Genomic DNA, 57,671 nt, shown 5'->3' on the forward strand with positions numbered 1-57,671 from the left:
CCGCGGGCAGCAGATCGGCCAGCGCATCCCGGAAGGCCCGCTGCCGGTGCCGGCCGCCCGCGCCGGGAAACAGCAGAGGCCGGGCCCGGGGCGAACCCGCCACCGGGCTCACGGCCGGTCAACTCCCGGGCCCGCCGCGACCATCGGGCGGCATCGAACCCCAGGACGGCGTCGGACGGGTAGTGCGCGAGGCTGACGGCCCGCGCACCGGTGAAGTGCTGGCGTTCGTCGACCTCCAGCACCTGCTGCCGGCCGTCCGGATGGGTCAGCAGCACGTCCAGCCGGCGGTGCTCGCGAGGCGGGGCCAGGTCAGGCAGGGCGAGTCCGGTCAGCGCACGGTAGATCACCGCCACGGCGGGCCACCGCCCGGCACACTCCACCCGCCCCGGCCGCACCAGCCACGCCGGGCACGCCTCGGCCCGCACCTGCACCCCGAGCGCGCTCGGCAGCAGCGCCGTGAGGCCGTTCTGCAGGTCCTTCACGTACGTCCCCCTCCGTGCGGGTCAGACCGTCGGACCGCAGTCTCACACCTCAGGCCCGGACCCTCGAGCCGTCGGCGAGGGTGACGCCTTCGGGGAGAGGCGCGGTGCGGAGTTCCCGGATGAGGGCGCGGACGGCGGCGGTGCGGGCGAGTTCGGGGGTGGTGACGTAGCCGACCTGGCGGGTCGGCGGCTCGGGGCCCAGGTCGGTGATCGCGAGGGCGGTAGGCGGGTTGAGCAGGGTGAGGCGCGGCATGATGGCCATGCCGAGTCCCTGGGCGGCCATCGAGAGGACCACCGTGTCGTCCTCGACGTTGACGGTCGCGGCCGGGATCCACTCCTGCCGCCGCCACCAACCGGCGGTGTAGGAACCGCAGTTCTCGTCCCAGTCGACCAGCGGCAGGCGCATCGGATCGGGATGGCCCTGCTGGTGGGCGAGCGCGTAGCCCTCCTCGTACAGCGGGACGGCGAGCAGACCGGGCAGCGCGGTGCCGCCCGCGTCCAGGGTGGCGAGCGCCAGGTCGGCGCGCCCGTCCGCGACCTCGCCCGCGGTGCCGCGCCCGAGCTCGCGGACGATCCGCACCTGCGGCTCCACGCCCGGGTGACGCACCGCCAGCCCGGCGAGCACGGCGGGCAGCAGGTGCACGGCGACGCTCCGGAAGGCGGCGATCCGCAGCGGCCCGGCCACCGGCTCGCCCGCGCCGCGCTGCGCCTCGTACGGCAGCGCGGCCAGCAATCGCAGGATCCGCCGGGCGTGCCCGACCACACGGGCACCCGCCTCGGTCGGGCTCGCACCGCGCCGACCGCGGTCGAACAGCACGGCGCCGAGCTTGCGTTCGCAGCCGCGGACCGCGTGCGAGACGGCGGACTGGGTCATGCCGAGCCGCTCGGCGGCGGCGGTGAAGCTACCGGTGTCGGCGACCGCGGCCAGCACCCGCAGCTCCTGCGGAAGGAGATCTGCCATCCGCGCAGCGTAGCGGCAGCCATGAACGGCATTCATGGCAGGCGGCGTTCCATCGACGCCGGCCCCTGCCAGGGCATCGCGCCGCTCCCTACGGTCGAACCCGTCACCCACCGCACGTCCGACCCTGGAGCAGCGCCATGACCCGCACCGCCACCCGCACCGCTCTCGCCGTCCACCAGACCGCCCGCCCGCAGGGGCTGCCCACTGCCGAGCAGTTCGCGTTCGTCGCCGACGAGCTGCCCGCCCTCACCGAGGGCACCGCGCTGGTGGAGAACGCCTACCTGTCGGTCGACCCCTACATGCTCGGCTCGATGGCCGGCGGCGACGGCGGGTACGCGCTGAACGCCCCGCTGGAGGGCCGCGCGGTCGGCCGGGTGGTGGAGTCCCGCAGCCCGGCCCTGCCGGTCGGCACCGCGGTGATCCACCGTCAGGGCTGGCGCACCCACGCGGTGGTGACGCCCGGGGACGTGCGGGTGCTGCCCGAGCTGCCCGGCGTCCCGCTCAGCGCGCACCTCGGCATCCTGGGCGGCACCGGCCTGTCCGCCTACGTCGGCCTGACCCGGATCGCCGGCCTCAAGCCCGGCGAGGACCTCTTCGTCTCCGCGGCGGCGGGCGGCGTCGGCACCGCGGCCGGCCAACTCGCCCGCCTGCTCGGCGCCCGCCGGGTGATCGGCTCGGCCGGGACGCCCGCCAAGACCGCCTTCCTCACCGACCGGCTCGGCTTCGACGTGGCCTTCGACTACCACGACGGGCCGGTCCGCGAGCTGCTGCACGGCGCCGCACCCGACGGCATCGACGTCTACCTCGACAACGTCGGCGGCGAGCACCTGGCCGCCGCGATCGACGCGATGCGCGACTTCGGCCGCATCGCCTGGTGCGGCGCCATCGCCCAGTACGCCGCCGCGACCCCGCCGGCCGCCCCGCACAACCTGTTCGACCTGGTCGGCAAGTCCATCCGCCTCGAAGGCTTCCTGGTCCGCCACCACCTCGACGCCCAGCCGGAGCTCTACTCCCTGCTCGCCCCGCACCTGCGCTCCGGCGCGATCCACTCCCCCGAGACGCTCCACCACGGCTTCGACCACATCGTCGACGCCTTCCTCGGCGTCCTCACCGGCGCGAACACCGGCAAGATGCTGGTCGAGATCTGACCGGGTCAGTCGAGCCACACCGCGACGGACACCGTCGCCGTGGCCGGCCGGCCCCCACCCGCGTGCTGCAGGTCCGTGACGTGCACGGCGGCCACCCGCTTCTCCGAGGTGCGCACGCACAGCCACAGGTTCGGGCCCGGGCGCTCAGAGTTCCGATGAGAGCGATCAGCGCGACCTTCACCCCCGCGGACATCCGACCTGACGGCTGCCTGCCGGACGCGGACGGATCCGCCGGCGGCCCATCGCCGTGCGCCGGGCCGTGCTGGGGCGGGACGGTCACGAGTCCTCACTGCATTCGGGCGAGCCGTGCCGGACCGCCGGCGGCGGCCCGCGGGGTGGTGACCCGGGGTCAGGCCAGGTCGAGGATGTCGGTGAGGCCGGCGGCGGCGAAGGCGGCGAGCAGGGGCTCGCGGCCTTCGGTGAAGTGGGCCCAGCTGTCGAAGTGGACGGGGACGACGCGGCGGGCGCCGAGGATCCGGGCGGCCTCGGCGGCGGCGGCGCTGTCGAGGGTGAGCAGGGCGTTGTCGAAGATGCCGACCCGGGCGCCGCCGGCGAACAGGACGGCGGTGTCGACGGGACCGACGCGGTCGGCGATCCGCCGGACGACGTCCAGCGAGGCGTTGTCGCCGCTGACGTAGACCACCGGCAGGTCCTCGCCGGTCAGCACGAAGCCGACCACCTCGCCGCTGATCGGCTCGCAGCCCTCGGGGCCGTGCTGGGCGGGGACGGCGGTGACGGTCACGACGCCGCCGTCGGGACGGGCCAACTCGGCGCTCTCCCACGGGGCGAGGCCCTGCGCGGTGCCGCCGAGGCGGATCGCGCCGCTCGGAGTGGTCAGGGTGAGCGGGACGTCGGCCAGCAGCTTGCGCCCGCCGTGGTCGAGGTTGTCGGGGTGCTCGTCGTGGGAGAGCAGCACCGCGTCGAGGTGGCCGAGTTCGGCGGGTTCGACCGTCCCGGGCAGGGTCTTGGTCAGGTACCGGCCGTCGCCGCGCGGGTAGTCGCCGGGAGCGTCGAAGGTCGGGTCGGTGAGGAACCGCAGGCCGCCGTACTCGATCAGGGCGGTGGGGCCGCCGAAGACCTGGATGTCGAGGGAATCGGTCATCGCACACCTCACGGAGAGTCAGTTGAGTCACGGGAAACCGTGTCGTTTCCCGTGAGAGAAATCTAGCGGCACCTCACGGCTCGTCGCAAGGTTTTCCGTGAGAAGAGGTCCGGCACCGCCGCTTGGACACAAGGTGTCCTACAGTCGACCCCGCGTTCACGGCACCCGCCGAACCGACGAGGAGGCCCCCGGACCATGGCGGACACCTTTGCCGCACGGAAGGCCGAACTGGTCGACCTCGCCCGGCGACGCATGCGCGCCGCGATACCCGACAACGACTGGACGGTGCGTCAGAAGATCGCGCTGACCTGCCGGATCCTGTTCGACGCCGGCCACGACTCCGGCCTGGCCGGCCAGATCACCGCCCGCGCCGAACGGCCGGGCACCTACTACACGCAGCGGCTCGGCCTCGGCTTCGACGAGGTCACCGAGGACAACCTGCTGCTGGTCGACGAGGACCTGAACGTCCTGGCGGGCGACGGCATGGCCAACCCCGCCAACCGCTTCCACTCCTGGGTGTACCGGGCCAGGCCGGACGTCACCTGCATCATCCACACCCACCCGCTGCACGTCTCGGCACTGTCGATGCTGGAGACACCGCTGGTGGTCTCGCACATGGACCTGTGCCCGCTGTACGACGACTGCGCGTTCCTGGAGAAGTGGCCGGGCATCCCGGTCGGCAACGAGGAGGGCGAGCTGATCGCCGGCGCGCTCGGCGACAAGCGGGCGCTGCTGCTCGCCCACCACGGCCAACTCGTCGCCACCGCGAGCGTCGAGGAGTCCTGCACCCTGGCGATCCTGTTCGAACGGGCGGCCCGGCTCCAGTTGCTGGCCGCCGCGGCCGGGCGGATCCAGGAGATCCCGGAGCTGCTCGCCAAGGAGGCCCACGACTGGACCTCCACCCCCGAGCGCGGGCAGGCGAACTTCGCCTACTACGCCCGCCGCGCCCTGCGCGCCGGTCACGGCGACGCCCTCACCGAGGCCCCGAGCACCGAGGACCGAACCCGGTGACCCGCCTGACGCACCACCACGAACCCGCTGCGGCGGGGGCTCACGGGAGCGACGGGACCCGGCCCTCCGCCGCCACGGGTTCGTCGCGGATCACCAGCAGCACCTCGGCCGCCCGCCCGTCCAGGCTGCGCAGCCGGTGCGGCACCAAGGAGTTGACGTACACGCTGTCGCCGGGGCCGAGCTGCACCGTCCGGTCGGGGAACGCCGGCTCGGCGCGACCCGCGTGCACGAACAGGAACTCCTCGCCCGGGTGGGACTTGTAGGCCGCAGGGGCGTCACCGACCGGCGGGTACATCACGGACGGCACCATCTGCTTGCCGGGCAGGCCTCGCCCCGGCGGTCCCGATCATTCTCCCACCGGCCCGCACCGCGACCCGCCCACTCACGGGCAACTGGACGCTTTACCATGAGAGGCATGAGCCAGCGTCCCGCCGCCGTCGCCGCCCCCGCGCCCCCGCCCGCCCCCGGCGCCGAGCGGTACGTCGCCCTGGACTTCGTCAACTCCGCGCTGACCCTCCCGGGCGGGACGCTCGACCTGCTCGCCACACCCGCCGAGACCTCCGCCTGGCTGGTCGAACACGGTCTCGCCCCGGCCGGCGCGCAGGTGTACGACGTCTGCAACGGCCGGCTGCACGGCCTGCGCGCCGCCCTGCGGGAACTCCTGGACGCCCACACCGCCGGCCGGCCCGCGCCCGCCGACGCGCTGGCGGCCGTCAACGCCGCCCTGACCGCCACCCCGTCCGCGCCACTGCTGCGGTGGGACGCCGACCTCGGGCTGCACCGCTCGGTCACCCACCCCGCGGACCGGCTGGCCGACCACGCGATGGCGCTGCTCGCGGCCGACGCCGCCGACCTGCTGACCGGCGCCGACGCGGAGAAGCTCGCCGCCTGCGGCGGCAGCCCCTGCACCCGCTTCCTGGTCCGCGGCCACGCCTCCCGCCACTGGTGCTCCACCCGCTGCGGCGACCGGGTCCGGGCGGCCCGGGCCTACGCCAGGAAGCGCGCCGAGAAGGAGAACTGACGGTCCGTCAGCCCCCGGAACGCCGGAACCCCGGCGGGCACGCAGGCCGGCCGGGGTTCCACCAGGGTTCCGAACGGATCAGACCGCCGGGCGCGGGAAGGTCGGGTACTCGACGCCCGAGACGTGCTGGACGACCCGGATCACCTGGCACGAGTAGCCGAACTCGTTGTCGTACCACAGGTAGAGGATCGCGTTGTCGCCCTCGACCTTGGTGGCGCCCGCGTCGACGATCGAGGCGTGGCGGGAGCCGATGAAGTCGCTGGAGACCGCGTCGGGCGAGTCGATGAAGTCGATCTGCCGCTTCAGCGGGGAGGTCAGCGAGACGTCCCGCAGGTGGTCGAGGACGTCCTCGCGGGTGGTCTCGCGGGCCAGCTGCAGGTTGAGGATGGCGATCGAGACGTCCGGCACCGGGACGCGGATCGAGCTGCCGGTGATCTTCGCCTGCAGGTCCGGCAGCGCCTTGGCGACCGCGGAGGCGGCACCGGTCTCGGTGATCACCATGTTCAGCGGCGCGGAGCGGCCGCGGCGGTCGGCCTTGTGGTAGTTGTCCAGCAGGTTCTGGTCGTTGGTGAACGAGTGGACGGTCTCCACGTGGCCGCGCAGCACGCCGTACTCGTCGGCCATCGCCTTCAGCGGCGGCACGATCGCGTTGGTGGTGCAGGAGGCGCAGGAGATGATCTGCTCGTCCGGCTTGACGGTGTCGTGGTTGACGCCGTGCACGATGTTCGGGACGTCGCCCTTGCCCGGCGCGGTCAGCACGACCTTGGCGATGCCCGGCCGCAGGTGCTTGGACAGGCCCTCGCGGTCGCGCCAGCGGCCGGTGTTGTCGACCAGGATCGCGTCCTTGATCCCGTAGGCGGTGTAGTCCACCTCGCTGGGGTCGTTGGAGTAGATCACCTTGATCGCGTTGCCGTTGGCGACGATGGTGCTGTTCGCCTCGTCCACGGTGATCGAGCCCTGGAACTGCCCGTGGATGGAGTCGCGGCGCAGCAGCGAGGCGCGCTTGACCAGGTCCTCGCCGCCGCTGTTGCGGACCACGATGGCGCGCAGCCGCAGGCCGTTGCCCGAGCCGGCCTTCTCCACCAGGAGGCGGGCCAGCAGGCGGCCGATCCGGCCGAAGCCGTACAGCACCACGTCGCGCGGGGCCTGGCGCTCCAGCTTGTGCTCGCCGGTCGCCCCGACCACCGCCTCGGCGGTGAACTGCTCGACGGTGAGGCCGCGGTCGTCCGCACGGTAGGTGGCGGCCAGCATGCCGAGGTCGATCTGCGAGGGACCGAGGTCGAGCGTGGTGAGGGCCTGGAGGAACGGCATGGTCTCGGTGACCGAGAGCTCCTCGCCGGCGATCTGGCGGGCGAAGCGGTGCGTCTTCAGGATGCTGACCACCGACTTGTTCACCAGGGAACGGCTGTGCAGCAGGACGTTCACGTCCCGCTCGCGGTGCAGCCGCCCGATGATCGGGATCATCGACTCCGCGATCTCCTCGCGGTTCATCCAGTCCGTGAACACGTCGTCATTGACAGTCACAAGTTCAACTTTCGAGGGTAGGCCGAGCTAAGGCGCTCCCATGCTAGCTTTGGCCGCCCGCGATCAACCGGGCGGTCCCCCCGCTGACCAGCGGTGGTACGCCCCCGCGGGCCCCGTTCGGCGTGACGCCCGCCACACCGCGAAGACGGCTGCCCGCCTCCGCCGCACTCCGCGGCCCGATCTGACGGCCCGTCGGACGCCCTCGACGGTGCACACAGCGTGACCAACATCACCCCGCCCGGCCGGCCGCCGGAGGGATTCGCGACCGGATCACCAAGCTTCGTTCAAATCGCCGCCTCCGGACCCGGGTTGGCGCTACCGTGCGAGCCACCAGGTCCCAACGGGGAGGCACCATGGCGATCGAACTGCCCGGCGAGGTCGTGTCGTTCCTGTCCATCATCGGCATCAACTGGCCGAGCGTGAACGAGGATTCCGTGCGCGAGTTCGCTTCGCACGTCAAGGAGTTCGCGGAGAACGTCGAGTCGGCGCACCAGCAGTCGACGGACACCATCCAGCGGCTCGGCGAGGCGTACCAGGGCGCGTCCTACGAGGCGCTGCTGGCCAAGTGGGCGAACATCTCGGACAGCCACCTGAACCAGCTGGTGCAGGCCTGCCACGTGGTGGCGCAGGCGCTGGAGATCGCCTCCGACGTGATCATCGCGATGAAGATGGAGACGATCGGCGAACTCATCGCGCTGGCCGCGGCGTTCGTCGCCGACCAGGCCGCGGCGGTGGCCACCTTCGGCATCGCCGAGGCTGCCGTGGCGCTGATCGAGGAGGCCGCCAAGCGGCTGATCAACTACCTCGAGCAGCAGCTGGAGCAGTACATCATCGGCCAGGTGATCGAGGCGGCGATCGGCCCGCTGATCGACACCGTCGCCAACGCCGTCTCCGGCCTGGTCTTCCAGGCCGCCGAGTCCGCGCTCGGGGTGAGCGGCGGCTCGGGCGGCGGCAGCGGCTTCATGATCGACCCGGACCTGCTGGACGACCACGCCCGGATGATGCACGAGCACGCCGAGACGGTGGCCGGCCACGCCGAGGTGTTCCAGTCGAAGCTGGCCTCGGTCAGCTTCGAGTAGACCCGGCGCCCATCGCGCGATGACGGACCGTCGGCCGCCGCCGCAGGAGAGTGCGCCCGCACCCCACCCGCGGCAGGCGGTCCGCCCGCGACGACGACGAGTCGCCAGCCGCCGACGGCCCGCCCGCCCGGCACACCCCGGCCGGGGCAGCCACCACCATGGCCACCGCGAGCTGAGCCAACGGCGCCCCCGGGTGGGCGACCTCACCGATGCGCTGCACGAGCTGGGTCCGGGCCCACAGGGTGCCGTCGGCCGCCCCGAGGGCCTCGTCGCCCGCCCGAACTGGTGGTCACCCACGCCGCGCACGGCGGCCTGACCGGCCACCCGGACCACCGCCTCACCGGTCGCAAATCGCACCCCACACCCACGCGCCCCCGCCCGGGACCCGCCACCCTCGCGCAGCGCACCCTCCCCGCCCCGCACCCGCGCGCCCACGCCGCCCCCCACCCTCACCCTCACTCTCGACCCGCCACCCTCGCGCAGCGCACCCTCCCCCGCCCCACACCCACGCGCCCACGCCGCCCCCCCCCACCCTCACCCTCACTCTCGACCCGCCACCCTCGCGCAGCGCACCCCTCCCCGCCCCACACCCACGCGCCCACGCCGCCCCCCACCCTCACCCTCGCTCTTGACGTGCCACCCTCGCGCAGCACCCCTCCCCGCCCCACACCCACGCGCCCGCGCCGCCCCCCACCCTCACCCTCGCTCTTGACGTGCCACGCTCGCGCAGCGAAGGTGAGCGACACCATCTGACATGTTGCGTGTGAAATTGCACAGCTCCCCCTCGCCACCGCCAGGGCGGGCCGCGGCTGCACGCGAGGGAGGGCGCATGGACCTGGAGCTGCGACACCTGCGGGTGCTCTGCGCGATCGCCGACACCGGCAGCGTGGGCCGGGCCGCGGCCACCATCGGCGCGTCCCAGCCCGCCACCAGCACCCAACTGCGGCGCATCGAGCGCCACCTGGGCGCGTCCGTGTTCGATCGCACGGCCTCCGGCGTGGTGCCCACGACCTTCGGCGCCGAGGTCCTGGCCGCCGCCCGCGAGGTCCTCGCCCGGGTCGATCGGCTCGCCCAGGGCCCGGCCTGCGCGGGCGACGACCACCCCCACCGTGATCTCCGGGTCGCCGCGACCAGCCCCGCCCTGCTGCCCGGCCTGCTCACCAGGGCCCGCCAGCTCCGCCCCGACCTCCGCTTCACCCTCTCCCCCCACCTCCCGCCCGCCCCATCCCCCGGCGCGCCGCAGCCCGCCCAGCCCGATCTCGTCCTCGCCCTCGACCACCCCGGCGCCCAGCTCCGCCCCTCGCCCGACTTCGGGCTTCGCGGCATCGCCACCGAGCCGGCCTTCGTCGCACTCCCGGCCGTCCACCCGCTGCGCCACCACGCCGAGTTGACCCTGCCCGACCTGGCCGCCGAGGCCTGGCTGCTCCCCACCTTGGACGGGCCCACCTGGCCCGCGCTGTTCCGGGCGGCCTGCACGGCGGCCTCCTTCGCGCCCGCCCAGGTCAACGAAGTCCGCTGCGGACGGCGCGAGTTGCTGGACCTGGTGGCGGCCGGCCTGGGCGTCGCGCTGGTCCCGGCGAGCACCGCACCCGCGTACGGAGCGGTGTTGAAGCCACTGCTCGGCAGCCCGCTGTGGTTGCGCCACGCGCTGCTCTGGCGGCGCACCGCGGTCAGCCCGGCCCTCGCCGACACCCTGGTCGCCGCCGCCACCGCCGCCCACCGCGACCTCGCCGCCGAGGCTCCCCACCTGCACAGTTGGGCCGCGCGCAGCTTCCGTCCACCGCGCCCCTGAGGTCCGGGCCGGCACCCCGTCCGTTCACCTCACCAACCCCTCCCCAATCGTGTTATGCCACCCCAGTGCAATGTCATATGACCTGTGACATTGTTCTGACGCCCCGCCCGATGCCAGGATGCACTCGCGTCACCCCCCAGCTGATGCCCAGTGAACTCCCCCACAGGAGAAGCAGTGCGCCTGCGCATACCCCTTCCCACCCTGACGGCCGGCCTGCTGGCCGGCTGTGCCACGGTCGCCGCCCTGCTGCCGGCCGTCCCGGCCTCCGCCGCCCCGGCGCCGGCCGCCGGCAAGGCCCGGGTCGGCGCCGCCGTCGCGGACACCGCCCCCAAGCCGCTCGGCCCGATCGTCGCGGCCGCGCCCGACACGCTCACCCCGGTCGCCGCCCCGCTGCCGCCTGCCCTGCTCAACCAGGTGGTGGCGGGCCAGCCCGCCGGCACCGCCGTGCAGACCACGCCCCGGCCGTACCAGGCCCTCCCCGCCCAGCCGGTCGCCAAGTCGGCCAAGGGCGCCACCGGTTCGGCGAGCGGCGCCGCGGGGACACTCGCCGCGGCCGCCCAGACCTGCACCGCCGCCGACTTCGGCAGCCGCTCCGGTGCCGACCTGGTGGCCTTCGTCGAGGGCTCCACCACCACCTGCGTGAAGACGCTGTTCAACGTGACCGGCAGCGACGCCGGCGCGATCTTCAAGCAGGCCAACATGCTGACCGTCGCGGGCGCCTTCAAGGACCTGGCGGCCGGCTACGACGGCACCAACTCCGCCGGCATCCTGCAGCTGGTGCAGTTCCTGCGGGCCGGCTACTACGTCCAGTCCTACAACGCGGGCGCGGTCGGCCCGTACGACTCCTCGCTGACCGCCGCCACCAAGGCGGGCCTGGACCGGTTCTTCGCGGGCAGCCACTGGACCGACGTCAACGACGCCAACGGCGTCGTGCTGTACGACGTGGTGATCCTCACCGACAGCGCCAACGTCCAGGCCGGCTACCTGAACGTCTACAAGCAGCTGCTGAACGGGTACAACAACGGCTACAACGCGTCCCCGCGGATGGTGGACTCGGTGAACGCGCTGCTGTTCGCGCCGCTGTGGCGCGCGAACTGGAACAGCGACTTCATCAACGCGGTCGGCGCCGACACCAGCCTGGTCGGCGCGCTGGCCGGGTTCGTGCAGAACCACAAGGACCTGCTCGGCACCGCCAACGCCTTCCTGGACGTCAACGCGGGCAACGACCTGGCCCGGATGGCCGGCGACAGCACCGCGATCGAGAGCGTGGCCAAGCCGCTGGTGAAGCAGGTCCTGGACACCACCGCGATCCTCGGCACCACCGGCCCGCTCTACGTGCACGTGGCGTACAACGCCAACTCCTACGACCGGGCGCAGTGTTCGTACTACGGCATCTGCGACCTGCCGACCAAGCTGGCGGACACCGTGCTGCCGAACGTGCTGGTCTGCGACAACCGCACGCTGCGCGCCCAGGCCCTGACGGTCGCTCAGCTGCAGCCGGTCTGCGCGAGCCTGCGCGGCGAGGACGGCTTCTTCCACAACCTGGTGAAGGACACCGGTCCGGTCCCGAACCAGTACGGCAAGACCGTCATCATGCCGGTCTTCGCCTCCGCCGCCGACTACCAGACGTACTCCTGGGCGATCTACGGCAACTCGACGGACAACGGCGGCCAGACCGTCATGGACGTCACCGACCCGAACAACCAGCCGGTCTGCGTGATGTACCAGAAGTCCTGGAACGACGACTTCCCGGGCAACGTGTGGAACCTCAACCACGAGTACACGCACTACCTGGACAACATCTACGACATGAAGGGCAACTTCGGCGCCGAGACGTCCGTCCCGGACATCTGGTGGATCGAGGGCGTCGCCGAGTACCAGTCGTACACCTACCGCGGCGTCACCGACACCCAGGCGATGACCGAGGCCGGCAAGCACACCTACAAGCTCAGCACGATCTTCCAGAACACCTACTCCAACTCGGACTCCAACCGGGTCTACCCGTGGGGATACATGGCGGTCCGGTACATGGTCGAGAAGCACCCGGCGGACGTCTACGCCATGCTCGGCCACTTCCGCACCGGTGACTACCAGGGCGGCTACGCGGTCTACAACGGCCTCGGCACCTCGTACGACGCCGACTTCGACGCCTGGCTGAGCGCCTGCGCCTCGGGTGCCTGCTACGCCACCGGCCCGACCGCGCTCTTCACCCAGTCCGTCAGCGGCCCGACCGTCACCCTCACCGACCGCTCGGTGGTCACCAACAGCCCGGCGCCGATCACCTCCTGGCACTGGACCTTCGGCGACGGCACCTCCGCGGACGTGCAGAACCCGACCCACACCTACGCGAACGCGGGCACCTACACCGTCGCCCTGACCGTGACCGACGCCAACGGCCGCTCCACCGCCACCCCGGCCTCGGTGACCGTCGCCGTCGGCGCCGGCACCACGCTGCCGACCTGCACCGACCAGCGCACCGACGCGATGGGCCAGAACTGCTCCCGCACCGGCCGCGCCCGCACCGCCGGCAACCTCGACTACCTGTACGTCTACCTGCCGGCCGGCACCACCACCCTGAAGATCACCGCCAGCGGCGGCACCGGCACCGCGTACCTCTACTACAACGACAGCACCTGGGCCTCCCCCAGCGCCTTCACCGCCTCCTCCACCACCCCCGGCACCACCACCCAGACCATCACGGTCACCAACCCCACGGCCGGCTACCGCTACCTCAGCCTCTACGCCGCGACCGACTTCAGCGGCGTGACCATCACCACCCAGTTCTGACCCGCTGACCCCCACCCACCGGGCAGCCACGGCCTCCAGCCGTGGCTGCCCGGTCGGCGTTCACCACGGGCGTCAGCCCAGTCGCGCCGCCGCGGCCGCCCGGACCTCGGCCTGCTCCGCCGGGTCGTCCCGCAACTCGGACAGCCGGCGGCGCAGTTCGGTCCCGTCCGGGGCCCGTTCCACCGCCAGCAGCCGGGCGGCCGGCTCGCAGTCCCACAGCGACTCGTACAGCAGCGCGTCCACCGCGCCCGGCCGGATCGCCACCAACGCCCGCAGGTACGAGGGCCGTTCGTACGAGTGCGGGGTGTGCAGCCAGTACCGGCCGAGCACCGCCTCCGCCTCACCCGCCGCCGCACCGAACCGCCCCAGCCCGTCCGCCAGCAGATCGGGCCCGCACCACCGGCGTTCGCCCCAGCAGCGCTCCAACTCCCGCAGCAGTCGGGGCAGGTCCTCCCGCTCCCCGTGCCGGGCCAGCACCCCGAGGCCGAGCCACGCCAGCCACGGCCGGTCGTCCGCGGCCCACTCGCGCGCGGCGGCCAGCGCGGGCGCCCCCACCCGCTCCACCGCCCGGCCGAGCAGCGGCAGCGGCCGCTGCCCGTCCGCCGATGCCAAGTCCGGTACCAGGGGGATCAGTTCGCTCACCCCGGGACGGCCGGCGAGGGTCACCACGGCGGCGCCCCGCTCGGCCCGCGAGGCATCGGCGTCCCTCAGGACGGCGATCAGTTCGGCGTCGGTCGGGCCGATCCGGTGACGGTGGCGGCGCAGGGCGGTCCGGCTCTCCGGCGCGAGCGCCTGCCGCCAGCGCAGCCACGGCCGGCTGTTCGGCCACTCCGGCCGCCCGCCGTCCAGACGGCGGACCGCGTCCTCGGCCAGGTCGTCCCACCACTCGGGCGGCCAGCAGTCGGCGAGCGAGCACAGGACGTCCTGCCACCACGGACCGTGCCGGACGTGGTCACGCAGGGCCTCGCGGGCCTCGACCGACCCGCGCAGGGCGAGCAACTCCAGTACACGGAACCCTCGTTCGCACTCCTCCTGGTCGCCCGCCAGCTGTTCCAGCAGCGGCTCCAGCGGTACCGCCGAGCGGTCGAGCAGCCCGGCCAGGTAGCCGTGCCGGTCATCGACCTGCCAGTCCCACCTGGTGTCCCGCCGGACACAGGCCAGCGCCACCGCAGCGGCCGCCGCAGGCTCGCGCTCCGCCCACACCGCCCCCAACCCGCGCCCGCGCTGGATCAGCCCTGGCAGGGTGTCCACCGGCGCGTACCGAAAGTCGTCGTCCTCGTCCGTCACGGCCGGACATCCTGCCCGGCCCCGGACCCTCCCGCGAGCCGTTTTCGCACCCGCCGCGGCATCGACCGGGCACCCGGACCCGGCCGCCCTCGCCGACTCCGCTCGCACCCACGGGTGCAAGTGGCGTGACCACCCCGGGTTTCGGTCGTTATCCCCGGACGTGAGTGCCGACCCAAGGGCCCTGACGGGCGTAAGAGACGAAACGATTCAGCAAGCCCCGATTTACGCCCGACTGGTGACCATCTGGCACCAGGCGGGGCGTACCGTGCCCGGCCGGCAGGACCAGGAGTGGTCCCGACTGGTCGCGCTGCCCCGGTTCTCCTTCCAGCCGCCGTCCGAACCGACTCGACCCGAACCGGTCCGAGCCGAACCGGTCCGAGCCGACCCCGTCCGATCCGACGCCATCCGAGCCGAGCCCGCCCGACCCGAACGACCGCCAGGCGAACGGCCCCCGGGCGATCGACCGCCCGGCAAGCCGGCGGCCGGTGCGCGGCCGAGCATCGTGCGACCGCGGGAGGAGTCCCGGTGAACTGGTCGAACACCCCGCACGACCGGCTCGACCGGGCCGGTGACGCGGACTGCGTGCTGCTGCTGGACGTCGTCGTGGAGCCCTGTCCGGGCCTGCAGGTCTCCGTCCCGGCACGGCTGCGCTACCACCGCGCCGACCCGTACGCCGTGCACCTGGACTGCCACGCCGACCTGGACGACCCGATCACCTGGCTGTTCGCCCGCGACCTGCTGTCCGCCGGGCTGGACGGCTGGGCCGGGATCGGCGACGTCACCATCCGGCGCTCGCTGGCCGACCCGGAACTGGTCGCCATCGCGCTCTCCACCCCGGGCCACACCGCGGTGCTGCGCACGCCCGTCGAACCGGTCCGCGACTTCCTGCGGCTGACGGAGCGGCTCGTCCCGCCCGGCTTCGAGCACCACTACCTCGACACCGACACCCTGCTTCGCCGCCTCCTCGACCACCGCCCCGAGCACCGCCCCGACCGACCGCTCCCCGGGCCGGAGGGACTGCCGAGCTGACAATCACCTTTCACCACCCGGCTTTGACTCTGCTTTACCCTCCCTCACTCCTTCGCCACCGAACAGCATCGGTTTCCCTCCTCCCGCGTTGAACAGCCGGGGTTTCCGGAAAGCGGGCTTTCACCGCCTTCGCCGCCGGTTATTCTGGGACCGCCACGTCGAAAGGTCCGCACGAGGAGATCTGAATATGGCACACGCCCGTGGACCGAATCCCGCGCTGCGCCGCTGCATGGCGGAGGCGGGATGGAACGGGCCGGCCCTCGCCGCGGCCCTGCAGAAGGTGGCCCGGGAGAGCGGTCTGAGCGTGGGCTACGACCGGACGACCGTGGCGCACTGGCTGTCGGGCACTCAGCCGCGGCCGCCCGGGCCCCAGTTGCTGGAGGAGGCGTTCGCCCGCCGGCTGGGGCGACCGGTCAGCCTGGTCGAACTCGGCCTGCGTCCGCCCGTGCGGGCCCTTTCCGCGGAGGAGTCGGAGCCGACCGATCCGGTGGCCGGGCTGCGGCAGTGGCACTCCTGGCCCGAGTCCGCCCCTCCGGACGACGACACGTCCGCGTCCCCTCTCTTCCAGGTGCGCCTGCTGCCGTCCCCGCGGCTGCCCGCACCCGAGCCGCAACTCCCGTGCCGCACCGGCCCGTTCCATCGTCCACCGGTCACGGCACCCGCGCCTGCGGCCCGGCCGACCGCGGACCGACCGACCATGGACCGGCCGAGCATGGACCGGGCGGGCGCGGAGCGGGTCGGCGCGCGGCAGGTGGAGGCGGTCCGGGAGATGACCGCCTTCGCGGCCCGGCACTACGACGCGTACGGCGGGGCGATCGCCCGCGGGCTGCTGCTGGGCTACCTGCGCGACCAGGTGCTGCCCTGGCTGCGGTCACCCGCCGCGGACCTCCGGCACCGCGAACTGCTCAGCGCGGCCTCCCAGTTGGTGCGCCTGGTGGGCCGCACCTACACCGACGACAACCGGCACGGGGAGGCGCAGCGGCACTACCGTCTGGCGTACCGGATGGCGGCGGAGGCACAGGACGGGCAGGCCGAGTCGATGGCGCTGCGGGACCAGAGCACGCAGGCCGGGGCGCTGGGGCACCAGGCGTACGCGTCGCGGCTGGCGGACGCGGCGGCCGAGCACCTGCCGGGCGCCGCGGCGCCGGGGGTACGGGCGTTCGTGCTGGCGCAGCAGGCGGTGGCGGCGGCCCGGTTGCGGCAGGCCGGGGAGGCGATGCGCCGGTTGGACGGGGCGCAGCAGTGGGCGGGCCGGGCGGCGAGCGAGGGCGGCCCGCACCGGTACCCGGAGCCGGCCCTGCTGTACCAGACCGCGCAGGTCCACCAGGCGCTGCGGGCCACCGAGTCGGCGCTGTCGTACCTGCGGGCCTCGCTGCGGGCCCGGCCGCAGGGCGAGCACCGCACCATCGGGGTGTCGCTGCTGCAGCTGGCCCACCTGGAGCTGGACGCGGGCAACATCCACCAGGCGAGGCGGGCCCACGCGACCTTCCGGGAGCGCCACGAGGCCCTGCGCTCGCCCGCCACCTCCCTGCAACTGGCCCGGCTGGAGGGCCGGTTCGCGCGGCTGGGCGGGTAGCCCGGAGCCCGGCCGCGCGCGGGGGTGAGCGGGGCCGTCCGCGGGTGTGGCCGGGCGGGCCGGCTGGTGATCACTTCCGCTATGAACGACCCCTCCTACTACGCCCTGGTGGTTCCCGCCGACCCGTCCGCCGGGACGGATCCCGTGCCGCCGCCGCCCACCGCGGCCCGGCCACCCACCGCAGAAGCCGGCCCGGTCGGAGGCCGGATGCGCGGCCTCCCGCCCAGCAGTATGGGCGGGTCACCGCCGGTGTCCCGGCAGGGCGTTGCCGACTCCGGTTGAAGTCGTGCCGGTGTTGAAACCCGCGCGCGGCGGCCGGCCGGCGGGCGCGGCCGAGGAGCGCGCGGCCGGTGCCGCCGGGGTGCGGGTGGCGGGTGTGCCCGGGCCGCGGCCGCCGGGGGCGGTCAGGGTGGTGGAGCGCACCCGGTACCGGCTGAGGTGCTGCCGTTCCGGCTCGCGCAGCGGGCGGCTGCGCCTGGTCTCGGCGTCGGTCGCCACCGTGACCGTCCGGGCCTGGAAGACCACGTGTCCGCGGCGGCGGGCCTCGCAGTTGGTGCTGATCGAGGACCGGCCGAGGCGCTCCACCCAGATCTGCACGGGCAGCGGGGTGGGGCAGTGGTACAGCGGCGCCCGGTAGTCGATCTCATGACGGGCGATCATGAAGCCGTCCTCGAACAGGTCCTGGCCCCCGGTGTCGTCGTACAGCAGGCAGTAGACCGCCTCCTGCACGTACTGCAGCACCTTCAGGTTGTTGACGTGCCCGAAGGCGTCCATGTCGCCCCAGCGGGTCCGGCACAGGTAGGTGTACACCGGTCAGCCGTCCGTCCGGTGATCGCCGCGGAAGCCGAGGGTGCGCCGCAGGTAGCCGTAGGCGTAGGGCGAGCGGCGCAGGGCCGCGTCGTCGCCCTGCTCGTAGACCTCGGAGGCGGTGTCCAGGACGGCCCGGCCGAGAATCTTCTCGGTGCGCCGGCAGAGGCGTTCGAGTTCGGTCAGCCGCTCGGCCGCGGGCAGCCCGGCGAGGGCCGCGCACTCCATCTCCACAAGATCGACCCCGCCACGGTACTCAGGCATCGGTTCCTCATTTCCAGTCAGTTTCGTCAACGTGGAGGGATAGAACCGGCGGCCCCATTGACGCCCGATGTCCTCCCGGTGATCAAACTCGATCGATATGGCACCGGAAATGGTGAGATTCCTCGATGTTTGTTGAAGGTGGCGGGTCCGGGGGCGACTTTCAACGCGCCATGGCCGGCGCTACCGCCGAACGACGTCGGAACCGGTGTGCCGGGCTACTCCAAGGTGAGGGCGAGCAGGGCCTCCGGGAGGGCCGCGAGCACCAGGCCGTCGGGGGTGACGGCGAGCGCGGTGGCGGGGTTGCCGAGGCGGAGGTCGAGTGCGGTGGCGGCGGCGCCCCAGCGGCGCAGGCGCAGCAGGCCGTCCGACCAGGCGGCGGCGAGCAGCAGGCCGGCGGGGGTGGCGGAGACGGCGAGGGCGGTGACGGAGTACGGGCGGGCGTCGATCGGCTCGGGCAGCGGGGCGCGCGCCGGCATCCAGGAGTGCACGCGGCCTTCCGCGCCGCCGCTGACCACCAGGGTGCCGCCGTCGACCTCGGCCAGGGCGATCGCCGTGACCGGCCCGTCGTGCAGCGGCTGTTCGGGTTCGTGGGCGGTGTCCTCGGCGAGCAGGCGGCAGCCGGTGCGGCCGTCGGCCGTGCCGTGGGCGAGCGCGTCGTCGAGGGTGGCGAGCGCGGTGACCGGCGGGAGGGCGACGGCGGCGGAGGAGGGCGCGCCGATCGGTCCGCCGAGCGGCAGCACGGAGACCGGTCCGGCCGGTGAGAGGTGCAGTGCGCCGCCGTCGCCCGCGCAGGCCAGCGCGACGGCCGAACGGTCCGTCAGCGGCAGTGGCACGGCCCTTTCCTGACCGGTCGCCGGGTCGAGCAGGCCGAGCCGTCCGTCGGCGGCGAGCAGCAGCTGTCCGGTGAGCGGGCCGCGGCCGAGCGCGATCAGCGCGGGTCCGGCGGCGGGGCGGCTCCAGTGGGTGCGCCAGTACGGTCCGGCGACGGCGGCGCAGTGCGCGGCGGCCGCGGGTTCGCGGCCGACCAGCCAGGCGTGCAGCGCGCCGGCCCGTTCGGCGGGGTGGGCGAGGGCGGTGCGGTCGGGGGCGGCGAGCTGCCAGGCCGCGGCGAGCGCGGTGACCGGGGCGCCGGCCGCGTGGGCGCGCTCGAAGGCCGCGGTGACGGCGGCCGGTTCGGCGTGCAGCAGGACGTCGGGGTCGTCCAGCAGCGGGGAGGCCGGGTCGGCGGCGGCCGCGTGCTGGACGAGCAGCGCGAGCCGCTCCGGGTCGGCCGCGGCGAGATCGGGTCGGCCGCCGGGGCCGGAGGGTATGCCGCCCGCGATCTCCCACATCAGCCCCGGGTGGTCGACCGGCGGCGTGTCGGCGGCGACCTGCCGGGCGAGTACCTCCGGGCGCAGCCGCCGGCGACCCACCACGGCGGGCGGCGGCAGCAGCTCGGCGGCGGCGTGTACGGCGGCCGGGCCGCCCGCCCCGGGCAGCGTGGCCCACAGCTCGGTGCTGACGGGCGCCTCGGCGGCGTGCAGCGCCTGCAGGGCGGCGCGTTCGGCGGGCGGCACGGCGGCCCACCAGGTGGCGGCCAGGGCGCCGGCCCGTTCGCCGACGGGGGTCCCGGCGGGCAGCCGGGGCAGCGGGACGGTCGGGGGGATGCGGGCGGCGAGCAGCGCCAGGCCGGGGCTGGGGTGGACGGCGGCCGGGTCGACCTGACGGCCCGCCAGCTGGGCGCACCAGGCGGCGAACTGGCCGGGGTCGGTCCACTGCGGCTCGTCCAGGTCGAGCACCGCGCCGGCCGGGGCGGCCGTGGTGAGCGCGCGGGCGGCGGGTTCGTGGGCGGTGTCGACCAGCAGGAGCAGCCAGGGCAGGGCGAGCAGCGGGGCGAGCAGCTCGCGGGCGATCCGCGCGGCCGTGCCGGGCAGTTGGGCGTTGCCGGCCCGGTCGAGGTCGGTGACCACCACCACCCGGGGCTGGCCGTCCTGCAGGGCGGTGAGCAGGTCGGCCGGTTCGCGGGCGAAGACGCCGAGCAGGTCGGCGAGCCGGGCGGTGGCCGAACGGACCGTCAGGCCCTCGGCGTCCAGCAGGGCGTGCACCCGGCGGCCGGGCCGCGGGTGGTCCGGCGGGCAGGCGGCGGCGAGCCAGGTCAGCAGGTGGGTACGGCCGCTGCCGGAGGAGCCCGTCACCCGGCACAGCCGGGGCGCGCGTTCGTCGTCCAGCCAGGACAGCAGGGCCCGGGCGGCGGGGCGGCGGCCGGCGCCGAGCGGCGGCAGCGGGGCGGGGGTGACGGCCGCGGAGGCCGTCGCGGCGGAGGCCCTCGGCGGCCGGCCGTGGCCGGGGTTGGGCCGGTAGGGGGCGTCCGGTCCGGGCGGCCAGCCGCCCTGGACGGCGTGGCCGGGCACCCGGCCCGCCGGGTCGTAGCCCTGGTCGACCACGTACCGCCAGCCCGCGGCTGACGGGGCGTCGGCGTCCGGGAGGTCCCCGGCAGTCCGCAGACCGGTGAGTGCGCCGGTGTCCACGTGCACTGTTCCTCTTCGTCGTCCCCGTTCGCCGGTCCCCGTGGCGCTGCGGGGGCGCGCCGTCGACGCCGCCCCTCGCTCCGGCGGCGGCCAGCCTACTTGAGCGGGCGTCGGGTGGGTGCGCCCGTTCACCGCCTTCGGTTCATGTACGCGCCATCTCCGGCGTCTATGCGCGTAAACCATGGCACTGCCACACTCCCAGGGCTCCTTCGCACCGTGCTCAGCTGCTCCGCCCAGGCCGGCTCCCCCGTCCGGGAGCCGGTGCCGTGCACCACGTCACCGCAGGGAGAATCCCCGATGCCCAGCACCCTCGCGCGCCGTGCCGCCCTCCTGCTCACCGCCACGGCCACCGCCGCCGCGACCGCGCTGACCGCCGTCCCGGCCCACGCCGCGGGCGCCTACGCGCTGCTGGTCTTCCCGGACCAGAGCCACACCGCCGTCTACGACTTCATCAACACCGCCACCCGCAGCGTCGACGTCACCATGTACGAGCTGCGGGACACCACCGCGGTCACCGCGCTGGTGAACCGTCAGAAGGCCGGCGTCAAGGTCCGGGTGATCCTGGACGGCGCGCACACCTCGGTGAACTCCTCCGCCTTCAACGCCCTCCGCTCGGGCGGCGCGGGCGTGGTGTACTCCTCCTCGTCGTTCGTCTACACCCACCAGAAGACGATCACCGTGGACGGCGCCAAGTCCCTGGTGATGACCGGCAACCTCGACTCCACCTACTACGCCAACGACCGCGACTTCGGCGTCTTCGACGCGGACGCCGCCGACGTGGCCGCGATCGAGCAGGTCTTCAACGCCGACTACGCCAAGACCTCGATCACCCCGCCGGACGGCGACAACCTGGTCTGGTCCCCCACCGACTCGCAGACCCGCCTGCTCGCCCTGATCAACGGCGCCCAGCACTCGCTCGACGTCGAGCAGTTGGAGTTCGGCGACACCGCGCTGGTCAACGCGGTCGTCGCCGCGGCGAGGCGCGGCGTCGCCGTCCGCGTGGTCGGCATGAACCCCTCCAGCTACGGCAGCTCCTTCTCCGCCGTGGTCGGCGCGGGCGGCAAGGTCGTCACCTACAACGGCACCACCGGCCTCTACGTCCACGCCAAGACCATCGTCGCCGACTACGGCACCGCCACCGCCAAGGTCTTCGCCGGCTCGGAGAACTTCTCCGACAACTCCCTCAACCACAACCGCGAACTCGGCCTGATCGTCACCGACCCCGGCGTCCTCACCGGCATCGAGACCACCTTCACCGCCGACTTCAACGGCGGCACCAAGTACCCGGGCTGACCCACCCTCCGACCGGCGGACCGGACGGCGGCCGGGCAGGCGTTCGTCCTGTGACCCGCGCTCACAGCACTGACGGTCCGTCACAGGCCGAGCCCGACGCCCCCGTCGCCGCCCGGGATGTCGTTGCCCGCGTCGCCGTCGTCGTCCATGAAGCCCAGGAGGAGCAGGAAGACCGACCACGGCGCGACCAGGATGATCAGGAAGTAGGCCCAGACCTGGCCGTACTTCACCACCAGCACCATCAGGAAGGCGGAGAGGCCCGCCGCCACCAGCGCGCCCAGCACGCACACGATCCTCCGCAGCACGGTTCCCCCTCGGCCCGGCCCCGCCCCCTTCGGGTCGATACCCGCCGGGCGTGCGGTCAACTCGCTTTGTCACGAAGGGACTTGCGGGTGGTGCCGAGCTTGCGCAGCACTGCGGCGACGTGGTGTTCGGCGGTCCGCTCGGAGAGGTAGAGCGCGGCGGCGATCTCCTTGTTGCTGGCGCCCTCGGCGAGCAGTCCGGCCACCTGGCGTTCGCGCGGCGAGAGGGTGTCGGCGGGGTCGCGGGGCGCGCGGGGGACGGCGGCGGACTCGTGGGTGCGCAGGTGGCGGCGGCAGCGGGAGGCGTCGCTGACCGCGCCGAGCCGGTCGAGGACCTCGATGGCGGCGGTGAGCCCGGCGGCCGCCTCGTCGGCGGGCCGGGCCAGCGCGGCGCGTTCGCCGGCGAGCGCCGCGGGGTAGGGACGGCCGACGGCCTGCCAGGCGTCCCGGGCCCGGTCGAAGGCGGTCGCGGCGTCGGCCGCCTGTTCGGCGAGCAGGCCGGCAGCCAGGTGCTGTTCGGCGACCGCGCCGGGGCAGTCCAGGCCGGCGATCCCGGCGGCGTGCTCCGCGGCGAGGGCGGCGGCGGTGACCCGGTCGCCGCGCAGCAGGGCGGTCTCGACGGCCGTGGGCAGCAGGTCGTTGGCGAACGGCCAGGCTTCGCGGCGGCGCAGCAGCCGGACCGCGGGGGTGAGCGTGCGCCAGGCCTCCTCCGGCTCGCCCTGGGCGAGTTGGAGGCGGGCGAGGCCGGCGGCGTGCGGCAGGGTGAGCAGGTCGGTGGGGTCGGTGTCCAGGCACTGCCGGTGGCGCTCGACGGCGCGGGCGGTGTGGCCGCGGGCGGCGTCGATGCCGGCCTGGGCGGCGGCGAGCAGTCCGCCGTCCGCGAGCGGGCTGTCCGGGAACCCGGCGCGGTAGTCGGCGAGTCCGGCGTCCCATCGCTGCCAGTGGCCGCCCGCCCAGTCGAGGAGCAGCGGGTAGCTGCGGACGTACATCATCATCAGGCTGAGGCCGTCGCGTTCGGCGAGGGCGGCGGCCTCCGCGGCCCAGGGGCCGGTGCGGCGGTCCTGACCGGTGAGGAAGGCGGTCTCGGCGGCGTTGGACAGGCCGACGACGGTGCAGAACTTCAGCTTCGGGCTGTCGGTGTGCCGGGGCAGGGCGGCGACCAGGGCGGGGATGCCGGGGTCGGCGCAGTCGGGAACGAGGACCATGCGGTTGATCCCGACCACCGCAGCGGCCTCGGGGTCGTCCACCCGGTCCAGGATGGCGAGGGCGTGGTCCATCCAGGCCCGGCGTTCGGCGGCGGTGGCGTCGCCGGAGTCCATGGCGGCGAGGACGGCGAAGGTCTTGGCCGCGTGGACCGGGTTGTCGGCCTCCAACTCGGCTGCGGACTGCTCGAGTTCGGCCAGTCCGTGGGAGCCGCCGAGCCGGGTGCGCAGGATGTTGCCGATCCGGGCGCGGATCTCGCCGCGGTCGGCGGGGGCCAGACCGGGGGTGTCGACGATGCGGCGCAGCGCGTCGACGGTGGTGTCGGTGCCCTCGGCGGTGTAGGCGACGGCCTCGGCGAGCGAGCGGGCGGCGACGCCGAGGTCCTCGGCCGGCAGGCCTGGGTGGTCGATGAGTTGACGGAGCATCAGGGCGGCGGTGCCGAGGTCGCCGACGGCCATCGCCTGGTCGGCGGCGGCGCGGGCGTGCACCAGCCACTGCGCGGTGTCGCCGAGGGCCCGGGTGTGGTGGGCGATCTGCACCAGCGGTGGCGGCTGCTGCGCGGTGAGCAGGTGCAGGACGCGACGGTGCAGCCGGGTGCGGACCGGGCCGGGCAGCGCGTCGTAGACGGCGCGGCGGGCCAGGGCGTGCGAGAAGCCGTAGCTGTCCGGGCCCTGTTCGACCAGGACGGAGCGGTCGAGGGCGTCGGTCAGCGCGTCGGTGCCGGCGTCGGCGGACAGGCCGGCGGCGTCGGCGAGCAGCGCCTCCGGGCCGGGGAGGGCGAGGACCGCGGCGGCGTTCACCAGGGCGACGGCGTCCGGGGTGAGCCGTTCGATCCGGGCGGCGAGCACCTCGCGCAGGCTGCGCGGGACGCCGAGCAGGTCGGGGCTGCGGGCGGCGCCGGTCTGACCACTGAGGGTGATCAGGTCCTCCACGGCGATCAGCGGCAGTCCGTGGCTGCGTTCGTACAGGGCGTCGGTGACCTGGCGGTCGGGGGCCGCGCCGAGGGCGGAGCCGGCCAGCGCTGCGAGCGCCGGGGCGTCCAGCCGGTGCAGCACGGGTTCGCGCAGGCCGGTGCCGGCGGGGCGGCGGAACTCCCGCCCGAGCAGCGGGCCCTGCTGCTCCTCACCGCGGAAGGTGAGGACCAGGCCGACGTCGTCGGGCAGGCTGCCGGCCAGCAGCAGGAGGAGTTCCCGGGTGGCGTCGTCGGCCCAGTGCACGTCCTCGACGACCAGCACGACGGGGGCGGCCGCGGCGAGCAGGGCGCGGGTGGCGTGGAGCACGGCCTGGCGCTGTTCGCCGGGGCCGGCGGGTGCCTCGGGCGGCGGGGGCAGCCGGTCGGCGAGGGCGGGCAGCAGCGGGGCGAGGGCGCCGGTGGCGGCGGGGAGCCGGGCATCCGGGGGCAGCAGCGGGCCGAGCGTGTCGAGCGCGTCGATCACCGGGCCGAAGGCGAGGGGTTCGCGCAGCGGGTGGCAGCGGCCGGTGACCGTGCCGACGCCCTGTGCGCGCAGCGCCTCGGCGGCCTCGGCGGCCAGCCGGGTCTTGCCGACGCCAGCCTCGCCCTGGATCAGGGCGATGGCCGGGCGGGCCGACAACAGGGCGACCAGCTCCCGCAGTTCGCCGTCGCGTCCGACGAACGCGAAGCCGTGCCGGTCCGCCGCCCGGCCGGGGTGCCGTCCGGTGCCTGCCATCTGCCGCTCCTGACCCGCCTGGAAGGTACCTTCACGCTACTGCCCCCCCGCCCGGCGCGGACCGGCGACAGACCGGTGGGCCCGGCCGATCGGCGACAGACCGGTGGGCCCGGCCGATGTGCACCACGACCGAACACCACCGCACATCGCCGGGGGCGTCGGCGACTACCCAGGTACCGGCCCGCGACTACCCATGTCCCGGCCGCCCCCGCTCGGAACTGGGCACCGCCGGCCCTGGATCCGGCGCCCTTCGCGGCCTTGGCTGGAAGCACGAGCCCCACCCGCACCACCCGGAGGCGAGAGCGCCATGAACACGAGGACCCGCCCGGTGGCAAGCCGCCCCACCGCCATCTACCTGCGCTGCTACCCTTACGACGCGGGCTACCTGCTGGACTTCTGGGACGTGCTGAGCCGCTACGCGCTGACCGCCGGCCTCGGCGAGGCCACCGTCTTCATGGACAACGGCCGCCGCTCCCGCGAACCGCTGACGTCGCTGGAGGCGCTGCTCGAGGCGGTCGAGGAAGGACGGGTCTCCGCCGTGGTGATCCCCGGGCCGTTCGTCTTCTCGCTGGACGACGAGGCCGCGGACGCCACCGTCCGCCGGTTCGAGGAGCTGGGCTGCCGGGTCCACCAACTGCCGCACCCGCTGGGCCCGTCCGCCGACTCCCGCCGCGTGCGGCCCGCCGCCTTCGCCGCGGCGCGCTGAGCCCCCGGAGCCGGACGGCGGCGGGTCAGGGCGCGTCCGCCACGATCAGCCGGCCCACCTGCTCACCGAGCACGGCGCGGGCCGGCTCGTCCAGGCCGCTGTCGGTGACGAAGCAGTCCACCTCGTTCAGCGCCGCGAAGGCGCTCAGGCCCACCACGCCCCACTTGCTGTGGTCGGCCACCGCCACCACCCGTCCCGCCGCGGCGATCAGCGCCCGGTTGGTCTGCGCCTCGGCCAGGTTGGGTGTGGTCAGCCCGGTCCGCTCGGAGACCCCGTGCGCGCCGATCACCAGCACGTCCACGTACAGCGAGCGGATCGCCTGGTCGGCCAGCGGGCCGACCAGCGCAGCGGACGGGGTCGGGGTGCCGCCGGTCAGCAGCAGGGCCGGTCCGGTGCCGGGGTTGCGGGCCTCGTGCTCGCGCAGCAGTTCGGCGACCGGCAGCGAGTTGGTGACCACGGTCAGCCCGCGCACCTCCAGCAGCCGTCCGGCCACCGCGTACGCGGTCGAACCGGCGGAGATCGCCACCACGCTGCCGGGCTCCACCAGGGCCGCCGCGGCGGCCGCCAGCGCCGCCTTGGCGCCGGAGGCGCGCTGCGCCTTGGCCTCGAAGCCGGGCTCCTCGGCCCGGGCGCCGGCGGCCACCGCACCGCCGTAGATCTTCTCCACCTCGCCGGCCCGGGCCAGCTCGTCCAGGTCCCGGCGGATCGTCATGTCGGAGACGCCGAACTGCTCCACCAGTTCCGCCACCCGGACGGCGCCGGTCCGGCGCACCAGGTCGAGGATCAGCGTCCGGCGCTGGGGGCCGAGCAGTGCGGGGTCCGCCACGGGTCTGTCTCCCACCTCTGGGTTCTTGCTCACGAACCAACAGGATAGGGCGGCCCCGAGCCGCCCCGAGCGCACCCCGCGCCACTCCCGTCCCGCGAATCCAACATGATTCAACACCACTGAGCGAAATTCTGGTTACCTGGCGGAAACCATTGACACAACCGAACATCGCTCGGAAACTCTCGGACAACCACTTGTTTGCGTCAACATCAGCGAACGGAACGCGCTGGAGCAGACGGCGGCCACTCCCCCACCCACCCCCGCACCGCAGAGGTACGAGCCCCCATGCACCGTTTCAGAGTCGCGCTCCTCGGCACCCTGCTGGCGCTCTGCGCCCCGCTCGCCACCGGCGCCACCGAGGCCCACGCCGCCCCGGCGACCATCGTCAACGGCACCCAGTTCACCGACACCACCGGCGCGGTGGTGCACGCCCACGGCGGCGGCGTCATCAAGGTCGGCCAGTACTACTACTGGTTCGGCGAGGACCGGAACGCCGACAACACCTTCCGCTACGTCTCCGCCTACCGCTCCACCGACCTGAAGACCTGGGAGTTCCGCAACCACGTGCTCACCCAGGCCACCGACCCCGAGCTGGCCTCCGCCAACATCGAGCGCCCCAAGGTGATCTACAACGCGGCGACCGGCCAGTTCGTGATGTGGATGCACAAGGAGAACGGCGCCGACTACGGCGAGGCCCGGGCCGCGGTCGCGGTCTCCTCCACCGTGGACGGCAACTACGGCTGGCGCGGCAGCTTCCGCCCGCTCGGCGAGATGTCCCGCGACATCACCACCTTCGTCGACGACGACGGCACCGCCTACATGGTCTCCGCCGCCAACGAGAACCGGGACCTGCACGTCTACCGCCTGACCGCCGACTACACCGGCATCGACGCCCAGGTGCAGAGCCTGTGGAACGGCCAGTCCCGCGAGGCGCCCGCCCTGTTCAAGCGGGGCGGCGTCTACTTCCTGCTCACCTCGCAGGCCACCGGCTGGTCCCCCAACCAGCAGCAGTACGGCACCGCGAGCAGCATCACCGGCTCCTGGAGCGGCCTGCAGGACATCGGCGACGGCGTCACCTACGGCAGCCAGACCGCGTACGTGCTGCCGGTCCAGGGCACCACCGGCACCAGCTACCTGTACATGGGCGACCGCTGGGGCAACTCGATGGGCGGCACCGTCCAGGACTCGCAGTACGTCTGGCTGCCGCTGAAGTTCCCCACCGCCACCACCATGACCATGGGCGACTCCCCGCAGATCACCGTGGACGCCGCGGCCGGCACCGTCACCCCGATGAACGCCACCTGGGAGACCCTCACCGGGAAGCAGAGCGGCAAGTGCGCCGACGTCGGCAACTACGCGTTCGGGGCGGGCGCCGGGCTGCTCCAGTGGTCCTGCGGCAACGGCGCGAACCAGAACTTCTGGTTCAAGCCGCTGAGCGGCGGCTACGTCCAGCTGATGGCCCGGCACAGCGGCAAGTGCCTGGACATCGCGGGCAACTCGACCGCGGACGGCGCACCTGTGGTGCAGAACACCTGCTCCACCGCCACCTCCCAGCAGTGGCAGGTCGTGAAGGCCGACGCGAGCGGCAACGTCAAGCTGGTCGACCGGCGCTCCGGCAAGTGCCTGGACGTGATCAACCAGTCCACCGCCGACGGCACCGGGCTGGAGCAGTGGACCTGCAACTCCGGCGCCAACCAGCAGTGGCGGCGCGGCGCGGCCGCCCTGTGAGCCGCTGACGCCCCGTCACCACCCCCGCCACACCCCCGACCACGGCACGCCCCTCTCCTCGCCAGGCGAGGGGCGTGCCGTTCGCATGTCCGCGCCCCGCCTGCCACCCGGGAGGAACCCATGCCCCTGCCCGTCCCGCGCCGCCGCCGCACCGGCCCGGCCACCGCACTCGCCGCGGTCGCCGCACTGGCCACCGGCCTGCTGGCCGCCCCGCCCGCCGCGGCCGAGGAGGCCGCCGCGCACGTCACCGTCCGGCTCGACCCGTCCTACCAGCAGCAGCCGTTCCAGGGCTGGGGCACCGCACTGGCCTGGTTCGCCAACGTCACCGGCGGCTGGCCGGACGCCGAGCGCACCAAGCTCGCCGACGCCCTGTACGGGCCGGACGGGCTGGGCTTCACCGTCGCCCGCTACAACATCGGCGGCGGCGACAGCCCGGAGACCGCGCCGTACCTGCGCCCCGGCGCGGCCGTGCCCGGCTACTGGAACCGCCCCGCCGCGTACGGCCCGCCCGGCGGGAACCCGACCGGCTGGACCGAGCAGCCGAACTGGTGGGACCCGAACAACCCCGACCACTGGAACCCGCAGGCCGACGCCAACCAGCGCTGGTGGCTCGCCGCCGCGAAGAGCCGCGGCGCGGACACCTTCGAGGCGTTCTCCAACTCCGCCCCGTACTTCATGACCAACAGCGGCCTGGTCTCCGGCGCCGCCGACGGCTCGAAGGACAACCTGCGCGCCGACCAGTACGACCGCTTCGCCGCCTACCTCGCCGGATCCGTGCAGCGCGCGCAGGCCGCCGGCGGCGTCACCTTCGGCTCGCTGTCGCCGATGAACGAACCCGGCACCTCGTACTGGCACGCCGGCGGCCCGCAGGAGGGCTCGCACTGGGACCAGGCCTCGCAGGCGCACCTGGCCACCGCCGTCCGCACCGCCCTGGACGGGGCCGGCCTGCACACCCCGATCGCGGCGATGGACGAGACCAACCCCGACCTGTTCCGCACCGACTGGAACGCCTACCCGGCGGCGGCCCGCGCCGCCGTCGGCAGGCTCGACACGCACACCTACGGCACCAGCGGGCGCGGCGGGGTCCGGGACAGCGCCAAGGGCGCCGGACTGCCGCTGTGGATGTCCGAGGTCGACCTGGGCGGCTCGGTGCCGCAGAGCTTCACCGACATGGCGCCGGCCCTCGACTTCGCGCACCGGATCACCGACGACGTACGGGAGCTGGAGCCCGGCGCCTGGGTGATGTGGCAGGCCGTCGAGGACTACACCAACATGACGCCCGGCCACGAGGACTCCAACTGGGGCCTGATCCAGGTCGACCTGAACTCCGCCGACCCGGCGAACGAGCCGATCCGCACCAACAAGAAGTACTGGGCGATGGCCAACTACAGCCGCTTCGTGCGCCCCGGCGCCCGGGTGATCGGCACCGACTCCACCGACACCCTGGCGGCGCTGCGGCCCGGCGGCACCGGCGCGGTCGCGGTGTACACCAACTCGACCGGCGCGGCGCAGACCGTCACCCTCGACCTGGCGGGCTTCGCCACCGTCGACCAGGCCGTGCCGGTGCAGCGCTACACCACCGACGCCGGCAAGAACCTGCAGCGCGAGGCCGACCTGAGCGCCACCGCCGCCAAGACCCTCACCGCCACCGTCGGCCCCGGCTCGGTGACCACCTTCGTGCTGCCCGGCGCCAACGGCGTCGCCCCGGCCGCCGCCACCGCCCCCACCGGCCAGGTCCGCCGCCTGGTCAACGACCGCAGCGGCCTGGCGCTCACCGCCGGCAGCACCGGCCCCGTCCAGCGCACCGTCAACCCCGCCGACACCACCCAGCAGTGGACCTTCACCAAGCTGGCCGGCGGCTACGACTCCACCGCCGCGTACCGGATCACCAACGCCAGGACCGGCAAGGCGCTGTCGGTCTCCGCCGGAACCCTCGGCTTCGCCACCGCCGGCACCTCCACCCAGCAGCAGTGGCTGCTCTCCACCACCGGCGACGGCCACGACACCCTGATCAACAAGGCCAGCGGTCTGCTCCTCGACGTCACCGGCGAGTCCACCGCCGACGGCGCACCGGTCGGCGTCTGGCAGGCCACCACGGGTGCCAACCAGTCCTGGGCGCCGCGCAGCGCCGCGGCCGACGCCTACAAGTCCCTGAAGGTCAGGCTCAGCGGCCGCTGCGTCGACGTGGCGGGCGCCGCCACCGCCCCGGGCACCGCGGTCATCCAGCACACCTGCGCCAACGCCGCCGACCAGCAGTGGTCGCTGCGCCCGAGCAGCCCCGGCCACGTCACGGTGGTGGCGCGCTCCACCGGGCAGTGCCTGGACGTGGCGGGCCTGTCCACGGCGGACGGCGCACCGGTGGTGCAGTTCACCTGCAACGGCGGGCCGAACCAGGAGTTCTCGGTCCGTGACAACGGCAGCGGGTACGTCACCCTGCTGGCCCGGCACAGCGGCAAGTGCCTGGACATCGCGGGCGGCTCCACCGCGGACGGCGCAGCGCTGGTCCAGCAGCCGTGCACCGCGGCACCCGGGCAGCAGCTGCTGATCGGCTGACCCAGGGCGGACGGTCGGCGGGTGTCGCCCCGGACCCCTGGGGCGACACCCGCCGACGGCGTGTCAGGAGGGCGCCGCGGTGCTGGACCTGACGACCAGTTGCGGCGTGACCGCGACCGGTGGACCCGCCGAGGCCGGGTCGTCCGGGGACTCGATCTGGGCGAGCAGCCGGGCCACGCAGAGCCGCCCGACCTCCTCGAAGTCCTGCCGGACGGTGGTGAGCGGCGGCAGGTAGTAGGACGCCTCGGGCAGGTCGTCGAAGCCGACCACGCTGACGTCCTCGGGGACTCGGCGGCCGGCCTCGTGCAGGGCGCGGACCAGGCCGAGCGCCAGGTGGTCGTTGGCGGCGAAGACCGCGGTGACGTCGGAGCGGGCGGCCAGCTCCTGCCCGATCCGGTAGCCGGCGGCGGCGGTCCAGTCGCTGTAGCGCAGCGGCGGGGTCGGCGCGCCGGCCGCCTTCAGGGTGGCGTGCCAGGCGGCGGCGCGGCGGCGGGCGGCGTAGGAGTCGTGCGGGCCGCCGATGTGCCAGACGGTGCGGTGGCCGAGGTCGAGCAGGTGCCGGGTGGCGGCCGCGGCGCCCGCCGCCTGGTCGGTGTCGACGGAGGGGAAGCGGCGCTCGGGGTCGCCGTCGGCGACCACCACCGGGACGCCGGAGGTGACGCTGAAGCCGGGCCGGTCGAGGATCTGCGCCTCGATCACCACCAGGCCGTCGACGGCCTGGTCGGTGAGCTGGCGGACGGCCTGCTGCACGGCGCGCTCGGTCTGGTCCTCGACGCACACGACGTTCAGCGAGTAGCCGGCCCGCTGCGCGGCGCGGGAGATCGCGGCGAGGGTGCGGGCGTTGCCCTGCGCGGTGACGTCGAAGGTGACCACGCCGAGCACGTGGAAGCGGCCCAGGGTGAGTGCCCGGGCCGCGCTGTTGCGCTGGTAGCCGAGGATCCGCATGGCCGAGAGCACCCGGTCGCGGGTCTCCGGCTCGACGTTGCTGCGGTTGTTCGCGACCCGGGACACGGTCTGCGAGGAGACCCCGGCGAGGGCGGCGACGTCGGCCTGCGAGGGCGGCCGGGACTTGCCGCGGGCGATCCCGCCGGGCGTCTGCTGGTCCATACCGGTCCCTCCATCATGTCTGCGTGAACATGGTAGCGGGACGCGGGCGCGGCAAAACCACCGCCCCGGTTGCCGGCAGCAACCGGGGCGGTGTTCGCGGCGGGTGGGCCGACCCTCAACGGCCGCCCGCCGTCCGCCCCCGCCCGCCGGCCCGGGCTGCTACGCCCGTGGAGCGGCCCGTGGCGGGCCCGGCGGTGGTGGGGACGGGGATCCGGGGGGACGTCAGGCGGGTAGCCCGACGGCCCGTTCGCCGCTGCGGCGCTGCTGGATGACCACCGCGGCCACCAGCAGGGCGCCCTGGGCGACGTTCTGCCAGAAGGAGTTGATGCCCTGCACGGTGAGGCCGTTCTCCAGCGCGCCGAGCAGGGCGACGGCCAGCAGGGTGCCGCCGACGCCGCCCTTGCCGCCCTTGAGCGCGCAGCCGCCGAGGGCGGCCGCGGTGATCGCCTTCAGCTCGAGGCCCTCGCTGCCCGAGGTGGGCTGGCCGCTGCCGGTACGGGCGGTGAGCAGCACGCCGGCAACGGCGGCGACCACGCCGATCAGGCCGTAGACGGCGATCAGGTACTTGTTGATGCTGATGCCGGCGAGGCGGGCGGCGGTGTCGTTGCCGCCGACGGCGTAGAGGTTGCGGCCCAGGTCGGTGTACTTCAGCAGCACGTGCACGGCGAGCGCGACCAGGATCAGCAGCCACACCATCACGGGGAGTCCGCCGATCTTCCCGCGGCCGAGGAAGACGAAGACGTCGTCGCCGAGCACGTAGCCCTGGGCCCGGCCGTCGGAGAGCAGTTGGGCGAGGCCCTTGTAGGCGGCGAGGCCGGCCAGGGTGGCGATGGTGGGGTTGACCCGGCCGTAGACGATGACCGCGCCGTTCAGCAGGCCGACCAGCAGGCCGACGCCGAGCGCCGCCGCGATGCCCGCGAAGGCGTTGGAGCCGGCGGAGGTGAAGGCCATCGCGGAGACCACGGAGGCCACTCCGGCCTGCGAGCCGACCGAGATGTCCAGGCCGCCGCAGATGATGACCACCGTCTGCACCACGGCGAGCAGGCCGGTGATGGTCGCGGCTTCCGCGATGACCTGGAGGTTGGTCAGGCTGAGGTAGTTGTCGTTCAGGGTGCCGAAGACGGCGAGGACGGCGATCAGGGCGCCGATCAGGCTGAGGTTCTGCCCGCCGAGGGCGGCGAGCGGGCGGCCGCGGCGGGCGGCGCGGGCGGACCGGGCGGCCTCGGACCGGGTCGGCGGGCTGGACAGGGTGGTCATGCGGGCTCTCCTTGCGCGGGGACGGCAGTGGCGTGGGGGCGGAGGTCGTCGGCCATGGCGAGTTGCAGGACCGCCTCCTCGGTGGCCGCGGAGCGGTCGAGCTCGCCGGTGATCCGGCCGTCCTGCATGACCACGATCCGGTCGGCCAGGCCGAGCAGTTCGGGCAGTTCGGAGGAGATCACCAGCAGGGCCACGCCCTGTTCGGCCAGGTCGGCGATGATCTGGTAGATCTCCGCCTTGGCGCCGACGTCGATGCCCCGGGTCGGCTCGTCGAGGATCAGCAGCGCGGGCTCGCGGGCCAGCCAGCGGGCCAGCACCACCTTCTGCTGGTTGCCGCCGGACAGGGTGCGGACCTCCTGCTCGATCGAGGGGGTGCGCACCCGCAGCCGCTCGGCGTAGCCGCGGGCCAGCTCGCGTTCGGCGGCGCGGCGTACGAAGCGCAGGCGGCGCAGCCGTCCGAGCACCGCGAGCGAGGTGTTGTCGCGGATCGAGCGGTGCAGGAACAGCGCCTGCGCCTTGCGCTCCTCGGGGGCCAGGGCCAGGCCGGCCCGGATCGCGGCGCGCGGGCCGCCGCCGGTCAGCGACCGGCCGTCGAGGGTGGCGGTGCCGGACCGGACCGGCAGGTCGCCGGCCAGCGCGAGGGCGAGTTCGGAGCGGCCCGCGCCGATCAGTCCGGCCAGGCCCACCACCTCGCCGGCGTGCACCCGCAGGTCGATGTCGCGGACCTGGTCGGTGGTCAGGCCGCGCACGTCGAGCACCAGCCGGTCGGTGGCGACCCGGCGCCGGCTGAAGGCCGAGGTCAGGTCACGGCCGACCATCAGCCGTACCAGTGCGCCCTCGTCGGTGTCGCGGGCGTCCTGGACGCCGGCGAGTTCGCCGTCGCGGAGCACCGCGATCCGGTCGGCGAGCCGGAAGATCTCCTGCATCCGGTGCGAGACGTAGACGACGGCGACGCCCTGTTCGCGCAGCCGTCCGATCAGGGCGAACAGGGCCTCGGTCTCCTGCTCGGAGAGCGAGGAGGTCGGCTCGTCGAAGGCGATCAGCTTGGCGGGGCCGGTGAGTGCCCGCAGGATCTCCACCAACTGGCGCTGGGCGGGGGTGAGTTCGGAGCCGAGCAGGTCGGGGTCGAGGACGCCGGCGAAGCCCAGGCGGTCCAGGTCGGCGCGGATGCGGCGGCGCAGTTCGGCGCGGTCCAGGCGGCGTCCGGCGCGGCGGGGCAGCGCGCCGGCGTAGACGTTCTCGGCGACCGAGACGTGCGGGATGATCTCGGGTTCCTGCGGGATGATCCGGATGCCCGCGGCCCGGGCCTCGGAGGGGGAGCGCAGGTCGATGCGGCGGCCGTCGACCAGCAGGTGGCCCTCGGTGGGGCGGTGGTCGCCGGTGAGGATCTTCAGCAGGGTGGACTTGCCGGCGCCGTTCTCGCCCATCAGCGCGGTGACGCGGCCGGCCGGGAAGTCCAGGGTGACCCCGCCGAGGGCCTGGACGGCGCCGAATCGCTTGGTCAGCCCGACCACGCCGGCCGAGGCGGGCGGGGACGCGGAGGGTACGGGTGGGGTGGTCATGGCGGGTCACCTCGGGGCGTTCGGTCGGGCGGTGGGGCCCCCGGCCCGGCAGGGGCGTGCGGGCCGGGGGTGTCGCGGGGCCGGCCCCGGTCGGGGCGGTCGGGGCCGGCCTGGCCTGGGTCAGCCGCAGCTGACGCCGGCGTCCTTCCAGCTCGTGGCGTCGACCATCTTGGTCGGGGCGAACGCCTCGGCCGGCATCTCCTTGCCGTTCTTCAGCCGGTCGTACATGGTCTGGACGGCGAGCGCGCCGACGTCCTTGCCGTTGATGAACAGCGCGGCCTTCATGCCGGTGGGCTGCCCGCTGTTCCAGTCCTTGCAGGCCAGGTAGGCGCCGAGGCCGACGCCGATCACGTCGTCCGCCTTGACCCCGGCGTTGGCCAGCGCGGTGACGCCGCCCTGCACGTTCTCGTCGTTGCAGCCCCACACCACCCAGTGCTTGACGCCCGGGTTGGCGGTGACGGTCGCGGCGACCTTGTCCTGCGCGCCGGTCGGGGTGTTGTCGGTGGCGACGTCGATGTTCTTCACCTCGGCGCCCGCGCCCGCCGCGAAGGCGTCCTTCGCCGCCTTGACCCGGTCACCGCAGACCGTGACGTCCTGCTTCCAGGCGGAGATCGTCCGGGTCTCGGCCGGGTTCCAGCCCGCCTTCCTGAACTCCGCGGCGGCGCGCTTGCCGACCTCGCCGCCCATCTGCGCGCCGGAGAAGCCGATCCGCGGCACCAGCTGCTCCTTGGCGCAGGCGGACGGGTCGGGGCCGTTGGCGCAGATCTGGTCGTCGGAGGTGAGCAGCGCGACCTTGGCGTCCCGGGCGGTCTGCACCACCTGCGGGCCGACCGCGGGGTCCGGCACCACGATGATCAGGCCGTCGGACTTCTGCGCGACGGCGGACTGCACCTCGCTGACCGTCTTGTTGGCGTCGTTGCCGAGGTTCACCACCTTCAGGTCGATGCCGAGCTCGGCGGCCTTGGCCTTGGCGCCGGCCGCCTCGCCGACGAAGTACTCCTGGTCGCCCTGCTTCTGCAGGTAGGTGATCGAGATCTTCCCGGTGACGGGCGCGACCTGGCCGTCTGCGGCGGCGCTCTGCTTCCCGGTGGAGCAGGCGGTGGCGGCCAGACCGAGGGCGAGCAGCAGGGCCGCCGGGGCGAGGGCACGGGTGGGGGAGGTTCGAGTCATGGGGATGCTCCTTGGCGCAGGAGTCTGGACCGATCGGCAGAGCGCACGAAAGTCAACAGACAACCGAACACGATCAAACGTGATGCCACAATGAGACGGGCGGCCCCGCGTCGCAGTCAAGCCACGCACCTACCTGATACCCGGTCGTGACCTACCCGTCGGTTGCTTTTCTGCTCCCACAGCCGGGCGACACTCCCCCTCGACGTCCGCCCTGACCTGCGGATTCACCAACCGGCCGGGGCGCTCGCGCCGGCCGCGGTCCGATCACGAAGCCGCATCACGAGGTGACGACGGCTTGACGCCCCGGCAACACCGGGTCAACACTCAACGCCAACGTCATGTTGGCGTAAACATCCGCCGAAAGGCCCTCCCCTTGAGCACGTCGCAGCGCACCCTCACGCCCGGCCCCTCTCGGCCACCCTCCCGCCCCGCCCCCGCCGCCGCACCGGTCCGCCGCCGGGCGCGCCGCCGCAGCAACCACGGCGGGTACGGCCTGGCGTTCTTCGCGCCGTTCCTGGTGGTGTTCGTGATCGGGGTGGCCGCACCGCTCGGCTACGCCGCCTACCTGAGCCTGTTCCAGGAGCGGCTGATCGGCGGCACGGTCTTCGTCGGCCTGGACAACTACCGGCGGGCGCTGGGCGACGAGCTGTTCCGGGCCGGCCTGTGGCGGGTGCTGCTCTTCCTGGTGGTGCAGGTCCCGGTGATGCTGGGCCTCGCGCTGGTGGCCGCGCTCGCGGTCGACAGCGGCCGGCTGCGCCGCCCGGGCCTGTTCCGGATCGGCCTGTTCATCCCGTACGCGGTGCCCGCCGTGGTCGCCTCGCTGATGTGGGGCTACCTGTACGGCGACCGGTTCGGACTGGCCGGCCAGCTGGGCGACTTCTTCGGCACCAAGCTGCCCGACCTGCTGGGCCCGTCCTGGATGCTCGCCTCCATCGGCAACGTCGTCACCTGGGAGTACACCGGCTACAACATGCTGATCCTCTACGCCGCGCTGCGCATCGTGCCGGCCGAGCTGTACGAGGCGGCGGAGCTGGACGGCGCGGGCGAGTTCCGCAAGGCGTGGAGCATCAAACTCCCCGCCGTGCGACCGGCGCTGGTGCTGGCCACGGTGTTCTCGATCATCGGCACCTTCCAGCTGTTCAACGAGCCGAACGTGCTGCAGTCGCTGGCGCCCGGCGTGGTCTCCACCAGCTACACGCCCAACATGTACGCCTACAACCTGGCCTTCAACGGCCAGCAGTTCAACTACTCGGCAGCCGTCGCCGTGGTCCTCGGCGGGGTCACCGCCGTGGTCGCCTACGCCGTGCAGCTGCGCTCGATGCGGAAGGGGACGGGCCGGTGACGACACGTCAGAACACCGCCGGCCGCCGTCGCAACCGACGCCGCGCCAGCAACACGCTCACCCTGGCCATGGCGCTGATGCTGGGCTACGCCCTGCTCCCGCTGGTGTGGCTGTTCCTGGCCAGCACCAAGGACACCGCCTCGCTGATGGACGGCTTCGGCCTGTGGTTCGGCCACGGCTTCCACCTGTTCGACAACCTGGCGGACGTGCTGAGCTACGACGGCGGGATCTACCTGCGCTGGTTCGCCAACACGCTGCTGTACGCGGTGGTCGGCGCGGGCGGCGCGGCGTTCATCGCCACCGCGGCCGGCTACGGACTCGCCAAGTACCGCTTCCGCGGGCGCACCGCGCTCTCCGCGGTGGTGCTCGGCGCGATCGCCATCCCCGGCACCGCCCTGGCCGTGCCCACCTACCTGCTGTTCAGCAAGGCCGGCCTCACCGACACGCCGTGGGCGGTGCTGCTGCCGTCCCTGGTCAGCCCGTTCGGCGTCTACCTGATGCGGGTGTACGCCGCCGAGGCGGTGCCCGACTCGATGCTCGAGGCCGCCCGCATCGACGGCGCCGGCGAGCTGCGGACCTTCTTCACCATCGCGCTGCGGCAGCTCGCCCCCGGCTTCGTCACCGTGCTGCTGTTCGCGCTGGTGGCCACCTGGAACAACTACTTCCTGCCGCTGATCGTGCTCAGCGACCCGAAGTGGTTCCCGCTGACCGTCGGCCTCAACCAGTGGAACGCGCTGGCCACCGGCGCGGCCGGCAGCGGTGCCACCACCACCGGCTTCTACCCCCTGGTCGTCACCGGGAGCCTGCTGGCGATCGTCCCGCTGGTCGTCGCCTTCCTCTTCCTCCAGCGCTTCTGGCAGTCCGGGCTGTCCGCCGGAAGCGTCAAGGAGTGATTCCCCGTCACCTCGCTCACCCCACCACCACAGCAAGGAACCCGATCATGACTCCCGCACCCGCCCGCCGCAGACTCGCGGCGCTCGTCCCGGCCGCCGCGCTGCTGCTCGGCCTGACCGCGTGCAGCTCCGGCGCCTCCCCCGCCGCCGCGCCCGGCGACGCCGCCGCGGCGCTGGACACCCCCACCACGCTGACCTTCTGGACCTGGGCGCCGAACCTCGACAAGACCGTCGCGCTGTTCGAGCAGAAGTACCCGAAGATCAAGGTCGAGATCGTCAACGCCGGCCAGTCCGCCACCGAGTACACCAAGCTGCAGACCGCCATCAAGGCCGGCAGCGGCGGCCCGGACGTCGCCCAGATCGAGTACTTCGCGCTGCCCGAGTTCGCGCTCTCCAAGCGGCTGGTGAACCTCAAGCAGTACGGCGCGGCCGACCTGGAGTCCAAGTTCACCGCCTCCGCCTGGTCGCAGGTCGCGGTCGCCGACGGCGTCTACGCGATCCCGCAGGACACCGGCCCGATGGCGATGTTCTACAACAAGAAGCTCTTCGACCAGCTCGGCCTGCAACCGCCGAAGACCTGGGCCGAGTTCGAGGCCGCCGCGATCAAGATCAAGGAGTCCGACCCGAACCGGTTCATCACCTCGATCGACCCCGGCGACGCCGGCGGCCTGGACAGCCTGATCTGGCAGGCCGGCGGCCGCCCGTTCCAGCAGAAGGACGCCACCGGCGTCGCCGTCGACCTGCAGAACCCGGGCGCGAAGAAGGTCGCCGACCTGTGGTCCTCGCTGGTCGCCCGCAAGCTGGTCGACCCGGCGCCCGGCTGGACCAACGAGTGGTGGCAGGGCATGGGCCAGGGCCGGTACGCGATGTGGATGACCGGCGCCTGGGCGCCCGGCAACATCGCCTCCACCATCCCCGACACCGCCAAGGACTGGCGGGCCGCACCGATGCCGCAGTGGGCCGCGGGCGACAACGTCTCGGCGGAGAACGGCGGTTCGGCCGTCGGCGTGCCCGCCACCAGCAAGCACCAGGCCGCCGCCGCGGCGTTCGCGATCTGGCTGAACTCCGACCCGCAGGCGGTCCGCTCGCTCAACGCGAACGGCCTCTTCCCGGCCACCACCGAGCTGCTCAAGGACCCGGCGTTCCTCGACAAGCCGCTGGACTCGCTCGGCGGCCAGCCCGCCAACCAGGTCTTCGCCGCCTCCTCCGCCGCCGTCGGCAAGGGCTGGCAGTACCTGCCCTTCCAGGTGTACGCCAACTCGGTCTTCAAGGACACCGTCGGCCAGTCGATGACCACCGGCCTGAACCCCGGCCTGACGGCCTGGCAGAAGCGCATCACCGACTACGGCACCCAGCAGGGCTTCAAGGTCACCTCCCCGTGACCCCGGGGCCGGCGCCCGCACACCCCGGGCGCCGGCCCCGCCCCCGAACCTCCCAGGAGCAGCGAACGCCATGCCCCTCCTCGACACCGCCGGCGACGAGTTCACCCTCGACGGCGCCCCGTTCCGCATCCTCTCCGGTGGACTGCACTACTTCCGGGTCCACCCCGGGCAGTGGGCCGACCGGCTCCGCAAGGCTCGGCTGATGGGCCTCAACACGGTGGAGACGTACGTCCCCTGGAACCTCCACGAGCCCCGGCCCGGCGAGTTCCGGATGGACGGCGGACTCGACCTGCCGGCCTTCCTCGACCTGGCCGCCGCCGAGGGGCTGCACGTCCTGCTGCGGCCCGGGCCGTACATCTGCGCCGAATGGGAGGGCGGCGGGCTGCCGTCCTGGCTGCTCGCCGAGCCCGGCATGCGGCTGCGCAGCATGCACCCGGCGTACCTGCGCGCCGTGGAGGCGTACTTCACCGAGCTGATCCCCCCGCTGCTGGACCGCCTCGCCACCCGCGGCGGCCCGGTGCTCGCCGTCCAGGTGGAGAACGAGTTCGGCGCGTACAGCGACCGCACCGACCACCTCGCCCAGCTCGCCGCCCTGCTGCGCCGGCTCGGCGTGGACGTCCCGCTGTTCACCTGCGACCAGCCCGGCGACCTGGTCCGCGGCTCGCTGCCCGGCACCCTGGCCACCGTCAACTTCGGCAGCCGCTCCCGCGAGGGCCTCGCCGCCCTGCGCGAACTGCAGCCCACCGGACCGCAGTTGTGCACCGAGTTCTGGAACGGCTGGTTCGACCGCTGGGGCGGCCGGCACGTGGTGCGCGACCCCGCCGGCGCGGCCCGCGAACTGGAGGAGCTGCTCGCCGCCGGAGCCTCCGTCAACCTCTACATGTTCCACGGCGGCACCAGCTTCGGCTTCACCAACGGAGCCAACGACAAGCACACCTACCGGCCCACCGTCACCTCCTACGACTACGACGCCCCGCTCGACGAGGCCGGCGACCCCACCGAGAAGTACCACGCCTTCCGCGAGGTGCTCGCCAAGTACGGTCCGCCGCCCGCCGAACCGGCCCCCGAACCCGCGCCCAAGCTGGAGCTGCCCGGCGTCGAACTCACCGAGGGCACCGCGCTGCTGGCCGAACTCCCGGTCCTCGGCACGCCGGTGCCCTCGCTGCGCCCGCTCGGCATGGAGCAGCTCGGCCAGGACTTCGGGTTCACGCTGTACAAGGCGATCCTGCCCGCCGCCGGGCCCGCGGTGCTGGAGGTCACGGAGGTCCGCGACCGCGCCCAGGTCTTCGTCGACGGACAGCCCGTCGGCGTGCTGGAACGCGAGAACCACCAGCGGGCGCTGGCCTTCCACGTCCCGCGGGCCGGCAGCGTGCTGCGCCTGCTGGTGGAGAACCAGGGCCGGGTCAACTACGGCGAAGGCCTGCACGACCGCAAGGGACTGGTCGGGCCGGTGCTGCTGAACGGCGTCGAACTCACCGGCTGGACCAGCCTGCCACTGCCCCTCACCGACCTCGACGAGCTCTCCTTCACCGCCGCCGCGGGCCCCGTCACCGGACCCGTGTTCCGCCGCGGCACCTTCCACGTCGACACCCCCGCCGACACCTTCCTCCACCTGCCCGGCTGGACCAAGGGCAACGCCTGGATCAACGGCTTCCACCTCGGCCGCTACTGGTCCCGCGGCCCGCAGCGCTCGCTCTACGTCCCCGGCCCCGTCCTGCGCCCGGGGCCGAACGAACTCACCGTCCTGGAGCTGCACGCCGCACCGCACGTCCCGACCGTCGACCTCCGCGGTCGGGCCGACCTCGGGCCGACCGAGGAGTAGCGCCGTCCGGCCCCCGCCGTAGCGCCTTCGGGCCATCGCCGCGCCCCGCCGTAGCGCCTTCGGGTCAACGCGGGGCCGGACAGGCGGTGTGAGGGGCCGCGGCGGGGAAAGAAGGGCGGCATGGCCCTTCTACCGGAATCCCTCGCCGCGGTGCTGCGCCGCAGCGCCCGGGAGCCGTTCGTCGTGCAGACCGTCCGGGCCACCGTGGCCGCCACGCTCTCGTACGTGGTGGCGACCTGGCTGAGCAGCGAACCGGTGCCGCTGACCGCGCCGCTCACCGCACTGCTGGTGGTGCAGGTGACCGTCTACTCCACCCTCAAGACCAGCATCCGCCGGGTCAACTCGGTGGTGGTCGGCGTACTGATCGCCATCGGCTTCTCCGCCGTGGTCGGCCTGTCCTGGTGGAGCCTCGGGCTCATCATCCTGGCCTCGCTGATCATCGGACGGTTCGTCAGGGTCGACGAGTTCGTCCAGGAGGTGGCGATCAGCGCGATGCTGATCCTCGGCGTCTCCCAGGTCACCGAGCAGGCCTGGGACCGGGTCCTGGAGACCCTGATCGGCGCCGCGGTCGGCCTGCTCTTCAACCTGGTCTTCGCCCCGCCCGTGTGGGTGGACACCGCCGGCGAGTCCATCGAGGACCTCGCCCGGCGGGCCCGCCAGCTCCTGCTCGACATCGCCGAGCAGCTCGGCGCCCCCACCCCCGTCGCCCGCGCCGCCGAACGCCTGCACGAGGCCCGCCGGCTCGACCAGGCCATCGCCGGCGTGGACGGCGCGCTGCGGCAGGCCGAGGACAGCCTGCGCCTCAACCCGCGGATCAGCGAGGGCCTGCTCTCCCGGCTGGTGCTGCGCACCGGCCTGGACACCCTGGAGATCTGCGTCGTGGTGATCCGGGTGATCGCCCGCTCGCTCACCGACCTGGCCAAACGCCGCGGCCCCGGCGAGCGGCTCTTCCCGCCCGAGGTGTCGCTCGCCCTGGAAGAGCTGCTCGGCCACCTCGGCGGCGCCCTGGTCTCCTTCGCGGTGCTGGTCACCACGCAGGTCAGCCGCAACGCCGAGGAGGCCGAACGCCGCCTCACCGCCGAACTCGCCGCGGCCTGGGCCAGCCGCGAGAACGTCGCCCAACTGCTGCTGCGCCGCGTCCAGGAACACCCCGAGGCCTGGCAACTGCACGGCTCCCTGCTCGCCGAGGTCGACCGCATCCTGGACGAGCTCGACCTGGAGCACCGCGGCCGCCGCCTGATGGAGGAACTCGACCGCGCCTCCGTCGCCAACCGCGAACGCTTCTCCCGCTTCGCCGGCCTGCGCCGCCTCGCCCGCGGCGAACGCCTGCGGCCCCGACGCCGCCGCCGCTCCGCCGACCAGGCGGCGTGAGCCCCGTCCTGGTCTGCCGTCCTGGTCCGGCGTCCTGGTCCGGCGTCATGATCGACCGTCTTGGTCCGCCGTCCTGATCGATCGTCTTGGTCCGCCGTCCTGGTCGACTGTTCTGATCCATCGTCCTGATCTAACGCCCTGATCCGCCGTGCTGACCGACAGTCAGTGCGAGCCGGACGGCTCGGGGCCCGGTCAGTCGGACGGATTCCGTGGTGCCCGACCCTCCGTGCCGAACGGCACCGCCACGTCGACCACGTGCTCGTCCGGCGCGGCGGTCGCCCAGTTCGGGTGGTACACCTCCCGGTCGGCCGGGCCGCGCCGGTGGCCGCGCGCCTCCACCCAGGCGGACACCGCGTGATGCGCGGCGGCCATCGCGGCAAAGCCGTCATGCCGCTTCGTCAGCTCGGTGTACGCCTCGCGCCGCGCGGGCTCGATCCGCACCCCGACCGGCCCGGCCGGCTCCAGCCGGTTCGCGGTCGGGGCGCAGACCTCGACCCGCCCGTCCGAGTCCTCGCTCACCAGCCCGTGGTACAGCACGAACACCGGCCCGGACAGGCACGCCCCCGTCGCCCCCAGGTGATCGAACAACAGCCCGGTCGCCGCCTCCAAATTCCGGGCAACTCACCTGCGGTCACCCGACGTTGGACGAACAACACCTTCTGCTCGGGCACCTCGCGCTCGGCGATCTCGTACATGCTCGCCCTCCCTCCGGTCAGTACGGCCGTGGCGTAGCCCACCGCCTCCCGGCGGGCCGCGTGCACCGACTCCTGCTCCCGCCAGTACGCGGCGAGCAGTCCCGCCGCCGTCTCGCCGTCGCCGGCCAGCACCGCCGCGATCCGGGCCAGCGGCATGCCCGCCGCCCGCAGCAGCACGATCCGCCGCGCCCGCTCGACCGCGGCCGCCCCGTACCGCCGGACCCGCGTCCGCGGATCCACCCGGGCGGGCACCAGCAGGCCGCGCTCGCCGTACAGCCGCAGGGCCTTGAGGCTCAGTCGGGTCCGCGCGGCGAGCTCGCCGACGGTGATCAGGTCTGCCCCGGTGATCCGGTCCTCGTGCACGCCGCCACTGTGCCCCCTCCCCCAGGGGCAGGGGCAACCCTTGCGGTCATGGGCAGCCTTTTCGGGTTCAGGCGAGGGTGACCAGGCGCAGGCCGCCGTCCGCCTCCAGCACCGTGCCGGTGAGGTTGGGGTTGGCGGCGACCAGTGCCACCACCTCGGCGACGTCCGCCGCAGTGGCGATCCGGCGGACGGGCAACTGGGCGGCCGCCTGGGCGAAGTACGCCTCGCGGGCGTCCTTCGGCAGGCCGTCCCACCAGGGGGTGTCGACCAGGCCGGGCGAGACCGCGTTCACCCGACGCGGGGCGAGCTCCACCGCGAGCGGCCGGACCACCGCCTCCAGCGCCCCGTTCACGGCCGCCAGTCCGGCCGTCCCCGCCATGCCGGTGCGGGCGGTGATCGCGGTGACCAGGGTGATCGACGCGTCCTCGGCCAGGTGCGGCAGCGCCGCCTGAACAGTCGTCAACTGTCCCCAGAACTTGGCGTCGAAGGCCCCGCGCAACGCGTCCAGGTCGAGCTCGGCGAAGGCTCCCGCGCCCTCCGCGCCACTCAGCGCGACCACCAGCCAGTCGATCCGACCGACCTTCGCCAGCACCGCCGCGATCTCCTCCCGGCTGCCACCGTCCGCACGGTGCCCCACCAGCTCCGGATCGCTCACCGCCACCGCCGCCAGCCGCTTCTCACTCCGCCCGACCACGTGCACCGTCGCCCCCCGACCCCGCAGCTGCCGCGCGGCGGCCAGCCCGATCCCGGAAGTCCCGCCGACGACCAGTGCGACACGCCCGTCCACGTGCGCCCGCTCCCCGTACATGTCTTCCCTCTCCCCACGCATGTCTTCCGCCTCCCCGTGCAGGTGCGCCGTCTCGCCCTGCTGGTGCGCCGCCTCACCGTGCTGGTGCGCCGCCTCGCCGTGCATGCCTGCCCTCTCCCCGTGCATGTGCACCCTCTCCCTGCGCCGTTGCGACTCGTCGCCCTCGGCGACAATTTCGAACCGTGACGTCTCGTCTCGAATTACGGTAGCGTGCTCCTCGTGACCGAGCAAGCAACCCCCGCCTCCGCTGACTCCCCCTCAACTCCCGGACGGCCCGGCCGCCGCCGCAGTGAGGAGAGCCGGCTGGCCATCCTGGCCGCCGCGTTCGAACTGCTCGGCGAGGTCGGCTACGCGGGCCTGACCATCGAGGGCATCGCCACCCGCTCCGGCACCGGCAAGCAGACGATCTACCGCTGGTGGCCGAGCAAGGCCGACGTGCTGCTGGAAGCCCTGATCGTCAAGGCCGACCTGTACATCCCGCTGCCCGACACCGGCGACCACCGCGCCGACCTGCACGCCTTCCTGTCCGCGACCTTCACCCTCGCCGCCACCCGCCCGCCGGTCGCCGACGCCCTGCGCGCGCTGATGGCCGAGGCCCAGATCGACGCGAGGTTCGGCGAACGGTTCCGCGACTCGTTGCTGCGGCCGCGCCGCGAGGCCCTCGGCACCCTGGTCGACCGCGCCCACGCCGACGGCGCCCTCGCCCCGCACCTCACCCCCGACCTCGCCGTCGACCTGGTCTTCGGCACCCTCTGGTACCGCCTGCTGGCCACCCGCGACCCACTCGACGTGACCCTGGCCGAACAGCTCACCGCCACCCTGCTGCGCGCTGCTCCCCCAGCCGGCTCCTAGCCACTCGCCCGGTCGGCCCGCCACCCCTGTTCCGGCCGGCTCGTCGCCCCTCCGGGACCCCGCCGTCCGGCGCCCCGAACGGCTGACCGACGATGTCGGGGTGCCCACCGAACTTCCCGTACCCGAAGCACCCGTACCCGAGCCGACCGCACCGTCGGCGCCCCACCCCGCTGTGCCGCCGACCACTTCGCGCCTCCGGCGGCTGACCCGCGCCGCCTTCGCCGACCTCACCCCGCTGCGCTCCAGCCCCGACTACCGGCGCCTGTGGTTCGGGCAGTCGGTCTCCGCGATCGGCCAGCAGATGACCGCCGTCGCGGTCTCCGTCCAGGTCTACGACCTCACCCGCTCGCCCTTCGCCACCGGCCTGGTCGGACTCTTCTCCCTCGTCCCGCTGGTCACCTTCGGCCTGTACGGCGGAGCGATCGCCGACCGGGTCGACCGCCGCCGCCTCGGCCTGATCGGCTCCGGCGGCCTCGCCGCGGTCTCCGCCCTGCTCGCCGTCCAGGCACTGCTGCACCTCGGCACCGTGACCCTGCTCTACGCAGCAGTCGCTCTGCAGGCCGGGTTCTTCGCCCTCAGCTCACCTGCTCGCTCGTCGATGATCCCGCGACTCGTCCCGCGCGAGCAGTTGCCCGCCGCCAACGCCCTCAACACCATCGGCATGAACCTCGGCCAGACCGTCGGCCCGATGCTCGGCGGCGTCGCCATCGCGGCGTACGGCTTCCAATCCGCCTACCTGATCGACACTTTGGCGTTCACTGCGACCCTGTACGCGATGTGGCGGCTGCCCGCGATGCGACCTCTCGCGACCGTCGGGGCCAAGCGCGCCAGCGTGCTGGACGGCCTGCGCTTCCTACGCGAGCAGCCCAACCTGCGCACCAGCTTCCTCGCCGACCTGGCCGCGATGATCTTCGGTCTCCCCCGCGCCCTGTTCCCCGCGATCGCCGTCGCCTACTACGGCGGCGGCCCCGGCACGGTCGGCCTGCTGGTCGCCGCCCCCGCCGTCGGCGCCCTGGCCGGCGGCCTCTTCTCCGGCTGGATCGGCCGCATCCACCGCCACGGCCTCGCCGTCCTCGCCTCCGTCGCCGCCTGGGGCCTGGCCATCGCCGCGTTCGGCCTGGTCCACAACCTGCCCCTCGGCCTGCTCCTGCTCGCCGCAGCCGGCTGCGCCGACACCGTCAGCATGATCTTCCGCAACACGATGATGCAGGTCGCCGCACCCGACGAGATGCGCGGCCGCCTCCAGGGCATCTTCATCGTCGTGGTCGCCGGCGGCCCCCGCCTCGGCGACTTCGAGTCCGGCACCGTCGCCGCCCTCACCACCCCCACCCTCTCCATCGTCACCGGCGGCCTCGCCTGCCTCGCCGCCGTCCTCCTCCTCGCCGCCCGCCGCCCCGCCTTCCTCCACTACGACGCCCGCCGTCCCACCCCCTGACCCCCACCCGCCACACCCCCGAAACCTGGCAGCGAGCACCCCCCGACGTGCTGTATTGTTTTCCACGTCGCCGAGAGATCGGAGACAAGGTCAGAAAGCCAAGGAGCCCCGCAAGGAGCCACCGAGGCCGCCGACCACGGGACGTGGCGCAGCTTGGTAGCGCACTTGACTGGGGGTCAAGGGGTCGCAGGTTCAAATCCTGTCGTCCCGACAGTGATGTCGGAGAGCCGTTCACCGGGAGAAGTCCCAGGTGAGCGGCTCTTCTTGTTGCGAGCCTCTTGATGTCGGAACCTCCCTGGCCAACCTCCCGGCGATCTTGCCAGGGACCATGCCGCCGGCCAGGCCGAACGGCGAGGGCAATCAGGCAGTGCGCGTAACGCGACCCCTGGCCCTACTGGACGATGTCGGCCCCCAACAACCCGCCGATGGAACGGGGGCGCTCACCAGTCACCTTCATACATGACGCAGTGTGAGGTGGCGCCTCCCAATCCGACACTGGGTCGACGATGGCTCACCAGGCACACCTCGCCCAGTCCGAGGAACCCTCGTCGGGCCGACAGGCGTGCTGAAGTGCCTGCCGAATGTCGCTGACTGGTTCTTGCGCCGCGTCGATCTTACTAGGCGGCGGCCCGTGATCTGCCGGCGTTGCTGGACCAGCCGGAGGTGGCACACGGCGTTGCCCCGGCATTCGCCTGATGTGCAGTGCTCGGCTCGACGGACGGGTGCCGTTCTGCGGCGAGATGCCTACTGCGGGTGCGGCCTGCGTTCTCGATGGAGCTCTTGTCCGGGTGGAGGTAGCGCTGGGTCGTGGTGATGTGCCCGTGGCCTGCGATCTTCTGGAGGACATGGATGGGGACTCCGGTGTCGGAGATGCACGAAGAACCCCTGATCAACGCTGGTGCTAGCTCGGCCCGGGGCTGTTTCCTGCCGGGTGTCGCGCTGATGCGTACTTGCGTGCGCCTGTCCGGTGGTTCCTACGGTGCGGGCATGGAGCAGACGACCGAAGAGGTGTTGGCCGAGCTGAACCGTCCCGGGTCCGTTCGGGTGGCGTCGAGTGCCGTGCTGGCGGCCAAGGTGGGTACGGCCGCGGCGGCGATCGATCGTGCGCGGGCCAGGAGGGCGAAGAGCAAGGGGGCCGCGGGTGAGGAGCTCGCGCGCCGTAAGCCGGGTCTGGTGCCGTTGCGTGGTGGCGGTGATCTGGCGATCACGGCCTGGGAGCTGCTTGGGGTGCTGGCCCGGGCGACCGCGCTGGCGCGGCAAGGACGTGGGCGGGGGATCGCCGAGCACTGGCAGATCCTCAAGTACTGTGCCGCACTCGGTACGGACCGCCTCGGGACGATGCGGCTGTCGAAGGGCGGACAGCTGCCGGAGCGGTCGTACCGGGGCATGCAGGCGCGGGAGTTGGGGCGGGCCTTCGGGCTGGCAGTGGCGGAGCGGGCGGTCCGGGAGCGTTTCCCCGACCGGATCGTGTCCACGGTCGACGCGGAGCCGGTGCTGCTGGCCGGGTTCGCCCGCAGCGGCAAGGGCCTGCCCAACCTGGGGGCCAGGCCCCGGCCGGACTACTTCATCGAAGCCTGGCGGCCCGGGGCGCCGTCCCAGCTGTTCGCCGTCACGGTGAACGGCAACCACCAGGTGGCCACCAAGCGGACGGGCGCGACCGACCGGACCAGCTACAACCAGCTGGCCCGGGGTGCGGAGCGGGCGGAGAACTTCCAGCTCGCCGAGTGGAACGACGTTCCCTGCCTGCTGCTGTCGACCGAACTGCTCGCCACCGACGGCATCACCGTCCACGCGTTGCGCGCCCCGGGTGGTGGTCTGCTGCCGCTCCGGCCCGCCGAGGGGAAGGGCAGCGCCGACGAGCCGCCCCGGAAGCGCAACCCGCCGTACACCAACGCCGTTCAGGTGCAGCCTGCGGAGGGGCGGTTGGGCCGGGTGCAGGACGGGTTCGCGATCCCGGCCGAGTACTCGGCCTGGTTCGGGCGGGTCGTGGCACACGTCGGGGCGGCGAGCCGGCTCGCGCTGGCAGGTGGGGGCAGGCACATCGCCTGGTACCTGACCGAGGACCAGGGCAGCAAGCACTATGACATCGACACCTTCGCGGGGTCGCACAGCATCCACGACGCGGAGAGCAGCTTCGGCGACGCCCTCTACGTCGGCACTGACCAGGTGTTCCGGCTCGGCGGGCTCCGGGTGGAGGCGTTCTCCGGGATGGAGAACAGCCTGTACCAACTGCTGGCGAAGCACGAGGTCGAGGAGTACCGACGGGAGGCGTACCGACTGCGCGGGGAACTGCCGAGCGGCGGGGACGAGCAGTGGTCGGCGGTCTCGTTCGGTGACGACGGCAGTGCGCTCGCGATCCGGATCGTGCCTGACCAGGGTGGGGCGGTGCAGACACTGGAAGCCGACCTGTAGCGCGAACGCGGTACTCCCGCGGCCCGTGGAGGTCAGCGACACGGGGGTGGTCGGCGTACGAGCGGGACGGAGACCGCGGGCTCCAGTCGCAAGCAGGCCGCCGGCCCGTCTGCCGACGGGAACGGTGGAGCGCGGGACGGTGATCGACTTTCCGGGTTCGGGGCCGAGGTGCCGGTGGCGTCTCGTAACCTCGACCCCATGGACCACCCAGTCCCGCACCGTTCCGACGAACTCCCCGACTCTGCTGCTGCGTTGTCGTCGGCTGGTGACGGTGTCTGGCAGCGCCTCGCCGCGTACTCCTATCTGAGTGCTCCGGAGCGCCTCGAGTACGTGGCCGTCATGCGGGTGTTCTGCTCGACACTCCTCGCGGACCTCGCCGTGCCGGAGGTGGTGGCCAGACTCGCGCGGGATGCGGTGTGGCACGGGCAGCTCAGCGTCGATGTGGTGACGGCGCGGCTGGAGCAGTTGGTGAAGTGGGGGAACCTGCTGCGCAGCAGTCACACGGTGAAGGCTGCCAGCATTGCCGAGTACCAGCGTTCACGCGCTCGGTACCAGCTCTCGAAGCTCGGCGAGCAGGTGCAACGCGATGCCGAGGAGGTGCTGGCGAGCGCCGATGCTGCGCGCGAGGTCAGCAGTGAGCTGCTGGCCCTGGTCGACCGCGGGCTGCGTGAGATCGCCGATGCCGTCGGCCGGCCGGGTGGTGCCGATCCGCAGGAAGCGCTGGAGAAGGTCAGCACGTTGTTCGTGCAGTTCGCCGAATTCGCCGAGTCGGTACGGGACTTCTACGCCTACCTCGGCCAGGTGCTGGCCCGGTACGACCTCGACGGCGCCGAGTACCAGGGGTTCAAGGAGCTGCTGCTGGACTACGTGGAGGCGATCACGGAGGAGGTCTCCTTCCGGTCGCCGAGGATCGCGGCCACCCTGGGCCGGCTCTGGCCTGACCTGGAGGAGTTGCTGAAGTTGATCGGCGCGCACGCCTCGGGGTTGGGCGCGCTGGGCAACGGCCTGCCGGAGATCCGCGTGCAGCGCAGCCGGGGACGTGAACTCGCCGACTGGGAGGCGCTGCGCGACTGGTTCGTGGACACGGACGGGCGCGGCAGCCAGGTCGACCAACTGCGGGACGCGACGTTGCGCGCGCTGCAGTCGCTGCTGGCCAACGCCAAGCGGATGCTGCGTTCGGCGGCGGGAGAGATGTCGCGCCGTCGGGACCTGCTGCGCCTGGCGGCCTGGTTCGACGCCGCCGACCCCGAGGAGGCGCACGACCTCGCGGTCGCCGCCTTCGGGCTCTACAGCGCACGGCACCTCGGCCTCGCCCCGGACCCGGACGGCACCGTGCCGGCCTACGTCAGCTGGTGGAGCGGCCCGACGGTCGAGGTGCCGGTGGCCCTGCGCGAACGCGGCAGCCGGGCACCGCGCGGCCGGGCAGCCGCAGTCGAGGACCACTCGGAGCAGAAGGCCCGGCTGCTCGCGGCGGCCCGCGAGCAGGCCGCCGCCCGGCGAGAGGCGGCCGACGAACTCCGCAGCGTCGCCGACCGGTTCGGTCAGGTGCGGCTGAGCGCCCCCGCCATGGCACTGCTGCTGGAACTGCTGACCGCGGCGCTCGGCAACTCGACGCTGCGGTGGGCCGACCCGCCCGCGCCGCACGGGTTCGGCCTGCAGGACGCCCACGCTGTCGAAGCCGAACTGGACCTGCGCCTGACGCTGCGCCGGGTACCGGGACACACGACCGTGCTGCGCTCGGTCGACGGCGACCTCGCGGTCGACGACGTCGAGATCGGGATCACCAGCGCCGAAGTGCCGGGCTCGGGCGGCACGGTCGAGGAGGTGAGCGCCTGATGGCGCTGCCCTCCTCGCACGATGTCGCCCTTACCGCCGAGCGGCGCAGCGCCGCCCGGCTGCTGCTGCGCCACCCGCTGGTCACCGCTGACGGGCCGCACGCCGACACCTTCCCGCTGGTGCGCCGGCACGCGGACTGGCTGGTCCAGCGGTTCCAGCAGGTCCTGGGCTACCGCCTGCTGGTGGAGGCGTCGTACGCGCGCCTGTTCAAGGCGGGCCTCGGGCCGGGCTCCGGCCACCGGATGGAGCGCTCGACCGGCACGCCGTTCACTCCGCGCACCTACGCCTATCTGGCGCTGGCCCTGTCCGTGCTGGTGACCGCGCCCGAACAGCTGCTGCTGTCCCGGTTGGTGGCCGACCTTCGGGCGGCGGCGGCCGACGCCGGCCTGGTGGTCGACGATTCCGGCCGGGCGGTGGAGAAGCGCACCCTCGCGGCGGCCCTTCGCCAACTCGTCCTCTGGGGCGCGTTGACCGAGACGGAGGGAAGCGTCGGCTCGGTCGCCGCAGAGCAGGACGGCGAGGCCCTGTTGACCGTCAACCGGGACATCGCCCGCTCGATCGTGGCAGGTCCGCTGAGCCACAGCAGCGACGGCGCGGACCTCGTCCTGCGCGCTGCCGACCCCGGATTCGGCGGGCCGCGGACCTACGTGCGCCGGCAGCTGGTGGAGACTCCTGCCGTCTACCTCGACGAGCTCACCGACGCCGAACGCGAATGGCTGCGCACCCGCCAGCGGCGAGAGGCCCAGGCCTTCGCCGAACTACTCGGTCTGGAAGCCGAGATCCGCGCCGAGGGCATCGCCATGATCGACCCGGAGGACGAGCTGACGGACCTTCAGCTCCCCGGTACCGGGACGGTCGCGCAGGCCGCGCTGCTCCTGGTCGACCGCCTGGTGAGGCGGCTGCGCCCCGAGGGAGCGGGGCACCCGGCGACCGGCGGCCGCCTGACCGTCGGCGTACCGATCCCTCCGGGCCTGGTCAGCGAGCTGGTCGACGAATTGCTCGACCAATACGGACAGCGCGCGAACTGGCACCGCGGATACCTGGAGGACCCGTCCGCCCTGCGCGCTGACGCCCTCGAACTCCTCAGCCGCATGCGGTTGGTGGCCCGGGCGAGCCGATTGCGCTCCGACGGCCACGGGGTGCCCCCGCAGTACCAGGTCTCGGCCGGCGACGGCCGGGCAGTCACCGACGTGTCCGCGGCCCGGCCCGGCGCCACCGACGAGTGGGTGCTGCTCGCCGCCGCCGCCCGGTACGCCACGGCCGTCTCGATCAAGCGCACCGATCGACGGCCCCCGCAGAGCGACCGCAACGGAGAGACCCCCTCGTGAACCGGATCCAGCCGCTCCCCCAGCACACGGCCCCGCACCGCTTCCGGCTCAACCGGGCCGGGATCCTCAACGTCTGGCAGTACGACCGGCAGGAGTTCCTGTTCGGCGGCGGCCGCCTGCTGCTGCGTGGGAAGAACGGCGCGGGCAAGTCCAAGGCCCTGGAGATGCTGCTGCCCTACCTGCTCGACGCGGACGCGCGCGCCCTCGACGCGACCGGGACCGGCCGCACCACGCTGGCCTGGCTGATGCTCGACGGCTTCCAGCAGACCAACCGCCTCGGCTACCTTTGGGTCGAGTTCCGCCGGGTGGACGAGGACGGCACCGAGCACCACCTGACGGTCGGCGCAGCGGTCAGCGCGTCGAAGTCCACCAACTCGGCCAAGCCGTTCTTCTTCACGACCGCACTGCGGGTGGGGGTGGGCCTCGACCTCGTCGAGTCCGGGCAGCCGCTGCCGCTGGAGCGGCTGCGGGCCGCCGTCGGCGCCGAGAACGTGCTGGACCGGCCCGCCGACCACCGGGCCAGAGTGGCCCGCGAACTGTTCGGACTGGCTGACGCCGCCCGCTACCGCAACCTCACCCAGTTGCTGCACCGGCTGCGCCGCCCGACCACCGGAGACCGGATCGAGTCCGGCGGCCTGGTGACCGTCCTCGGCGAGACCCTGCCGGCGCTCGACGAGGACGTGATCGACAACGTCGCCCGCAACCTCGACGACCTCGACAGCGTCCGCAGCGACCTCGGGCGTCTGGAGCGGACGGACGAGGCGCTGCGCCGGTTCCTGGGCAGCTACCGCGGCTACCTCCAAGGGGCCCTGCGCCGACGGTCGAGCGAGGTCCTCACCGAGCTCCACACGCTCGCCGAACGCAGGCTCGCCGCGGGAGAGGCCACCAGGAAGGTCACCGCGCTGCGCACCGAGGAGTCCGAGGCCGCCGAGCGACGTGACGAGCTGGCCCAGGAGCACGCGACGGCCGAGGCCGACCTCGCCACCCTGCGGGCGAGTTCCGGCTACCGGAGCCTGCACGAACTGGGCGAGCGACGCCGCACCGTGGAGGCGATCCAGACGACGGCCCGGGCCACCCACACGGCGCTCGGACGGGCCCACGACGCGCAAACGGCCGCCGGGGCCGCGCTCACCGCGGGAGCGGAGCGGACGGCGCGACAACTGCGCGAGCTCGGCGAGGCCCACCGCGAACTGTGCGGGCAGGCCGAACGGTCCGGACTGGCACCGGCGCACCTCGGCGATCCGGTCGGCGGCACCGCCTCGGTGCTCGCCGCGGCGGCCGAGCAGGAGGTCACCGATCCGGACGGCGGCACCGCCCTGATGCACGCCGCACGGGTGGAGGCTTTCGACACCTCCGGGACAGCGGCCTCCCTGCGCTCCTGGAGCACCCGGCTCGCCGCCGCCGAACCGGTGGTGAAGACCCGGCTCCGTACCGTCTCGGAACTCGCCGGCCTCCTCGACGGGCTGCGCGAGGCCGAGACGATGGCGCGGGAGGCGGACACCGAGCACGACCGCCTGGAGGAGCAGGCCCAGGCCCAGGCCGCCCGGGTGGCGGAGCGCGAGGCGGCGGTCGTCACGGCGAGCGCGGCGTACGCGGCCGAGGTCGGGGCGTGGGCGGACCGACTGGAGGAGCGATCGGGGTCGCCGGCCGACGGCGTGCGCGCCGCAGTAGGACGCGACACCGCGGCGGAAGCGTCCTTCGAGGACCGCACACTGCCCGTCTCGGTCGCCGAGGAGGTGGCGTCCGCCGCGTTCCGGGCGCTCGAACCGTACCGGCACGACCTGGAGGACCGGCGTGAACGAGCAGCGCTGCGCTCACGCGACCTCACCCGGGCGCTCGGAGCCATCCGCGCGGAGAAGGCCGACTGGGAGGAGCGCAGCGACCCGGTCCCGCCGAAGCCGCCCCACCGCGACGCCCCCCGATCCCCGCACACCGGCGCCCCGCTGTACCGGCTCGTCGACTTCGCCCCGCAGCTGAACGAAGCGGAACGAGCCGGTATCGAGGCGGCGTTGGAGGCATCGCGAGTCCTCGATGCCTGGGTCGGCGCGGACGGCGTACTGCTCGACCCGCTCACCCAGGACACCATACTCACCGCCACCATGCCCGCCGTCGGCCCGTCACTCGCCGAGGTGCTGCACCCCGTGCCCACCGGCGACAGCGGCGTGACCGCGGCGCAGGTCGCCCGCATCCTCGCTGCCGTCGCCCTGGTACCGGCCGGCGTCCCGCTCGGCACGGCAGCGGGCGGGGCGGTGAGCGTGGACGGCCGCTGGCGGCTCGGCGTCACCGGGGGCGCCCACACCAAGCCGGTGGCGGAGTACGTCGGCGCGGAGGTCCGGGCACAGACCCGCCTGCGCCGAATCGCCGAACTCGCCGAACGCCTCGCGGGACTCGAAGAGGAGACACGCGCCGCACAGTCCGAGGTGAAGGAACTCACCAGGCTCCAGAACGACTTCGAACTGCTGCGGCGTCCACCGCGCGATCAGCAGCTCACCGGGGCCTGGGCACGCCTGGAGGAGACCGAGCGGGTCGCGGCCGACCTACGACAGCAAGCCGCGACGGCGGCCCGCATCGCCCAGGACGCCCGCTCCGCCTGCGTCGACGCCCGCCGCCGCGCCGAAGCCACCGCCACCGCGCATGACCTGCCGGCCGACCGGGACGCGCTGCTCACCGTACGGTCCGCGCTGGAGGCCCTGGCCGACGGCACCCGACGACTGCGCGGTCGCGTCGACGCCACCGCCGATGGCCTCGCCGCCCACCGCGACGAACGCCGCAGCTTCGAACGGGCCTGCACCGCCCGGGAGGAGGCCGAACTGGAGTACGCGCGGAGGGCGGGCGACCTGGCGAAGGCCCGCCGGGAGATCCGCACACTGGAGAGCACGGTCGGAGCGACCGAACAGGACATCCTCAACGAGGAACAGGCCATCGTCCGACGCCTCGACGAGATCGGCCAGGCGCTGCCCAAGGCGAGGCGCACGGCCGAGCACCTGCACGACGACGTGGTACGCGGCGAACTGGACGAGCAGACCAGGCGCGAGGAGCTCCAGGCGCAGGAGGCCGAGGTGATCCGGTGCGGACGCGCCCTGCGGACCGCCCTTGCGACACCCGACATCGTGCGCGGCGCGGCACTGGGCGCGCTCACGGGCGAACTGGAGATCCCGGACCCGACCCAGGAGGACGCCAGAACCAGGCTGCGAGCCCTGCAGACCCTGGTCGAGGCGGTGCAGCGCGGCCTGGACCCCGAGCGCCGCGACGTCTCCGACACCACGCTGCTGAACCGGTTCAACGAACTGCGCGACCAACTCGCCGGCGGCTACGACGCGACCCTGGAGGAGCCCGACGGCATCAAGGTCTGCCGGCTCGTCGACGACACCGGCCCGCACGACGTGGCGCTGGTCGGCGAACGCATCGCCAGGCAGGCCGACGACGCCCGGGCCCGGCTCACCGACCGCGAGCGGGAGGTCTTCCAGCGCTTCCTCACCGGAGAGCTGGGCGACCACCTGTCCACCCAACTGCTCGCCGCAGGAACCCTGGTCGACGCGCTCAACACCACTCTGCGGTCCGTCCGCACCTCGCACGGCCTCGGTGTGGAGCTCGACTGGCGGCTGGCCGACACCGTCGACGCGGACATCCGGGCGGCCGTCGAACTACTGCGCAGCCCTTCGGCTTTGCGCACCCGCGAGCAGACGGAGCAGCTGAGGGAGGTGCTGCAGCGCCGCATCGAGGACGCGCGCCGCGCCGACCCGGCCGTGGGCTACGCCGCGCACCTGCGGACGGCGCTCGACTACCGGACGTGGTTCACCTTCCAACCGTGGGTGCTGGACGACACATCCACCGCCCGGCGACGCAAGTTCACCGGACGGACGGGCCTCAGCCAGGGCGAGCAGCGGGTCCTCTCCTACCTCGCACTCTTCGCGGCCGCCGCCGCCCACTTCACCACGCTCGCCGAGACCGCCCCACGGGCACCCCGGCTGATCCTCCTCGACGACGCCTTCGCCAAGGTCGACGAGCCGACCCACGGCCGGCTCGGCCGCATCCTGGTGGACCTCGACCTGGACTTCGTCCTGACCAGCGAACGCCTGATGGGCACGTGGCCCGATGTGCCCGCACTCCAGATCTACGAGTGCCTGCGCGACCCGCACGTGCGCGGTGTCGCCACGCTGCACTACACCTGGAACGGACGCAACCGCCGTCTGGTGACCGTGTGACGCTGCCGCCGCAGACCCGCGAGTTCCTGGCCCGGCCGGACCTCGCCCGGATGTGGACAGCGGTCCACCACCGGCTGGAACGCAACGGACTCCAGCCGAACGGCAGCATCCGGCTGACCGACTGCACCGCAGCCGAGCGCGAGTCCCTGTCCCTACTGCTCGGCCGCCGGGTCACCGCCGCCACCGCCACGATCCGGCTGGCCGACCTGGAGAGCAGGCTGCGAGCCACCGCGGCAGGCTGCGGACTGGTCGCGGCCGTCGAACAGCTGGGGATGCCTCTGACCGACCGCCGGGCGGCACGGGATACCGGACGGCAGGAGCGGGCCGCACTGTGGACGGCAGCCGAAGCGGCGGTCGCCGCATCCCCACTGGCCGGCCAGGACTGGGTGAGCGGCTGGCTCGACGACCTGCGCCGCACCGGCGTGCTCGGCAGGCTCGCACCCCAGGACGCGGCGGGCCTGCTTCACCAGGCGATCCGAGTCCTCGGCCTCCTCCGGTCCGACCGGGGAGAGGAGGCGGTGCCGTACGGCCGCGGAGAGCTGGCGACCCGGGTGACCGGCACGGCACACGGCCTGGACGACGACACGGTTCTGTCCCGACTGGTCCTGCGCGGCCTCGCGCGGGCCACGGGCAGCGAACCGCCCGAGCACGCGCCCGGTCGGCGAGCCCTGTGGCGAGCCGCAGCCGTCGTCCCCGACGAGGTGTCAAGCACCGTGCTCACCTACGGCCTGCGTCCCGTGGGCCACGGCTGGCGCGAACGGGCACTGCGGGAACGGGCCGATCACCACGCCGAATCCCACCTGACACTGCGTGAACTGCGCGAGCTGGACGTCGTACCGCCCCCGGACACGCTGGTGCACATCTGCGAGAACCCCCGAGTGGTCGAGGCCGCAGCCGAGGCCCGCTGCGGGGGCGCCCTGGTCTGCACCTCGGGCAGCGCCTCCACCGTCGTCCTCGAACTCCTCGACACCCTCGCGGCCGCCGGCCTGCGGCTGCGGTACCACGGTGACTTCGACTGGCCCGGCATCGCGCTCGCCAACCGCATCATCCGACGCTACTCGGCCCTGCCCTGGCGGATGGCGGCCGAGGACTACGAACAACTCGCCGCCCAGGCCCGGGACCAGGGCAGCCCCAGCCTCCCGCTCGTCGGCACCC

Annotated in this window: 44 protein-coding genes and 1 tRNA gene (2 of these 45 cut by a window edge); 26 read left to right on the plus strand and 19 right to left on the minus strand. The window is 73.5% G+C overall.

Annotated features, from left to right (window positions below; all coding sequences use genetic code 11):
- A protein-coding gene (locus ACWD4U_RS05950; RefSeq protein WP_363451486.1) for a hypothetical protein crosses the window boundary here: on the minus strand, nt 1–482 show its 5' portion. Its footprint begins 34 nt before the window's first position; 482 of the gene's 516 nt are visible here — the first part of the coding sequence; the start codon lies at nt 480–482; the stop codon falls past the left edge of the window.
- 49 nt (nt 483–531) lie between these two features.
- A complete protein-coding gene (locus ACWD4U_RS05955; protein ID WP_363451484.1) occupies nt 532–1,443 on the minus strand; it encodes a LysR family transcriptional regulator in 912 nt (303 codons plus the stop codon).
- A gap of 137 nt (nt 1,444–1,580) precedes the next feature.
- Here ACWD4U_RS05955 and ACWD4U_RS05960 point away from each other — a divergent pair, with 137 nt between their 5' ends.
- The gene (locus ACWD4U_RS05960; protein WP_363451482.1) at nt 1,581–2,591 is read left to right on the plus strand and encodes an NADP-dependent oxidoreductase; all 1,011 of its coding nucleotides are present in this window, start codon (nt 1,581–1,583) and stop codon (nt 2,589–2,591) included.
- A 349-nt stretch (nt 2,592–2,940) separates the two neighbouring features.
- Here the strand turns inward: ACWD4U_RS05960 and ACWD4U_RS05965 are convergent, their stop codons facing one another.
- Nucleotides 2,941–3,693, minus strand: a complete 753-nt coding sequence (locus ACWD4U_RS05965) for an MBL fold metallo-hydrolase (RefSeq protein ID WP_363451480.1) — start codon at nt 3,691–3,693, stop codon at nt 2,941–2,943.
- A gap of 195 nt (nt 3,694–3,888) precedes the next feature.
- Between ACWD4U_RS05965 and ACWD4U_RS05970 the strand changes: the two genes are divergently transcribed.
- Nucleotides 3,889–4,704, plus strand: a complete 816-nt coding sequence (locus tag ACWD4U_RS05970) for an aldolase (RefSeq protein ID WP_363451478.1) — start codon at nt 3,889–3,891, stop codon at nt 4,702–4,704.
- A 40-nt stretch (nt 4,705–4,744) separates the two neighbouring features.
- Here the strand turns inward: ACWD4U_RS05970 and ACWD4U_RS05975 are convergent, their stop codons facing one another.
- On the minus strand, nt 4,745–4,999 hold the full coding sequence (locus tag ACWD4U_RS05975; protein ID WP_363451745.1) for a cupin domain-containing protein: 255 nt from the start codon (nt 4,997–4,999) through the stop codon (nt 4,745–4,747).
- Nucleotides 5,000–5,119: 120 nt separating this feature from the next.
- Between ACWD4U_RS05975 and ACWD4U_RS05980 the strand changes: the two genes are divergently transcribed.
- Nucleotides 5,120–5,725, plus strand: a complete 606-nt coding sequence (locus tag ACWD4U_RS05980; RefSeq protein WP_449787116.1) for an ABATE domain-containing protein — start codon at nt 5,120–5,122, stop codon at nt 5,723–5,725.
- Nucleotides 5,726–5,803: 78 nt separating this feature from the next.
- Here the strand turns inward: ACWD4U_RS05980 and ACWD4U_RS05985 are convergent, their stop codons facing one another.
- Nucleotides 5,804–7,249 carry a glyceraldehyde-3-phosphate dehydrogenase gene (locus tag ACWD4U_RS05985; RefSeq protein WP_363451474.1) on the minus strand — a complete coding sequence of 482 codons (1,446 nt, stop codon included), beginning with the start codon at nt 7,247–7,249 and terminating at the stop codon, nt 5,804–5,806.
- A gap of 353 nt (nt 7,250–7,602) precedes the next feature.
- On the opposite strand from ACWD4U_RS05985, the gene ACWD4U_RS05990 reads away from it, so the two are divergent.
- The 4 genes from ACWD4U_RS05990 to ACWD4U_RS06005 all read left to right on the plus strand — a co-directional run bounded on the left by ACWD4U_RS05990 (nt 7,603) and on the right by ACWD4U_RS06005 (nt 12,907).
- Nucleotides 7,603–8,328 carry a WXG100-like domain-containing protein gene (locus ACWD4U_RS05990; RefSeq protein WP_363451472.1) on the plus strand — a complete coding sequence of 242 codons (726 nt, stop codon included), beginning with the start codon at nt 7,603–7,605 and terminating at the stop codon, nt 8,326–8,328.
- A 50-nt stretch (nt 8,329–8,378) separates the two neighbouring features.
- Entirely contained in the window at nt 8,379–8,504 is a 126-nt protein-coding gene (locus ACWD4U_RS05995; protein ID WP_363451470.1) for a hypothetical protein, read from the plus strand.
- Between the two features lie 653 nt (nt 8,505–9,157).
- Nucleotides 9,158–10,120, plus strand: coding sequence for a LysR family transcriptional regulator (locus tag ACWD4U_RS06000; RefSeq protein ID WP_363451468.1), 963 nt, complete (start codon nt 9,158–9,160; stop codon nt 10,118–10,120).
- Between the two features lie 174 nt (nt 10,121–10,294).
- Complete coding sequence (locus ACWD4U_RS06005) at nt 10,295–12,907, plus strand: collagenase (protein ID WP_363451466.1); 2,613 nt, start codon at nt 10,295–10,297, stop codon at nt 12,905–12,907.
- Between the two features lie 72 nt (nt 12,908–12,979).
- Here the strand turns inward: ACWD4U_RS06005 and ACWD4U_RS06010 are convergent, their stop codons facing one another.
- Nucleotides 12,980–14,194, minus strand: a complete 1,215-nt coding sequence (locus ACWD4U_RS06010; RefSeq protein WP_363451464.1) for a hypothetical protein — start codon at nt 14,192–14,194, stop codon at nt 12,980–12,982.
- Nucleotides 14,195–14,719: 525 nt separating this feature from the next.
- Here ACWD4U_RS06010 and ACWD4U_RS06015 point away from each other — a divergent pair.
- Nucleotides 14,720–15,223: an SsgA family sporulation/cell division regulator gene (locus ACWD4U_RS06015; protein WP_363451462.1), complete on the plus strand. Its 504-nt coding sequence runs from the start codon at nt 14,720–14,722 to the stop codon at nt 15,221–15,223.
- Nucleotides 15,224–15,410: 187 nt separating this feature from the next.
- Nucleotides 15,411–16,799, plus strand: coding sequence for a hypothetical protein (locus ACWD4U_RS06020; protein WP_363451460.1), 1,389 nt, complete (start codon nt 15,411–15,413; stop codon nt 16,797–16,799).
- Between the two features lie 240 nt (nt 16,800–17,039).
- Here the strand turns inward: ACWD4U_RS06020 and ACWD4U_RS06025 are convergent, their stop codons facing one another.
- The 3 genes from ACWD4U_RS06025 to ACWD4U_RS06035 all read right to left on the minus strand — a co-directional run bounded on the left by ACWD4U_RS06025 (nt 17,040) and on the right by ACWD4U_RS06035 (nt 20,377).
- A complete protein-coding gene (locus ACWD4U_RS06025; RefSeq protein ID WP_363451458.1) occupies nt 17,040–17,609 on the minus strand; it encodes an acyl-CoA thioesterase in 570 nt (189 codons plus the stop codon).
- Nucleotides 17,610–17,612: 3 nt separating this feature from the next.
- Nucleotides 17,613–17,870, minus strand: a complete 258-nt coding sequence (locus ACWD4U_RS06030) for a hypothetical protein (protein WP_363451456.1) — start codon at nt 17,868–17,870, stop codon at nt 17,613–17,615.
- 215 nt (nt 17,871–18,085) lie between these two features.
- The gene (locus tag ACWD4U_RS06035; protein WP_363451455.1) at nt 18,086–20,377 is read right to left on the minus strand and encodes a hypothetical protein; all 2,292 of its coding nucleotides are present in this window, start codon (nt 20,375–20,377) and stop codon (nt 18,086–18,088) included.
- Nucleotides 20,378–20,674: 297 nt separating this feature from the next.
- Here ACWD4U_RS06035 and ACWD4U_RS06040 point away from each other — a divergent pair, with 297 nt between their 5' ends.
- Nucleotides 20,675–21,670 (plus strand): phospholipase D-like domain-containing protein, encoded by a 996-nt coding sequence (locus ACWD4U_RS06040; protein WP_363451453.1) that lies wholly within the window; start codon nt 20,675–20,677, stop codon nt 21,668–21,670.
- Nucleotides 21,671–21,750: 80 nt separating this feature from the next.
- Here the strand turns inward: ACWD4U_RS06040 and ACWD4U_RS06045 are convergent, their stop codons facing one another.
- Entirely contained in the window at nt 21,751–21,975 is a 225-nt protein-coding gene (locus ACWD4U_RS06045; protein ID WP_363451451.1) for a hypothetical protein, read from the minus strand.
- Between the two features lie 56 nt (nt 21,976–22,031).
- Nucleotides 22,032–24,863, minus strand: a complete 2,832-nt coding sequence (locus ACWD4U_RS06050; protein ID WP_363451449.1) for an AAA family ATPase — start codon at nt 24,861–24,863, stop codon at nt 22,032–22,034.
- A 328-nt stretch (nt 24,864–25,191) separates the two neighbouring features.
- Here ACWD4U_RS06050 and ACWD4U_RS06055 point away from each other — a divergent pair, with 328 nt between their 5' ends.
- The gene (locus tag ACWD4U_RS06055) at nt 25,192–25,569 is read left to right on the plus strand and encodes a hypothetical protein (protein ID WP_363451447.1); all 378 of its coding nucleotides are present in this window, start codon (nt 25,192–25,194) and stop codon (nt 25,567–25,569) included.
- Nucleotides 25,570–25,594: 25 nt separating this feature from the next.
- Here the strand turns inward: ACWD4U_RS06055 and ACWD4U_RS06060 are convergent, their stop codons facing one another.
- Entirely contained in the window at nt 25,595–26,395 is an 801-nt protein-coding gene (locus ACWD4U_RS06060) for a DeoR/GlpR family DNA-binding transcription regulator (RefSeq protein ID WP_363451445.1), read from the minus strand.
- Nucleotides 26,396–26,680: 285 nt separating this feature from the next.
- Here ACWD4U_RS06060 and ACWD4U_RS06065 point away from each other — a divergent pair, with 285 nt between their 5' ends.
- The gene (locus ACWD4U_RS06065; protein ID WP_363451443.1) at nt 26,681–28,123 is read left to right on the plus strand and encodes an RICIN domain-containing protein; all 1,443 of its coding nucleotides are present in this window, start codon (nt 26,681–26,683) and stop codon (nt 28,121–28,123) included.
- A gap of 120 nt (nt 28,124–28,243) precedes the next feature.
- Nucleotides 28,244–30,676 (plus strand): RICIN domain-containing protein, encoded by a 2,433-nt coding sequence (locus ACWD4U_RS06070; protein ID WP_363451441.1) that lies wholly within the window; start codon nt 28,244–28,246, stop codon nt 30,674–30,676.
- Nucleotides 30,677–30,739: 63 nt separating this feature from the next.
- On the opposite strand, the gene ACWD4U_RS06075 is transcribed toward ACWD4U_RS06070, so the two are convergent.
- From ACWD4U_RS06075 to ACWD4U_RS06090, 4 genes are all read right to left on the minus strand, one after another.
- The gene (locus tag ACWD4U_RS06075; RefSeq protein ID WP_363459915.1) at nt 30,740–31,783 is read right to left on the minus strand and encodes a LacI family DNA-binding transcriptional regulator; all 1,044 of its coding nucleotides are present in this window, start codon (nt 31,781–31,783) and stop codon (nt 30,740–30,742) included.
- 222 nt (nt 31,784–32,005) lie between these two features.
- Nucleotides 32,006–33,040, minus strand: a complete 1,035-nt coding sequence (locus ACWD4U_RS06080) for an ABC transporter permease (protein WP_363459914.1) — start codon at nt 33,038–33,040, stop codon at nt 32,006–32,008.
- Nucleotides 33,037–34,602 carry a sugar ABC transporter ATP-binding protein gene (locus tag ACWD4U_RS06085; protein WP_363459913.1) on the minus strand — a complete coding sequence of 522 codons (1,566 nt, stop codon included), beginning with the start codon at nt 34,600–34,602 and terminating at the stop codon, nt 33,037–33,039. Before ACWD4U_RS06085 ends, ACWD4U_RS06080 begins: the two co-directional genes overlap by 4 nt.
- Nucleotides 34,603–34,722: 120 nt before the next feature.
- On the minus strand, nt 34,723–35,772 hold the full coding sequence (locus ACWD4U_RS06090) for a substrate-binding domain-containing protein (RefSeq protein WP_363459912.1): 1,050 nt from the start codon (nt 35,770–35,772) through the stop codon (nt 34,723–34,725).
- A 373-nt stretch (nt 35,773–36,145) separates the two neighbouring features.
- Between ACWD4U_RS06090 and ACWD4U_RS06095 the strand changes: the two genes are divergently transcribed.
- From ACWD4U_RS06095 to ACWD4U_RS06115, 5 genes are all read left to right on the plus strand, one after another.
- Entirely contained in the window at nt 36,146–37,114 is a 969-nt protein-coding gene (locus ACWD4U_RS06095) for a carbohydrate ABC transporter permease (protein WP_449787117.1), read from the plus strand.
- A complete protein-coding gene (locus tag ACWD4U_RS06100) occupies nt 37,111–38,007 on the plus strand; it encodes a carbohydrate ABC transporter permease (RefSeq protein ID WP_363459911.1) in 897 nt (298 codons plus the stop codon). Before ACWD4U_RS06095 ends, ACWD4U_RS06100 begins: the two co-directional genes overlap by 4 nt.
- A 47-nt stretch (nt 38,008–38,054) precedes the next feature.
- Nucleotides 38,055–39,389 (plus strand): ABC transporter substrate-binding protein, encoded by a 1,335-nt coding sequence (locus tag ACWD4U_RS06105; protein WP_363459910.1) that lies wholly within the window; start codon nt 38,055–38,057, stop codon nt 39,387–39,389.
- Between the two features lie 70 nt (nt 39,390–39,459).
- Nucleotides 39,460–41,211 (plus strand): glycoside hydrolase family 35 protein, encoded by a 1,752-nt coding sequence (locus ACWD4U_RS06110; protein ID WP_363459909.1) that lies wholly within the window; start codon nt 39,460–39,462, stop codon nt 41,209–41,211.
- 120 nt (nt 41,212–41,331) lie between these two features.
- Nucleotides 41,332–42,582 carry an FUSC family protein gene (locus ACWD4U_RS06115; protein WP_363459908.1) on the plus strand — a complete coding sequence of 417 codons (1,251 nt, stop codon included), beginning with the start codon at nt 41,332–41,334 and terminating at the stop codon, nt 42,580–42,582.
- 192 nt (nt 42,583–42,774) lie between these two features.
- On the opposite strand, the gene ACWD4U_RS06120 is transcribed toward ACWD4U_RS06115, so the two are convergent.
- The 3 genes from ACWD4U_RS06120 to ACWD4U_RS06130 all read right to left on the minus strand — a co-directional run bounded on the left by ACWD4U_RS06120 (nt 42,775) and on the right by ACWD4U_RS06130 (nt 44,574).
- Nucleotides 42,775–43,101 carry a hypothetical protein gene (locus ACWD4U_RS06120; protein ID WP_363459907.1) on the minus strand — a complete coding sequence of 109 codons (327 nt, stop codon included), beginning with the start codon at nt 43,099–43,101 and terminating at the stop codon, nt 42,775–42,777.
- Nucleotides 43,098–43,640 (minus strand): MerR family transcriptional regulator, encoded by a 543-nt coding sequence (locus tag ACWD4U_RS06125; RefSeq protein ID WP_363459906.1) that lies wholly within the window; start codon nt 43,638–43,640, stop codon nt 43,098–43,100. Before ACWD4U_RS06125 ends, ACWD4U_RS06120 begins: the two co-directional genes overlap by 4 nt.
- Before the next feature lie 67 nt (nt 43,641–43,707).
- The gene (locus tag ACWD4U_RS06130; protein WP_363459905.1) at nt 43,708–44,574 is read right to left on the minus strand and encodes an SDR family oxidoreductase; all 867 of its coding nucleotides are present in this window, start codon (nt 44,572–44,574) and stop codon (nt 43,708–43,710) included.
- A 93-nt stretch (nt 44,575–44,667) separates the two neighbouring features.
- Between ACWD4U_RS06130 and ACWD4U_RS06135 the strand changes: the two genes are divergently transcribed.
- From ACWD4U_RS06135 to ACWD4U_RS06170, 8 genes are all read left to right on the plus strand, one after another.
- On the plus strand, nt 44,668–45,300 hold the full coding sequence (locus ACWD4U_RS06135; protein WP_363459904.1) for a TetR/AcrR family transcriptional regulator: 633 nt from the start codon (nt 44,668–44,670) through the stop codon (nt 45,298–45,300).
- Nucleotides 45,301–45,400: 100 nt separating this feature from the next.
- On the plus strand, nt 45,401–46,735 hold the full coding sequence (locus ACWD4U_RS06140) for an MFS transporter (protein WP_449787118.1): 1,335 nt from the start codon (nt 45,401–45,403) through the stop codon (nt 46,733–46,735).
- A gap of 137 nt (nt 46,736–46,872) precedes the next feature.
- A tRNA-Pro gene (locus tag ACWD4U_RS06145) sits at nt 46,873–46,946 on the plus strand.
- 776 nt (nt 46,947–47,722) lie between these two features.
- Nucleotides 47,723–49,147, plus strand: a complete 1,425-nt coding sequence (locus tag ACWD4U_RS06150) for a hypothetical protein (RefSeq protein ID WP_363459903.1) — start codon at nt 47,723–47,725, stop codon at nt 49,145–49,147.
- Nucleotides 49,148–49,345: 198 nt separating this feature from the next.
- Nucleotides 49,346–50,983 (plus strand): TIGR02677 family protein, encoded by a 1,638-nt coding sequence (locus tag ACWD4U_RS06155; protein WP_363459902.1) that lies wholly within the window; start codon nt 49,346–49,348, stop codon nt 50,981–50,983.
- Nucleotides 50,983–52,311, plus strand: a complete 1,329-nt coding sequence (locus ACWD4U_RS06160; protein WP_363459901.1) for a TIGR02678 family protein — start codon at nt 50,983–50,985, stop codon at nt 52,309–52,311. Before ACWD4U_RS06155 ends, ACWD4U_RS06160 begins: the two co-directional genes overlap by 1 nt.
- Entirely contained in the window at nt 52,308–56,516 is a 4,209-nt protein-coding gene (locus tag ACWD4U_RS06165) for a TIGR02680 family protein (RefSeq protein WP_363459900.1), read from the plus strand. The genes ACWD4U_RS06160 and ACWD4U_RS06165 overlap by 4 nt, the downstream gene beginning before the upstream one ends.
- Nucleotides 56,513–57,671, plus strand: the 5' portion of a protein-coding gene (locus tag ACWD4U_RS06170; protein ID WP_363459899.1) for a TIGR02679 family protein. Its footprint extends 119 nt past the window's final position; the window shows 1,159 of its 1,278 coding nt (coding positions 1–1,159); it begins with the start codon at nt 56,513–56,515; its stop codon lies beyond the right edge, outside the window. The genes ACWD4U_RS06165 and ACWD4U_RS06170 overlap by 4 nt, the downstream gene beginning before the upstream one ends.

The sequence above is a fragment of the Kitasatospora sp. NPDC002522 genome, assembly GCF_053595195.1.

Excerpts from the sequence above, each read along its gene's own strand:
- ACWD4U_RS06020 (WP_363451460.1), top strand. The coding sequence starts at position 15,411 with ATGGCACACGCCCGTGGACCGAATCCCGCGCTGCGCCGCTGCATGGCG.
- ACWD4U_RS06000 (WP_363451468.1), top strand. The coding sequence starts at position 9,158 with ATGGACCTGGAGCTGCGACACCTGCGGGTGCTCTGCGCGATCGCCGAC.
- ACWD4U_RS06070 (WP_363451441.1), top strand. The coding sequence starts at position 28,244 with ATGCCCCTGCCCGTCCCGCGCCGCCGCCGCACCGGCCCGGCCACCGCA.
- ACWD4U_RS06065 (WP_363451443.1), top strand. The coding sequence starts at position 26,681 with ATGCACCGTTTCAGAGTCGCGCTCCTCGGCACCCTGCTGGCGCTCTGC.
- ACWD4U_RS06150 (WP_363459903.1), top strand. The coding sequence starts at position 47,723 with ATGGAGCAGACGACCGAAGAGGTGTTGGCCGAGCTGAACCGTCCCGGG.
- ACWD4U_RS05960 (WP_363451482.1), top strand. The coding sequence starts at position 1,581 with ATGACCCGCACCGCCACCCGCACCGCTCTCGCCGTCCACCAGACCGCC.
- ACWD4U_RS06090 (WP_363459912.1), bottom strand. The coding sequence starts at position 35,772 with ATGACTCGAACCTCCCCCACCCGTGCCCTCGCCCCGGCGGCCCTGCTG.
- ACWD4U_RS06115 (WP_363459908.1), top strand. The coding sequence starts at position 41,332 with ATGGCCCTTCTACCGGAATCCCTCGCCGCGGTGCTGCGCCGCAGCGCC.
- ACWD4U_RS06105 (WP_363459910.1), top strand. The coding sequence starts at position 38,055 with ATGACTCCCGCACCCGCCCGCCGCAGACTCGCGGCGCTCGTCCCGGCC.
- ACWD4U_RS05955 (WP_363451484.1), bottom strand. The coding sequence starts at position 1,443 with ATGGCAGATCTCCTTCCGCAGGAGCTGCGGGTGCTGGCCGCGGTCGCC.
- ACWD4U_RS06080 (WP_363459914.1), bottom strand. The coding sequence starts at position 33,040 with ATGACCACCCTGTCCAGCCCGCCGACCCGGTCCGAGGCCGCCCGGTCC.
- ACWD4U_RS06130 (WP_363459905.1), bottom strand. The coding sequence starts at position 44,574 with ATGCACGGGGAGAGGGCAGGCATGCACGGCGAGGCGGCGCACCAGCAC.
- ACWD4U_RS06160 (WP_363459901.1), top strand. The coding sequence starts at position 50,983 with ATGGCGCTGCCCTCCTCGCACGATGTCGCCCTTACCGCCGAGCGGCGC.
- ACWD4U_RS06030 (WP_363451456.1), bottom strand. The coding sequence starts at position 17,870 with ATGCCTGAGTACCGTGGCGGGGTCGATCTTGTGGAGATGGAGTGCGCG.
- ACWD4U_RS06110 (WP_363459909.1), top strand. The coding sequence starts at position 39,460 with ATGCCCCTCCTCGACACCGCCGGCGACGAGTTCACCCTCGACGGCGCC.
- ACWD4U_RS05975 (WP_363451745.1), bottom strand. The coding sequence starts at position 4,999 with ATGTACCCGCCGGTCGGTGACGCCCCTGCGGCCTACAAGTCCCACCCG.
- ACWD4U_RS06040 (WP_363451453.1), top strand. The coding sequence starts at position 20,675 with ATGCCCAGCACCCTCGCGCGCCGTGCCGCCCTCCTGCTCACCGCCACG.
- ACWD4U_RS06075 (WP_363459915.1), bottom strand. The coding sequence starts at position 31,783 with ATGGACCAGCAGACGCCCGGCGGGATCGCCCGCGGCAAGTCCCGGCCG.
- ACWD4U_RS06155 (WP_363459902.1), top strand. The coding sequence starts at position 49,346 with ATGGACCACCCAGTCCCGCACCGTTCCGACGAACTCCCCGACTCTGCT.
- ACWD4U_RS05980 (WP_449787116.1), top strand. The coding sequence starts at position 5,120 with ATGAGCCAGCGTCCCGCCGCCGTCGCCGCCCCCGCGCCCCCGCCCGCC.
- ACWD4U_RS06050 (WP_363451449.1), bottom strand. The coding sequence starts at position 24,863 with ATGGCAGGCACCGGACGGCACCCCGGCCGGGCGGCGGACCGGCACGGC.
- ACWD4U_RS06085 (WP_363459913.1), bottom strand. The coding sequence starts at position 34,602 with ATGACCACCCCACCCGTACCCTCCGCGTCCCCGCCCGCCTCGGCCGGC.
- ACWD4U_RS05970 (WP_363451478.1), top strand. The coding sequence starts at position 3,889 with ATGGCGGACACCTTTGCCGCACGGAAGGCCGAACTGGTCGACCTCGCC.
- ACWD4U_RS05965 (WP_363451480.1), bottom strand. The coding sequence starts at position 3,693 with ATGACCGATTCCCTCGACATCCAGGTCTTCGGCGGCCCCACCGCCCTG.
- ACWD4U_RS05990 (WP_363451472.1), top strand. The coding sequence starts at position 7,603 with ATGGCGATCGAACTGCCCGGCGAGGTCGTGTCGTTCCTGTCCATCATC.